Source organism: Sinorhizobium sp., assembly GCF_059070375.1.
This window is the reverse complement of sequence record NZ_JCACWC010000002.1, coordinates 632,509-689,677: the sequence shown is the minus strand read 5'-3', so window position 1 is coordinate 689,677 and position 57,169 is coordinate 632,509. Positions and strand designations below refer to the sequence as shown.

General features: G+C 62.8%; 53 protein-coding genes (2 of these 53 running past the window's edge). 25 read left to right on the top strand and 28 right to left on the bottom strand.

Annotated features, from left to right (window positions below; all coding sequences use genetic code 11):
* Nucleotides 1-455, bottom strand: the 5' portion of a protein-coding gene (locus AC5J09_RS07795; protein ID WP_275599177.1) for a response regulator. 217 nt of this gene lie to the left of the window's left edge; the window shows 455 of its 672 coding nt (coding positions 1-455); it begins with the start codon at nt 453-455; its stop codon lies off the left edge, out of view.
* Between the two features lie 242 nt (nt 456-697).
* Here AC5J09_RS07795 and AC5J09_RS07790 point away from each other — a divergent pair, with 242 nt between their 5' ends.
* The 3 genes from AC5J09_RS07790 (at nt 698) to AC5J09_RS07780 (ending at nt 3,907) form a co-directional block, all read left to right on the top strand.
* Entirely contained in the window at nt 698-2,428 is a 1,731-nt protein-coding gene (locus tag AC5J09_RS07790; protein WP_494297327.1) for a phosphoethanolamine transferase, read from the top strand.
* A gap of 111 nt (nt 2,429-2,539) precedes the next feature.
* Nucleotides 2,540-2,920, top strand: a complete 381-nt coding sequence (locus AC5J09_RS07785; protein ID WP_338281304.1) for a hypothetical protein — start codon at nt 2,540-2,542, stop codon at nt 2,918-2,920.
* Between the two features lie 327 nt (nt 2,921-3,247).
* Nucleotides 3,248-3,907, top strand: coding sequence for a metallophosphoesterase family protein (locus AC5J09_RS07780; protein ID WP_494297326.1), 660 nt, complete (start codon nt 3,248-3,250; stop codon nt 3,905-3,907).
* 204 nt (nt 3,908-4,111) lie between these two features.
* On the opposite strand, the gene AC5J09_RS07775 is transcribed toward AC5J09_RS07780, so the two are convergent.
* Nucleotides 4,112-4,414: a type II toxin-antitoxin system RelE/ParE family toxin gene (locus AC5J09_RS07775; RefSeq protein ID WP_018098867.1), complete on the bottom strand. Its 303-nt coding sequence runs from the start codon at nt 4,412-4,414 to the stop codon at nt 4,112-4,114.
* Nucleotides 4,415-4,693 (bottom strand): ribbon-helix-helix domain-containing protein, encoded by a 279-nt coding sequence (locus tag AC5J09_RS07770; RefSeq protein ID WP_018098866.1) that lies wholly within the window; start codon nt 4,691-4,693, stop codon nt 4,415-4,417.
* A gap of 200 nt (nt 4,694-4,893) precedes the next feature.
* Between AC5J09_RS07770 and AC5J09_RS07765 the strand changes: the two genes are divergently transcribed.
* Nucleotides 4,894-5,568, top strand: a complete 675-nt coding sequence (locus AC5J09_RS07765; RefSeq protein WP_018098865.1) for an HAD family hydrolase — start codon at nt 4,894-4,896, stop codon at nt 5,566-5,568.
* Between the two features lie 119 nt (nt 5,569-5,687).
* Here the strand turns inward: AC5J09_RS07765 and AC5J09_RS07760 are convergent, their stop codons facing one another.
* The 11 genes from AC5J09_RS07760 to AC5J09_RS07710 form a co-directional block, all read right to left on the bottom strand.
* Nucleotides 5,688-7,277, bottom strand: coding sequence for an ABC transporter substrate-binding protein (locus AC5J09_RS07760; RefSeq protein ID WP_494297325.1), 1,590 nt, complete (start codon nt 7,275-7,277; stop codon nt 5,688-5,690).
* Between the two features lie 129 nt (nt 7,278-7,406).
* Entirely contained in the window at nt 7,407-8,393 is a 987-nt protein-coding gene (locus tag AC5J09_RS07755) for a hypothetical protein (RefSeq protein ID WP_494297324.1), read from the bottom strand.
* A 44-nt stretch (nt 8,394-8,437) separates the two neighbouring features.
* Nucleotides 8,438-9,760, bottom strand: a complete 1,323-nt coding sequence (locus AC5J09_RS07750; protein ID WP_494297323.1) for a glycosyltransferase family 4 protein — start codon at nt 9,758-9,760, stop codon at nt 8,438-8,440.
* Nucleotides 9,757-11,973: a hypothetical protein gene (locus AC5J09_RS07745; protein WP_494297322.1), complete on the bottom strand. Its 2,217-nt coding sequence runs from the start codon at nt 11,971-11,973 to the stop codon at nt 9,757-9,759. The genes AC5J09_RS07750 and AC5J09_RS07745 overlap by 4 nt, the downstream gene beginning before the upstream one ends.
* 8 nt (nt 11,974-11,981) lie before the next feature.
* Nucleotides 11,982-12,689 (bottom strand): hypothetical protein, encoded by a 708-nt coding sequence (locus AC5J09_RS07740; RefSeq protein WP_494297321.1) that lies wholly within the window; start codon nt 12,687-12,689, stop codon nt 11,982-11,984.
* 11 nt (nt 12,690-12,700) lie between these two features.
* A complete protein-coding gene (locus AC5J09_RS07735) occupies nt 12,701-13,963 on the bottom strand; it encodes a glycosyltransferase family 4 protein (protein WP_494297320.1) in 1,263 nt (420 codons plus the stop codon).
* Nucleotides 13,960-14,805, bottom strand: coding sequence for a class I SAM-dependent methyltransferase (locus AC5J09_RS07730; RefSeq protein WP_494297319.1), 846 nt, complete (start codon nt 14,803-14,805; stop codon nt 13,960-13,962). Before AC5J09_RS07730 ends, AC5J09_RS07735 begins: the two co-directional genes overlap by 4 nt.
* The gene (locus AC5J09_RS07725; RefSeq protein WP_494297318.1) at nt 14,802-17,051 is read right to left on the bottom strand and encodes a glycosyltransferase family 2 protein; all 2,250 of its coding nucleotides are present in this window, start codon (nt 17,049-17,051) and stop codon (nt 14,802-14,804) included. Before AC5J09_RS07725 ends, AC5J09_RS07730 begins: the two co-directional genes overlap by 4 nt.
* A gap of 130 nt (nt 17,052-17,181) precedes the next feature.
* Nucleotides 17,182-17,841, bottom strand: a complete 660-nt coding sequence (locus AC5J09_RS07720; protein WP_018098856.1) for a calcium-binding protein — start codon at nt 17,839-17,841, stop codon at nt 17,182-17,184.
* A 274-nt stretch (nt 17,842-18,115) separates the two neighbouring features.
* Complete coding sequence (locus tag AC5J09_RS07715; protein WP_324763661.1) at nt 18,116-19,537, bottom strand: HlyD family type I secretion periplasmic adaptor subunit; 1,422 nt, start codon at nt 19,535-19,537, stop codon at nt 18,116-18,118.
* Nucleotides 19,534-21,303 carry a type I secretion system permease/ATPase gene (locus tag AC5J09_RS07710; RefSeq protein WP_100670222.1) on the bottom strand — a complete coding sequence of 590 codons (1,770 nt, stop codon included), beginning with the start codon at nt 21,301-21,303 and terminating at the stop codon, nt 19,534-19,536. Before AC5J09_RS07710 ends, AC5J09_RS07715 begins: the two co-directional genes overlap by 4 nt.
* 208 nt (nt 21,304-21,511) lie before the next feature.
* Here AC5J09_RS07710 and AC5J09_RS07705 point away from each other — a divergent pair, with 208 nt between their 5' ends.
* The 11 genes from AC5J09_RS07705 to rfbD all read left to right on the top strand — a co-directional run bounded on the left by AC5J09_RS07705 (nt 21,512) and on the right by rfbD (nt 34,826).
* Entirely contained in the window at nt 21,512-22,084 is a 573-nt protein-coding gene (locus AC5J09_RS07705; protein ID WP_018098853.1) for a MarR family transcriptional regulator, read from the top strand.
* A gap of 138 nt (nt 22,085-22,222) precedes the next feature.
* On the top strand, nt 22,223-23,476 hold the full coding sequence (locus AC5J09_RS07700) for a glycosyltransferase family 4 protein (RefSeq protein WP_494297317.1): 1,254 nt from the start codon (nt 22,223-22,225) through the stop codon (nt 23,474-23,476).
* Nucleotides 23,477-23,657: 181 nt separating this feature from the next.
* The gene (locus AC5J09_RS07695; RefSeq protein WP_100670224.1) at nt 23,658-25,130 is read left to right on the top strand and encodes a DUF6212 domain-containing protein; all 1,473 of its coding nucleotides are present in this window, start codon (nt 23,658-23,660) and stop codon (nt 25,128-25,130) included.
* Nucleotides 25,117-27,798 carry a glycosyltransferase gene (locus AC5J09_RS07690; RefSeq protein WP_338281274.1) on the top strand — a complete coding sequence of 894 codons (2,682 nt, stop codon included), beginning with the start codon at nt 25,117-25,119 and terminating at the stop codon, nt 27,796-27,798. Before AC5J09_RS07695 ends, AC5J09_RS07690 begins: the two co-directional genes overlap by 14 nt.
* 34 nt (nt 27,799-27,832) lie before the next feature.
* Nucleotides 27,833-29,011, top strand: coding sequence for a polysaccharide pyruvyl transferase family protein (locus tag AC5J09_RS07685; RefSeq protein ID WP_003529003.1), 1,179 nt, complete (start codon nt 27,833-27,835; stop codon nt 29,009-29,011).
* A gap of 42 nt (nt 29,012-29,053) precedes the next feature.
* Complete coding sequence (locus tag AC5J09_RS07680; RefSeq protein WP_018098849.1) at nt 29,054-30,226, top strand: polysaccharide pyruvyl transferase family protein; 1,173 nt, start codon at nt 29,054-29,056, stop codon at nt 30,224-30,226.
* Between the two features lie 67 nt (nt 30,227-30,293).
* Complete coding sequence (locus AC5J09_RS07675) at nt 30,294-31,385, top strand: glycoside hydrolase (protein ID WP_324763666.1); 1,092 nt, start codon at nt 30,294-30,296, stop codon at nt 31,383-31,385.
* Nucleotides 31,386-31,407: 22 nt separating this feature from the next.
* Entirely contained in the window at nt 31,408-32,289 is an 882-nt protein-coding gene (rfbA, locus tag AC5J09_RS07670; protein ID WP_324763667.1) for a glucose-1-phosphate thymidylyltransferase RfbA, read from the top strand.
* A complete protein-coding gene (gene rfbC / locus AC5J09_RS07665; RefSeq protein ID WP_494297316.1) occupies nt 32,282-32,845 on the top strand; it encodes a dTDP-4-dehydrorhamnose 3,5-epimerase in 564 nt (187 codons plus the stop codon). The genes rfbA and rfbC overlap by 8 nt, the downstream gene beginning before the upstream one ends.
* A gap of 11 nt (nt 32,846-32,856) precedes the next feature.
* A complete protein-coding gene (rfbB, locus tag AC5J09_RS07660) occupies nt 32,857-33,927 on the top strand; it encodes a dTDP-glucose 4,6-dehydratase (protein ID WP_494297315.1) in 1,071 nt (356 codons plus the stop codon).
* Nucleotides 33,924-34,826, top strand: coding sequence for a dTDP-4-dehydrorhamnose reductase (gene rfbD / locus AC5J09_RS07655; RefSeq protein WP_494297314.1), 903 nt, complete (start codon nt 33,924-33,926; stop codon nt 34,824-34,826). The genes rfbB and rfbD overlap by 4 nt, the downstream gene beginning before the upstream one ends.
* Before the next feature lie 47 nt (nt 34,827-34,873).
* Here rfbD and AC5J09_RS07650 read toward each other — a convergent pair whose 3' ends face one another.
* Entirely contained in the window at nt 34,874-35,017 is a 144-nt protein-coding gene (locus AC5J09_RS07650) for a hypothetical protein (RefSeq protein ID WP_198516656.1), read from the bottom strand.
* Between the two features lie 241 nt (nt 35,018-35,258).
* On the opposite strand from AC5J09_RS07650, the gene AC5J09_RS07645 reads away from it, so the two are divergent.
* The 5 genes from AC5J09_RS07645 (at nt 35,259) to AC5J09_RS07625 (ending at nt 38,103) form a co-directional block, all read left to right on the top strand.
* Complete coding sequence (locus AC5J09_RS07645; RefSeq protein ID WP_003528984.1) at nt 35,259-35,468, top strand: CsbD family protein; 210 nt, start codon at nt 35,259-35,261, stop codon at nt 35,466-35,468.
* A 204-nt stretch (nt 35,469-35,672) separates the two neighbouring features.
* Nucleotides 35,673-35,960: a DUF2934 domain-containing protein gene (locus AC5J09_RS07640; protein ID WP_494297313.1), complete on the top strand. Its 288-nt coding sequence runs from the start codon at nt 35,673-35,675 to the stop codon at nt 35,958-35,960.
* A 314-nt stretch (nt 35,961-36,274) separates the two neighbouring features.
* Nucleotides 36,275-36,772, top strand: coding sequence for a BON domain-containing protein (locus AC5J09_RS07635; RefSeq protein WP_494297312.1), 498 nt, complete (start codon nt 36,275-36,277; stop codon nt 36,770-36,772).
* Nucleotides 36,773-36,826: 54 nt separating this feature from the next.
* Nucleotides 36,827-37,186: a hypothetical protein gene (locus AC5J09_RS07630; protein WP_494297311.1), complete on the top strand. Its 360-nt coding sequence runs from the start codon at nt 36,827-36,829 to the stop codon at nt 37,184-37,186.
* A gap of 155 nt (nt 37,187-37,341) precedes the next feature.
* The gene (locus tag AC5J09_RS07625) at nt 37,342-38,103 is read left to right on the top strand and encodes a DUF1236 domain-containing protein (RefSeq protein ID WP_494297310.1); all 762 of its coding nucleotides are present in this window, start codon (nt 37,342-37,344) and stop codon (nt 38,101-38,103) included.
* A gap of 96 nt (nt 38,104-38,199) precedes the next feature.
* Here AC5J09_RS07625 and AC5J09_RS07620 read toward each other — a convergent pair whose 3' ends face one another.
* Nucleotides 38,200-39,279, bottom strand: coding sequence for an AI-2E family transporter (locus AC5J09_RS07620; protein WP_100670234.1), 1,080 nt, complete (start codon nt 39,277-39,279; stop codon nt 38,200-38,202).
* Nucleotides 39,280-39,589: 310 nt separating this feature from the next.
* Between AC5J09_RS07620 and AC5J09_RS07615 the strand changes: the two genes are divergently transcribed.
* From AC5J09_RS07615 to AC5J09_RS07600, 4 genes are all read left to right on the top strand, one after another.
* Complete coding sequence (locus tag AC5J09_RS07615; RefSeq protein WP_494297309.1) at nt 39,590-40,474, top strand: helix-turn-helix domain-containing protein; 885 nt, start codon at nt 39,590-39,592, stop codon at nt 40,472-40,474.
* 126 nt (nt 40,475-40,600) lie between these two features.
* The gene (locus AC5J09_RS07610) at nt 40,601-41,260 is read left to right on the top strand and encodes a 2Fe-2S iron-sulfur cluster-binding protein (RefSeq protein ID WP_494297308.1); all 660 of its coding nucleotides are present in this window, start codon (nt 40,601-40,603) and stop codon (nt 41,258-41,260) included.
* A gap of 3 nt (nt 41,261-41,263) precedes the next feature.
* The gene (locus tag AC5J09_RS07605; RefSeq protein WP_494297307.1) at nt 41,264-42,250 is read left to right on the top strand and encodes an FAD binding domain-containing protein; all 987 of its coding nucleotides are present in this window, start codon (nt 41,264-41,266) and stop codon (nt 42,248-42,250) included.
* Nucleotides 42,251-42,272: 22 nt separating this feature from the next.
* Complete coding sequence (locus AC5J09_RS07600) at nt 42,273-44,558, top strand: xanthine dehydrogenase family protein molybdopterin-binding subunit (RefSeq protein ID WP_494297306.1); 2,286 nt, start codon at nt 42,273-42,275, stop codon at nt 44,556-44,558.
* 28 nt (nt 44,559-44,586) lie between these two features.
* On the opposite strand, the gene AC5J09_RS07595 is transcribed toward AC5J09_RS07600, so the two are convergent.
* The 5 genes from AC5J09_RS07595 to AC5J09_RS07575 all read right to left on the bottom strand — a co-directional run bounded on the left by AC5J09_RS07595 (nt 44,587) and on the right by AC5J09_RS07575 (nt 50,073).
* The gene (locus AC5J09_RS07595) at nt 44,587-45,435 is read right to left on the bottom strand and encodes a phytanoyl-CoA dioxygenase family protein (protein ID WP_494297305.1); all 849 of its coding nucleotides are present in this window, start codon (nt 45,433-45,435) and stop codon (nt 44,587-44,589) included.
* 49 nt (nt 45,436-45,484) lie between these two features.
* Nucleotides 45,485-46,477 carry an ABC transporter permease gene (locus tag AC5J09_RS07590; RefSeq protein ID WP_018098831.1) on the bottom strand — a complete coding sequence of 331 codons (993 nt, stop codon included), beginning with the start codon at nt 46,475-46,477 and terminating at the stop codon, nt 45,485-45,487.
* 12 nt (nt 46,478-46,489) lie between these two features.
* Nucleotides 46,490-47,494: an ABC transporter permease gene (locus AC5J09_RS07585; RefSeq protein ID WP_324763678.1), complete on the bottom strand. Its 1,005-nt coding sequence runs from the start codon at nt 47,492-47,494 to the stop codon at nt 46,490-46,492.
* A gap of 1 nt (nt 47,495) precedes the next feature.
* Entirely contained in the window at nt 47,496-48,989 is a 1,494-nt protein-coding gene (locus AC5J09_RS07580; protein ID WP_494297304.1) for a sugar ABC transporter ATP-binding protein, read from the bottom strand.
* 100 nt (nt 48,990-49,089) lie between these two features.
* Nucleotides 49,090-50,073 carry an ABC transporter substrate-binding protein gene (locus tag AC5J09_RS07575; protein WP_100670243.1) on the bottom strand — a complete coding sequence of 328 codons (984 nt, stop codon included), beginning with the start codon at nt 50,071-50,073 and terminating at the stop codon, nt 49,090-49,092.
* A gap of 163 nt (nt 50,074-50,236) precedes the next feature.
* On the opposite strand from AC5J09_RS07575, the gene AC5J09_RS07570 reads away from it, so the two are divergent.
* Nucleotides 50,237-51,349 carry a LacI family DNA-binding transcriptional regulator gene (locus AC5J09_RS07570; RefSeq protein WP_275599146.1) on the top strand — a complete coding sequence of 371 codons (1,113 nt, stop codon included), beginning with the start codon at nt 50,237-50,239 and terminating at the stop codon, nt 51,347-51,349.
* 98 nt (nt 51,350-51,447) lie between these two features.
* On the opposite strand, the gene AC5J09_RS07565 is transcribed toward AC5J09_RS07570, so the two are convergent.
* The 7 genes from AC5J09_RS07565 to AC5J09_RS07535 all read right to left on the bottom strand — a co-directional run.
* Entirely contained in the window at nt 51,448-51,783 is a 336-nt protein-coding gene (locus AC5J09_RS07565) for a cupin domain-containing protein (RefSeq protein ID WP_100670244.1), read from the bottom strand.
* A 9-nt stretch (nt 51,784-51,792) separates the two neighbouring features.
* Nucleotides 51,793-52,557, bottom strand: a complete 765-nt coding sequence (gene kduD, locus AC5J09_RS07560; RefSeq protein ID WP_494297302.1) for a 2-dehydro-3-deoxy-D-gluconate 5-dehydrogenase KduD — start codon at nt 52,555-52,557, stop codon at nt 51,793-51,795.
* Nucleotides 52,554-53,402, bottom strand: a complete 849-nt coding sequence (gene kduI, locus AC5J09_RS07555) for a 5-dehydro-4-deoxy-D-glucuronate isomerase (RefSeq protein WP_275599144.1) — start codon at nt 53,400-53,402, stop codon at nt 52,554-52,556. Before kduI ends, kduD begins: the two co-directional genes overlap by 4 nt.
* A 133-nt stretch (nt 53,403-53,535) precedes the next feature.
* Nucleotides 53,536-54,285, bottom strand: a complete 750-nt coding sequence (locus AC5J09_RS07550) for a FadR/GntR family transcriptional regulator (protein ID WP_018098823.1) — start codon at nt 54,283-54,285, stop codon at nt 53,536-53,538.
* 8 nt (nt 54,286-54,293) lie between these two features.
* On the bottom strand, nt 54,294-55,577 hold the full coding sequence (locus tag AC5J09_RS07545; RefSeq protein WP_100670247.1) for a TRAP transporter large permease: 1,284 nt from the start codon (nt 55,575-55,577) through the stop codon (nt 54,294-54,296).
* A 4-nt stretch (nt 55,578-55,581) separates the two neighbouring features.
* Entirely contained in the window at nt 55,582-56,142 is a 561-nt protein-coding gene (locus AC5J09_RS07540; protein ID WP_100670248.1) for a TRAP transporter small permease, read from the bottom strand.
* A 204-nt stretch (nt 56,143-56,346) separates the two neighbouring features.
* A protein-coding gene (locus AC5J09_RS07535) for a TRAP transporter substrate-binding protein (RefSeq protein ID WP_100670249.1) crosses the window boundary here: on the bottom strand, nt 56,347-57,169 show its 3' portion. 155 nt of this gene lie beyond the right edge of the window; only the last 823 of its 978 coding nucleotides appear in the window; its start codon lies beyond the right edge, outside the window — the gene reads right to left on this strand; it ends in the stop codon at nt 56,347-56,349.

Below are 57,169 nucleotides of genomic sequence, written 5' to 3'. Positions count from 1 at the left end.
GGAGGAAGCGGCAGAACGGCGCCCTCGCAGGTAAGCTCCGCCGTTGCAGGATCATAGCGCAGGGCACCGGCCTCGAGGACCGGCTGTATCGCATTGGGATTTCGCCTGAGCATCGCCCTGCAGCGGGACAGAAGTTCGCGATGGTGAAACGGCTTGACGAGATAATCGTCGGCGCCGGCGTCGAGCCCGGCGATACGCTCGTCGACCGATCCGCGTGCGGTGATGATCAGCACCGGCAGGCCGACATGCTCCCGCCGGATCCATTGCAGGAGCTGCAGGCCGTCGCCGTCGGGAAGGCCGAGATCGAGGAGAACCAAATCGTGCTCGCGCGCGGCAATGGCGGCCTCGGCATCGCGCAATGTCGAAACGCCGTCGAGCCGCCAACCCGCGTCATGCATGGTCTCGTTGATGAGTTCGGTAAGGCGAGGACTGTCCTCGACGAGGAGTAAACGCATGCAGATCGCAGCCTGAGTCTTCTGGCGCCGGTGACGAGGGACCATAGGACGTTTTTTCCGGGGTGCCAACTTGCGAAATCCCCGTTGGACGCGGGGACGCCGCTTGTACCGGCGATGCCGACAGCTTTCCGACAGCTCGTCCGGGCTACTGGGCATGCTCCCCTGGATCGCAAACGGTGCAGGGAACATGAAGGTCACGCCGCACCAAGCCTGCAAGGGGCGCGGCTTTGGAGGTGAGCAGCTTGAAGATCCCGCGGATTCCCCGGCCCGAGATTGGCAGTATAAGCCTGAGCGCGATCGTCGCTCTCTATCTGCTGGTGGCGACCAACAACTCGTTCTGGGCTCATGCCAACGTCTATTTCGATCACGCCTGGATGAGCCTGCTTGCCTTCGCAGCGGCACTCTACCTCGTCCTCTTCGCGATCTTGACGCCTCTCTCGGTCAAGTACCTGATGAAGCCGGCGCTGGTTATTCTCATCCTGGTGTCGGCGACGGCCTCGTATTTTGCCGACACCTTCGGAATCGTCATAGACCGGGACATGATCGGCAATGCCGCCGTTACGACACAGGCCGAAGCCAGCCACCTGCTGACATTCAGCCTTGCGCGGCATCTCCTCGTCTACGCCGTCCTCCCTTCGATCCTGATCGCCTGGGTCAGGGTACGCCACCGCCGGTTCCTGCGGAAGGCCGCGGTCAATTTCGCCTTCGTCTCCGTATCGCTCCTCGTCGGCGCAGGCCTCGTCTATTCCAACTTCGCGACGGTGGCCTACGCGCTGCGCGAACATACGGACCTCATGAAAAGGTTCAATCCGTCCGGACCGCTGATTGCCACCGTGCGCTACGGCCTTTCGACCTATCGGGAGCGCAATCTGGTCGTACACCCTCTTGGAACCGACGCGCATCAGGGCGCGCGCGTTGCCGCCGCGGGGAAACCGGTCGTCGTCGTTGTCGTTGCGGGCGAGACGGCGCGTGCCATGAACTTTTCGCTCAACGGCTACGAACGCGAGACGAATCCGGAATTGCAGGCACTCGGGGTCGTCAACTACCGCAACACGACGAGTTGCGGCACGGCGACCGCCGTCTCGCTTCCCTGCATGTTTTCGGTCTATCCGCGCAGCCAGTACAGCGACTGGAAAGCGCGCTCGACCGAAAATCTCGTCAATGTGCTGACGCATGCCGGTGTCTCGGTGAGTTGGTGGGACAACAATACCGGCAGCAAGGGGATTGCCGATCTCATCAGCTTCGCAAGCCAGACCGGCCGCAAGAACAGCCCGCTTTGCACCAACGGCGAATGCCTGGACGAGATCCTCCTCGGCGATCTCGACCGGAAACTCGGGGCGGCGACGTCGAACAGCGTCATCGTGCTGCATCAGCTCGGCAGCCACGGCCCCTCATACTACCTTCGCTATCCCGAGGCGTTCCGCCGCTTCACGCCCGACTGCCGAACGCCGGAACTCATGCGTTGCTCGACCGCGGAACTGGTCAATGCCTACGACAATACGATCCTCTACACCGACCACATCCTCGCCAGCGTCGCGCGGCTCCTCGAAAAGCATCAGGACCGCATTGCCGGCGCGATGATCTATATGTCGGATCACGGCGAGTCGCTTGGGGAGAACGGCCTCTACCTCCACGGCGCGCCTTATGTGATCGCCCCGAAGGAACAGACCCAGGTGCCGTTCATCGCCTGGTTTTCGAAGCCGTACCAGGCTGCGATGGGCGTCGACGCCGGCTGTCTTGCCAAGGACGCCGACCAGCCCAAATCGCACGACAACCTGTTTCACACGGTGCTCGGCATGATGGACGTCGAGACGAGAATCTATGACCGCGATCTCGACGCTTTTGCCGCCTGCACGCGGCCCGCAGGCAAAGAGGAGCAGCCGGTGCCGGGATATCACGCGGCCCAGAATGGCGAACCCGCATCAAGCTCTGACGGGTCGCAGGAAGCGAGGTGGGTGCCCGGCCTTCTGTGATTTTCCGATAAGCCTCTCCCACCGGCAAGCTGTCGACCTTCGCCAAATCTGGTAGACTGCAGGCCGGTCTCGCATCCGCAGCCGGCGGGGCGGCCATCAGAGGAGAATCAGATGCAGATCGCCGGAATTCAGGTCTATCCCGAGCGCGGCGGCAAGGCGGGTTTCACCGTCGAGTTCGTCGGCACCAACGGGGAGGTCGTCTCCGTCTCCTGCCCGCAGAACGCCGACGGTAGCCTCAACAGGCTGAATGCCGTTTCCCAGGCAAAGGAGATACTCGCCGCGGCCATCGCGGCGGATGAAACGCTTCTTGCCATTACCGGCACGAAACGGTCTCCTTCGGTCCCCAAGGGAGCGCTTGCGAATGCCCGGCAGGCGCATGACCGGGACGCCATGGAAGAGCAGTTGGAAGAGGGTCTCGAAGATACGTTTCCCGCAAGCGACCCCGTCTCGATCACCAGTTCGGCGATTCCGAAGGGATCGTCTCACCGGTAGTCTTTGCGCGGATCTCCCCGTGACCCTCGTTCCTGTGCCCGTCACAGGAATCAGTCAGGCCAAGTCCTTGGGCTGAAACGATTCTTTCGCGCCGCAGACGCGGCGCTGCCGAATCCCTCTGAAAAGCACCGGGGCCAGGTGAACAAAGCCGTCTTGTGCCTGTCCGCGCTCTCTGTTCCTGCTACGCATCGGGCTTTCCGAATATCGGTTCCGATTGTCCGGCCGATGCGCTAAAGCTCTCGGACACCCTGGGCGGCCTCAGATGGCCGATTCATATCAGCGACGAAAGGAGCGCGCCGTCTTGGACGAGCAAAGGAGAAGCGATTCATGAATAGCCGGCGTTTCACCTTCGCCGTCGGTGACATTCACGGTTGCCTCGCACAACTCGAAACCTTGCTTGCCAGTATCGAATCCGTCGTCGCCGGCGGCAGGGTGGTCTTCCTCGGCGACCTCGTCGATCGCGGTCCGGACAGCCGCGGCGTCGTGGAGCGGATCATGGCCGGGCCGCGCAGGCCGGGCTGGGAATGGATCACGCTCAAGGGCAATCACGAGGCCATGCTGCTGGCGGCACGCAAGGGCCAGGCCGAGATGTCCCTATGGCTGACGAACGGGGGGGAGGAGACGATGGCTTCCTATAGCGGCGCCATTCCGTTGAGCCATCTGGTCTGGATGGCGGAACTGCCGTCGCTCGTCGTCGATCGGCACCGCATTTTCGTCCATGCCGGTGTCGACGAGAAGATTCCGCTCGAAGAACAGGGCGACGACATCCTCCTCTGGATCCGCACCGATCCGAACTACTCCGGCACCTATTGGGGCAAGCATGTCTGCCACGGGCACACGCCGAGCCGAAGCAATCCGCGCACCCTCGGGAACAGGACCAATGTCGATTCCGGCGCCGTCTTCGGCGGCATGCTCTCCTGCGCCGTCTTCGATGACGACAGGGCGGGAGGCCCGATCGATTTTCTGGTCACGGATGGATACAGCTAAGGGCCTGTTGAGATTGGGGCCACCCGCCGCGAATTGTTTGATTTCCTCATTCCTGTGCTCGTCAAAGGAATCCAGCCAGCCCAAGTCCTTGGGCTGAAAGAAAGCTTCCCGCGCCGCAGACGCGGCGCTGCTGGATCGCTGTGACGAGCACAACCTCAACAGGCCTTAGACCGCTTCACGACGACATACCCGCGTGTGAGTGCGTTAATCATTCACCCTGAACTCACGGCCCCCCGCTAGAACACGTAGAATGACCACATCGGCATCCTCAACGACGAATGCCACACTCGTGCTCCCCTCGAACCCAATAATACGCAGCCCTGGGCGCATTTCATCGCGGATGGTTCCGCGTTCCGGAAATACATCGAAGGACGAGAGGAACCCGCTGATGCGCTCAATGTATCGGTCTGCCGTATCGGTTGAGCCAGACCGTTCGACGACATACCCATATATGTGCACCAGATCGGTCTGCGCTTCAGGTGACAGGCGAACGGTATAATGCCTCATTCAAGCCCGACTCTTGCCCTTGGCGACGCGCGATCGGACCTGTGCCATACCGTCCTCAAGAGGGACAGCGCGTGTCGGGTCGGCTTTATGGGCGTCGTAGGCGGCAGCGACTTCCTCGCGCAGCCAGCGTTCCACCGCAGCGTCCCGCGCAGCCAGTGTACGCAAACCGTCGCGGATCACTTCGCTTTCAGTGGCATACTCACCCGATGTCACCTTCGCTTTGACCATTTCGGCCATTTCGATCGGCAGGGTAATGCTGAGGGATTGGGTTGTACGCATATCGGCCGCTCTCGTTTCGAGCCTGTATAACACGCAACACGATTTAATCCTACTCCCCTTCGGTAGGTCACAGGTTCCTGCAACCGGGGCAGTGCGATAAGCGTGCGGAAAGCAATTGCTTTAGCATTGTGCAACGCCGCGTCAGGCTATAGTTGTGCCGACCTGCAAGGCATGTGAACTCGAAATCCAAGGGACACGGTTTGGACACGTCCTCTTCCGCAATCTTCACGAAGAATTTCGCCGCCCTCCTATTCGACATGGACGGCACGCTGCTCAACTCGATGGCAGTCGTTGAAAGGGTCTGGGGATCCTGGGCACTCCGCAACGGAATAGACCCCGTGGCGCTCATGAAGGTCGTCCACGGCGTGCGAGCCGTCGATACGATCCGCGCGCTGGGCCTGCCGGTCGATCCGGAACAGGAGGCGCGCATTCTTGCCGAGGCGGAGATTGCCGATGTCGAGGGGATTGTCGAAATTCCGGGCGCCGTCACCTTCCTGAAGACACTCCCGCCGGAAAGGTGGGCGATCGTTACGTCGGCGCCGCTCGAACTCGCCGCGCGCCGGCTCGAGGCGGCCGGTATTCCGGTGCCGCGCCACATGGTGACCGGTGAGGATGTCTCGGTCGGGAAGCCCGACCCGCAGGGCTATCTGCTCGCGGCAGAGAGACTTGGGGTGCGTGCCGAAGATTGCCTCGTTTTCGAGGACGCGCCTGCGGGTGTTCTCGCCGGCAAATCCGCGGGCGCCGAGGTTGCCGTCATCACCGGGGCGCATGCCGCTGCGGCCGAGATGCCGCATATCATGCTGTCGCATTACACCGACGTCGAGGCTCGCCTCGTCGAGGACGGATGGCTTTCGCTGCATCGCCGCCGCGGCTAGAGCACTTCCAGGAAAACTGTCTGACGGTTTCCGTCCGCAAGTGCGCAGTTTCAAAGGTTTAGAGCCGGCGCGATGCGAGGCCGACGGCCATCGGCCGCCGGCTGCTTCAAGGATCATGTTCAGGCGGCGAGCCAGCACTTGGTCAGCGCATGTCCGCCCATGAGTTCGCCGTTCGGATCGTCGACCCAGCCGCCGACCTTGTCGCTGGTGGCGTCGATATAGTTGTTGAACATCGGCGCGATCACACCACCCTCATCGCGCAGGATCATTGCCGCCTCGCGATAGAGAACCTTGCGCTTCGTCTCGTCCAGTTCGCCGCGCGCCGCAAAGATCAGCTTGTCGAAATCCTCGCGGAAGAAGCGGGTGTCGTTCCATTCCGCCTTTGAAAGATAGGCGATGGAATAGACCTGGTCCTGCGTCGGCCGGCCGGTCCAGTAGGACATGCTGAAGGGCTGCTTGTTCCAGACGTCGGACCAGTAGCCGTCTCCGGGCTCGCGCTTCAGCTCGACATCGATGCCGCACTTCGCGGCGCTTGCCTGGAAGAGCTGCGCGGCGTCGACTGCCCCGGGGAAGGCGACGTCGGAGGTACGCAGCAGGATCGAACCGTCATGGCCCGACTTCTTGAAGTGGAACTTCGCCTTGTCCGGATCGAAGACGCGCTGCTCGATATCGTCGTCGAACAGCGGGTAGCCCTTGATCATCGGCGTATCGTTGCCGACCGTGCCGTAGCCGGCGAGTATCTTTGCCACCATTTCCTCGCGGTCCACCGCGTATTTCAGCGCAAGCCGCAGGTCGTTGTTGTCGAAGGGCGCCGTGTTGCAATGGGCGATCAGGACATAGTGGCCCTTGCCGGGGACGTTGCGGATCGTGATCCCTGGAATGCGTTTGACGAGCGCGACGATCTTCGGTTCGATGCGATTGATGATGTGCACGCCGCCCGACTGGAGCGAGGCGGTGCGCGCCGTTGCGTCGTTGATGACGGTGATTTCGATCTGGTCGGCATGACCGCGCTCGGCCGCTCCCCAGTAACCGTCCTGCAGCTCGCCGACATGCTTTACGCCCGGTTCGTTGACGACGACTTTGTAGGGCCCGGTACCGATGCCGGCAGTCGGGTCGTCCTTGCCGCCGTTCGGTTGGATCATCAGATGATAATCGCTGACGATGAACGGCATATCGGCGTTCGGCTGGCGCAGCGTAATGACGACCTTGTCGCCATCTGCCTTGATGGTCTCGAATTCCTGGACGAAGGGCAGGGCAGCCGATTTCGAGTTCTTGTCGGCATGACGCTCGAACGTGGCGACGACATCGGCAGGCGTCAGTTCCTTGCCGTTATGGAAGGTCACGCCCTTGCGGATCGTGAACGCCCAGGTCTTCGCGTCCTTCGACGCTTCGTAGGCTTCAGCCAGCCGATACTCAATCTCGCCTGCCGGCGAAACTTCGAGCAACTGCTCTCCCCAGCAGCGGCCGAATGTGTAGGGCACCTGGCTCGCCCAGGTCGCCGGATCGAGGCTGTTCGTGGATTCGCCGCCGACGAGTCCGGCCCGCAATATGCCGCCCTTAGCCGGGCCGCTCGCCCGCGCGGCATTGCCGAGCAGCACCTGGGCCGAGGCGAGCGTTACGCCGAGCGCTGCCGCGCGCCCGAGAAAATCGCGCCTCGACAGGCGGCCCGAAACGACCTCCCGGCTCATGAATTCCAGTTCTCCCGCCATCGATTTCCTCTCCTCCATTGAAACGTGCGTACCGGTTAACCGGCATCACGCTCAGGTTGCAATGGATCCATATGGCGAAGGCTGTCTGTTGGCGGCGAAGAATGTCGCAACGAGGCGAGACAAGCCCAGCTATGTCACGGCGCGGGAGACGGGAGGTGCTGAGGTTTCCTCATCCCGTGTCGAGGCGCGCGTGCGGGCGATGCGGCCTTCGAGTTCCTCGAGGCGGCGGGCAAAGCCGAGATTGCCTGACTGGAGCGCCACGGCCTCGGCGAGCATGTCGCGAGCGATCTCGAGTGCGCCGTCGCGGATGTGGCGGTTGGCCCGATGGTAAAGAAAGTTTACCCGCTCCACAGGTGAAAAGCCTTCTCCGAAGCGTCGAAGACACCGGTCGGCCCAGGCAGGATGGCGAGCAATCGCCGCGATGGCGATCTGATAGGGGCGCATCGGGGCGCCGATCCGCGCCGAGCGGGCGAGTGCGCGCAAACCGGCGCGGTCGTCCGCGCGGCAAGCCTCGATGAGCGAAAGCGCGCGCGCCGTCCCGGTGAAGGCCCGAACGGTGCCGTGACCGGTCATATGCACGGGGATGAGATGCGTCTGGCTCTGTATCGCCGCGATCCGCTCCGCGTGCCGGCGATCGACGGCATGAAAGGGGTCGTAGAACAGATAGGCGCGCCCGGCCGCCTGATCGGGGGCGATTGCCATGTTCGTGTGGAGTCCCGGAGCGAAGTGGCGGACGAAGCGGTTGTCGAATGGTACTGTCTTCGGATCGATCGAGATCTGCGGGCAAAAAGCAACGGCGACGCTTGCGCCAAAACGCCGGCGATAGCGCAGCGCCGCATAGCCGCCTTGCGAATGGCCGTAGAGGATCCGTTCCGGCGCTTCGGCAAGGATCGGCGCCGCGGCATCGACCGCCGCGACCACGCTTGCCGCCGGAAACCAGTTCGGCCGCCGGCTGATGAAGCCGAGTGCGGCGATGCCGGCTTTCTCGCAGAACCGCTGTCCCCAGAAGCGTCTGCCGTTCGCCTGCATCTCCATCTCGTTGAAGGTGACGAGAAGATAGGGCGACGATCCTCGCAGATGGATCACTTCCAGGTTTTCGTCGGCGTAAACGAGCATGGGAATTCCCGAGCAGCTGTCAATGCGAGTGGAGCCGCAAGCGGCTAGACCAAGGCCTGTGCCGCCGCTTCATATTGCCCGGCACCAAGAGAGCTCCGCCTGTCCTCCAGCAGCCGACGATAGAGATCGGCATGCGCGCGGGCCGATTCCACGTGGCCGGTCGGACGCCGCAGCGTTGCGTGCAGCCGGTCCCATGCCTCGGGGTTGCCCAGCACTTCCGACAGCCGGTCGGCGAGATCCTGGGCGCTGCCGGTACGGAAGTGGAGCCCGTCCCTTCCGTCCTGCACTTTCTCGGCCATGCCGCCGATGTCGGAACAGATGATGGGCCTGCGGTGGTGCAGGGCCTCCTGGATGACGACGGGCGAGTTTTCCCACCAGATCGAAGGCAGCACGACCCAGTCGACCGAGCGCATCAGCCTCGGCATATCGGCATTCTGATAGGCGCCATAAAAACGCACCCGGCGCCCGGCGTCGTCGATGAGCTTCTTCAGGCGCTCCTGGAACTCGGTCGGCTGGCGCTCGAGATTACCGCCGAAGATCATCAGGCAGGAGTCCTCGCCCCAGATTTCTTCCGGCACGCGCGAGACCGCGTCGACCAGCACGTCGATGCCCTTGAAGGGTGTCATCTGCCCGAAATAGGCGAAACGGTTCCGTCGGGCGGACGGGACCGGCAGATCACGTACCGGTGCGGCCTCGCCCATGACGATGCCGTTGTCGATCACGGAGAGCTTTTCCGCGTCGATGCCCCATTCGACATAGCGGTTTGCGAGGAACATGCTCGGGGAGATGAAGGCATCGGCAAGGCCGAGCATGCCGCGCAGAAACTCCTCGCGCCTCAGGAAACGGGAAACCGGGATGTCGGGAAAGCAGCCATGGCAACTGATCGGCGACGAGCTGTTGCAGAGCTGGGCGGATGGGCGCTTCACCATTTGTCCGTGATTGTGGCAGAGCGACAGATACTCATGGAAGGTGACGATGATTACCGCCTCCGGCAGCGCTTCCCGGAGAGCGTAAAGCGCCTCCATTCCGAGGCCGATCAGGTGATGAAAGTGAACGACATGAGGCGACAGATCGCCGACGAAACGCAGGAGGTCGCGGCGGATCGCCTCCGTATCCCCGTTGGACAGGAAGAAGTGATCGTAATCATCCGCATGGAAGAGCACTTCGTCCACTGCAAGACGCAAACTCATCAGTGCTGAGGCGCCGTGGCGAGGGACCGGATGGCCGACGCGGGCGAGATAGATCGACTCGACGCCCGGCAGCGTGTTCAGGCCCTTGTGCAGGCTGTGGGACGCTATCTCCGCCCCGCCCAGCGACATCGCCGGATGTCCATGCGAAACGACGAGAACACGGAGCCGCTCGCTCATGCGGAAGCCTCCTTGATGCGATTGCCTTCGCCCTGCGGCTGCGGAGCCCATCGGGCCGAAAACAGTCTCTCGTCGATCCGCTCGACGAGAGGAGCCGCGGAGGCGCTGCCGGTGGAGAACGGCTCGTCCGAGCCCAGCATCTGCACCGAGGGAAGCCACCAGGATTCGATCCCCGAGCGGCTGAGCCTCAAGCCGAGATCCTGCCCCTTTTGCCGGGATCCGAGATAGCTGCCGGCAAAGCCTCCGGCGACGAGGAAAGCCTCGCGCGGCATGATGCAGCATTCGAAAGAGGCCGCCGCGATCCGGGTGAGCTTGAGACCCGTCACCGCGCTCAACGGATAACCGGCATAACGGCCCGAAAGCGAATTTTCGGACTGCGCGTCGGCCCAGGAGCCAGCCCATCGAACGGAATGGTCCTCATAGGCGAGCGTGGGCGAAATGATCCCGCCACTTTCCTCGTAGGCGGAAACCAGCCTGCCGTACCAGCCGCTCCTGCGGGGCAGTAGCGAGCCGGCGAGCAGAACGACCGTCTCGCTCGAAAGCGCGCGAATGCCGGCTTCCAGGAGATCGTAGACATCGTCCATTTCCGCCGACATCAGCCTGAGCGGAAGCCGATAGAACTGCGCGAGCTGCCTGATGCGGCCGGCCTGACGGCGAAAGCATTCGGAGTGCAGCACGAGCGCGATCGGCGCATGCCGCGTTTCGGGATCGAGCGCCAGAAGGCCGAGAAAAGGGGCAAGCTCCTTTTCTTCTGCTTGGCCGGCAGCGACGATGATCGGCGGCCCCGGAGCCTCGTTGAACGCACCGGCATCGAGGATAGCCTTGATGCCGGGCGAGGGGCTCTCCGACGCGCACAGGAAGGGCACGATCTGTCGATCGACGATTTCCGTCAGGCCCCAGTTTTCGGGATCGATGGACTTGATCTGGCGGAGCGCCGCCTGACGCGGCGGAAGCCGCGCGGGTGTCAGCGGCAGAAAAGCCCGGCGGGAATCCTTGAGCGTCAACTCCAGATGTAGCGGGGCCACACCATCTGCCCCAAGTCCGCCGGCAAACACGATGAAACCATGCGGGTGGGTTTGTTGGTCGAGCATGCTTTTGAACAACGGCTCTTCGGTAAAGGCATCCGTCACATCCGAGCGCTCGAGCCGCGTCCAGCGATCGTCGAGCCGCATCTCGCTTTGTCCACGGCGCAACCGGACGCTCTGGACATGCTCATCAGGGTCGAGGAGCCAGCCGGAGATCAGAAAGGCGCCACTGTTCGCCTGAAAAATATTGTCCACTCCCAGACGCACGGGAACGGGAAGAGTGGAGATCGTCTCGCGTCCCTCGAAGCTGTTGGCGGCCGAACGCAGCCGGAGCAGAACGGCAGGGGTGCTGTGCGTCTGAAGCAGCACGGAGCGGATATGCCCGGGCGTCTCCGTGGGACCGCCGATCAGCCGGTGCTCGTGAACCGAAGCATAGCGCCAGCCCCCGCGCCCGCGATAGGCGAGCCCCTCGACGTCTCGTGCGCGAAGCGGTTCGCTTGCCGCCAGCAGACCGATGAAGCCTGCGCCGCCTTGCGGAATGTCCTGCCGGGAGAAGGTCGCGATGCCACAGTCGGCAACGACCGGATTTTCGCCGCACACGATCACGCGAGCGTTGCCGGGATCGGCGGCGCGGGCCCAGCCTCTGAGGAAGATCGCTCCCTCGTGGGTCTCGCCGACGAATTCGAGGAAGCCGTCGCTACCCTTTCGGGCCTGTATCAGGGCAACTATTGCCGCAAGCCTACGCCGACCGGTGGACATCTGCATCATCGCATCCACGAGCGGGTCCAGCACCTCTGCCAGTTGGGCGCCGGCAAGCTCCGCGAGGACCATCACGCTTTCGCGAACAGCAAGCGTGCGGGGGCCGAAGATATAGCGCCTGGGGCTGCCCTCCTGACCCAGGCGGAGCGTGGTAAGCGGACGGCCGGCCTCATTGATGGGCAGCAGCGCCGCGAACCCGTGCGTGGCGGTTGGCGACTGCGAAGCCAGGCGCCAACCGATGATGGAGGCACTCGTCGCGGTGGCGGGGTCGTCGTTGATCTGCGCCGGCACCTGGCCGGCGACGGGCGCGCCCGCGCCTATGACGAGCAGCAGCGTATCGTCGATCGGGCAGGCGACAACCCTCCCACCGCGCATGATCCTCGCGGCTGTTTGAGACGTTTGAGGAAGCGCCTGTTCTGCTCCGGCCATGGTACTCCTCATGCCCCGGCGAAAACCGAGAGGGCAGCGCCGGCGGCAAAGCCCGCGAGAACGAACAGCAGGAGCAGCAGCGGTTTCAACTCTCCATTCGACCGCTTCTGCAAGGCTCCGAGGTTCTTCTCCATCGCTGCAACCACGCCATCGAGCCGCATCAAATGAACATCGAGATCGTTCAAGCGCTGCCCGATCTCGGCGGCGGCGGCAGGGCCCAAGGCCCCGCCTTCGCCGCCCTCGTCATTATGCGTGCGCTGGAGAGATCGCTGCGAGACCTGCAATTGCCGCTGAGCCGCCATGAGGACGTCGAGCTTGTCGAGAACCTTGGCGAGCGGCGCGGCGATGAGGGCTTCGGCCGCCTGTTCGTCGGGCCGCGGAACGCGCAGCTGCTGTTCGGTGCCGCGTGCGTCCAGGGCCGTCACCTTGAGATCGGCGGTGCGCGAGGCTGCCGCCTCGGGAAGCGCGATTTCGAAGGCATAGCCGCCGTCGCCGATGCCGTTGCGCTTGAGATCGGGGCGATTGCGGTCGGCGACCGCCTGGGCGATGACGCTGCCGTCGAGATAGACGCGAATGGTGAGGCGCTTGTCGGGTGCTGCCGGATCGAACGCCCAGCCGAAGATGCGCCCCTGGTCGATCGCGTCGACCCGGCCGGTCATCGGCTTCGTATTGTCCTGATCCGGTGCGGCATTTGATTTCTCGGCAACAGCAGCCATCGATTTCCCCTTTATGCCGCTTCGATATGTGACGGTTCGATCGCTTCGATCAATTCGAGATAGCGTCGTGCGGTGGTGTCGATGTTCTCCGGTTCCCGCGCATGCGCGGAAAGCCGGCGCGCCAAGGCGCCGTCTTGCGCGAGGCGGCGCATGGCAGAGGCGAGCGCCCGGGGATCGTTGGGCGCAACGGTGAGGCCGTTTGCCCCGTCCTCGATCATCTCGGCCATGCCGCCGATATTGCCGGCTATGACCGGCCGTCCGAGGGCCTGCGCCTCCTGGATGACCAGCGGCGCATTTTCCCACCAGATCGAGGGTACGATCGTGCAATCCACCGCTGCGACGAGGTCGGCGACGTCCTCACGCCGGTAGGGCCCGCGCTGCTGCACGGTCGGTGCCGTTTCCTGGAACAGGCGCGTGATCTCGTCGACGAAACTCTCGCTCTGGAAGGGTGCGCCGCCGTGAACGCGCAACTCGAACTCCAGCCCCTCGGAAATGAGCTGCCGTGCCGCCTGGAGCAGTACCGCCACGCCTTTCCAGGGGTTGAGATTGCCGAAATAGCCGAAGACCGGACGATCCGAACCGATCCGGCGGGCCGCTGCCGGCGCGCCGCGAGCCGGCAGCCCGTTGGGAATGACGCTGATCCTGTCCTCCGCAAGCCCCCAATCGACGAAGCGCTGCTTGAGGAACCGGCTGGGCGATACGAACCGGTCCACGTCGCTCAAGAGGGCCTTCAGATGGCGTTCGCGCAAGGTGAAACGGTCGAGCGCGATGTCCTTGAAGCAGGCATGACATCCGTCGGGGCTCGCCCCATGGCAAAGTTCCTTGCCGCTCGTTTTCACCATCAGCCCGTCATGGTGACAGATGGGATAATAGTCGTGCAGCGTCATGACGATCCGGCACTGCGGCAGCGTTCGACGAACGATATGCGGAAACTCCGCGCCGAGCAGGAGCAGATGGTGGATATGGACGACGTCCGGCCTGAAGTCGCGCAGCAGCTCCGCAATATCCGGAACGACGCCGTAGAGGTCGATCTGACTCATGAAGAAGCGATCGAAATGTCCGGACCACAACAGCAACTCGTCCCCTGCAGGCCCGATGCCTTGAAAGCTCGTGCCTGGCCGCGCCTGGCGGTGGATCTGGTTCGTGGCTCCGAGAAAGAGCGCTTCGCAGCCTGCGCGCTTGTAGGCGCCGAACAGGTCGTGTGCGAAAATCTCCGTGCCTCCCGGGTGGAGGGCCGGATGGTTGTGAGCCGCGACGAGCACGCGCATGCTCACGCGCCGCCTCCTCGGCGTTCGGCGACGAAGATGTCCTGGTAGTGCTCCGCCTCCTTACCGCGCCATGCGCCGAGCGCCTTCAGGGTGATTGCGAGACTGGCCCGGTCAAGGGCGCCGTCAAGAAAGCCGTCGTCGAAACCCACGGCGGCAAGGCGTGGCATGTCGGGGACGTACCAGCATGGACCGTCGCCGTCGCGGGCGAAGGAAAGCCGCGCGTCGCGCCGGCCGTTTTCGTTGGCCGCTGCGACGTGATCGACCACGAATGCGGTCACGAAGAGGCGTCCGCCGGGTTTCAGAAGCCTTCCGACCTCTCGCAGATAGACGAGGACTTCGTCCGGCGGCAGATGCGTCACGATCGACGTCATGATCACAAAATCGAAGTGACCGTCGGCATAAGGCAGTTTCAGCGCATTGCCACTGATTTTTCCGCTCGGATTATAAAGCTCATGGGCAATATCGACACGCTGGAAGGCGAAATTCGGATAGACCGAGGTGATAAAGCGGCGGCACCAGCCGATGCCGCCCTCGACCGGATCTATCCCGCTGTAGCGCCCCTTCTCGAAATCCAGATACTGGGTGAGCGGGACAGCCATGCGGCCGATGCCGCAGCCGATATCGAGAACGCGGCTTTCCGGACGCAGTCCCCCCAGCCGGATGAAGTGGCCGAGGAATTCGACGCCCACCGCCCTGAAGGAACCGTCGCCGACGAAGACACTGTCGGGATCAGGTTCGGGAAGGAAGCGGTTTCGAAGAATGCTCCCGAGCAGGGCCTCCACGCGCTCGTCGCGGGCGGGCAGTTCCGTGGCAGCTGTGTTTTCCTGGCGCAGCGCAGTCTCGCTCATGCGGCGGTCCTCGTTGCAGCGCCGATCCCGAAGAGAGCCGGCATCTGGTCGCGGCCGCCGAGATCGGTTTTCATCAATTCGGTGATGTCGTCGTTCCAGCGTTCGGTGTGCAGCCAGGAATTGTACTGGCTGGCGACCCCGCGCATATAGTCTTCGCTGCGGCGGATCGAGCGGCGCTCGAAATGGTAGAGACACGCCGACGGCTCGTAGGCGATGTCATAGCCGCACCGGCGGATTTTCAGGCACAAATCGCTGTCCTCATAATCGCCGATCACATAATCCTCCGTGTATCCATCCACGAGCTCGTAGATCTCCCGGCGCGTCACCAGGCACGCACCGGTGATGCCGGGCACGCTGCGGGCAAGTTGAGCCGCCCCGTAGTCGCCGGGCATGCCCTTGTGGAAATGATGGTTGAGCCATATGCCGCGCTGGTCGCGAGCGAAGTAGAGGCCCGCGTGCTGGAGCGATCCGTCCTCGAAGATCAGCTTCGGGCCGATCGCGCCGAGGCTCCTCTGTTCCATGAGCGGCCGGATGAGCTTCTGCAGCCAGCCGGGTGCAGACGGAACGACGTCCGAGTTCAGCATGACGACGACCGAGCCGCGGGCAAAGCGCGCGCCGGCATTGCACGCCCGCGCGTAGCCGCTGTTGCGGTTCATCACAACAAGCTTCATCGGCAAGCCGTGGAGGAGATGCAGTCCGCCAAGCAGATGCTCCGTCTCGTCCTGAATCTCCGGAGAATCCAGAACGTAGATGATCTCCGCATTGCTTGCGAGCCAGCGATCGGTCGCCATGCCGGAGAGCTGGAACCGCAGGAAGTCGAGAACACGGTAAAGCGGCACGACGATCGAGACCAACGGCGCCTTTTCGGGCAGGTCGTAATCCTTGGTGTAGTCGACCTTGGAAGCTCTTCCCAACCTCTGTTCCACATCCTGCAGGGCGGGGGCAAGGATCGTCCGGAAAGCCTGGTCGATCGCGTGCTGCGGCGGGACGGCGCGCAGGATGCGGTTGCGCTGTGCCGAGGCGTCGAAGGGTTGCGGCTTCGGCACGAGCGGTTTCACAGCACCGGATGCCAGCCGCATCTGGAACCGCGGCTGGAGCAGGGCGCTCGGCGGATCGTTCGACGGCAGCCAGGCGACAAAGCCGGTCACGTCGGCTCGCGATTTTTCGTCCGCTCCGCGTGCCCAGGCGGCAAACTCGTACCAGTTGCCGTCGAGCGGTATCGCCGTGCCGTCCTCCTTAAGGTAGTCGATGCCGGCAAGAGTGGCTGTCGGATCATGGGTCCACCCCCCGGCAAGCAGACCGCCGGAAAGCGTCAATGCGAGGTCCACCTCCGCTGAAGGATGCATTGCAGACCTGCCGATCCGCCTTTCAGGGAGCGGCGACCGCAGCTGGAGGTCGACGGCTGTGGCAAGTCCACCCTCGGGTGTCGTCGAGAGCCAGCGGACGACGTATTCGCGCAGCTCCGGCGTATCGCCTCGTTCTGCCCACCAGGCCTGTAGGTTGGCACAATGGGGGTTGCCGGAGGAGAGCTCGCGCACGGCAACGCCCCTTTTGCCGACAAGCACGAAAGACTGGGGGTATCGGGGAGACTCGACGATGAAATGGCAAGGACGAAGATTATGCTCGCGTTGGGCGCCGATCAGCGCCGGCGACGCCAGTGGCAGGATGGCGTTGGCCCCAAGGGCATAGATTGCGCTGATCTCGCCGAAGTCGGGGCTTATCGCTGTTTCGATCAGGTATCGCCCCTGGTTGATCGGGCATGCAATCTTGGCGGGCGCCGGCCGCGATGTCAGCGCCTGAAGCGCATCCTCGATGAGGCCGATGAAGAACGGGTCCCGGGACAGACGGAACGCGCTTCGCCAAACGGTGAGCAGATTGTTCAGGAACTTGACGCAGCCCTCCGGCGTGAGTGCGGAAAACAGGTCCTCCACGTCGAGGGGCGGAAGTTCACCGACGGGCCGGAGCACGATCGTCTGCACGAAGTCGCTTTCGATGTAAATCTGTCCGCGGCGCGCTTCGTCACCCGGGCGCATGGCCCAAAGCACGCGCTGTCCACCCTCCGCAAGAGGAAGCATCGTGCTGACGAGCGGGACGGGTTGCTCCGGCATGACCAGCGTGTGTTTGGCTGCGGCCGGCAACCTGGCGCGAACGTCGGAGATCAATACAGCCACGTCGGAACCGAGCCGAAAGGCCTTCGCGTCCTCGAAAATGCCGCTGGCGCTCCGCGTACGGTCGTCAAACGTCACACGCCACTCCTCTGACTAATTCTTGGATGGTGCGCCCCACGGGAGGAGGGCAGGGCGCACCGTTCGAAGCCAATGCGGGATGATGAAAAGCCGCCTGCGGTTTTCCACCCGTGTCCCGCGTCTCAAACTATCAGTGGACAGTGAAATAGTTTTCGGGGTGGGCCTGAATGTCTTCGGCGTCGGCATTGACCAGGGTCAGCGTGTCGCCATGGCCGAGGTCGATGACGACATTGCCGCCGACCTGAGTGATACGCGAAGCGAGATCCTCGGGCGCGGTGACGTCCAGGCCGTTGATACCCTTGGATATCTGCAGGACGTCTTCGCCGGGGGTAAAGTCGAGGATGACGTCGTTGCCGCCGCCGCCGTCGAAAACGAAGATATCGCTGCCCTGACCGCCGGCAAGAAGGTCGGACCCTGCACCGCCGTCGATGACGTCGTTGCCGGCGCCGCCGAGCAGCACGTCGTCGCCTCTGCCTCCGAGGAGGAAGTCGCTGCCGGCGCCCCCAAGGAGAATGTCGTTGCCGTTATCGCCGTAGATCAGGTCGTCACCCGATCCGCCGACCAGGATGTCATTGCCATTTTCGCCATAGAGAACGTCGGTGCCTTCGCCGCCGAACACGGTGTCGTTTCCGTTGCCGCCGAACAGCAAGTCGTCACCGTCGTCGCCGAAGATGATGTCGTCCCCATTGCCTCCGTTGACGAAATCATCACCGCCATGGGCGCGAATGAAATCGTCAAAGCGGGAGCCAAAAAGGGCGTCGTCGTATGCGCCGCCTTCCAAAGTGGCCATCTGCTTCTCCTCTTCGTGGTTTGATGCATGCGTCATCGGCACGGAGCCGAGGATTGCGTGCCGGAGTGTGCACTGCAATAATTACGAACACAACACAGATGTGTAAAATAAAACGACGATATTTTGGAAGAAAGAAAGCGTTCTAAACATATATCGGCCATGTGCCAATATTGGCACAATATAATTTTAGGAGTAATTCTGACGAGAATGCAGACAAAGCACTTCAAAATTTAAAGTAATTTACGACGGCTGGAGATATCAAGAATTAGATAGGTCAGTCCTCCCGAAACGCCCGGTTGAAACTGTCGGAGACCGGGGCGACGAGGTAGTCGATTGCCGAACGCGATTTGTGCACGATCAGCACTTCCGCGGGCATGCCGGGATAGAGGCGGATGTCCGGGTTGGCGGCGAGCGATTCAGGCGCCACCTCTGCCCGTGCGACGAAATAGGCGACGTTGGACTTCTCATCCACCGATTGGTCCGCCGCGATATAGGTTACCTTGCCTTCCAGAGGCAGGTGCGAGCGCTGGTTATAGGCCGTCAGGCGGATTTGCGTACTGGAGCCGATCGTTATGCTGTCGATGTCACGTGTGCTGACATGCATCTCGACAAGCAGCGGTTCGTCCTCGGGAACGATGTCGAGAAGCGGCTGACCGGGGGTGACGGCACTGCCCGGCGTTCGCAGCTGAATGTTGGCGACGATACCGGCCTGGGGGGCGCGGATTTCCAGGCGGCGAAGCACGTCCTCGGCGGCGGTGATGCGCTGCTCGACTTCCGCAAGTTCGAGGCGCGCCGTGGTGATCTCTCCGGCGATCTCCGATTGGAAATCGGATTCGATCCCGATGAGCGCAAGCTCGGCCCCCGCCATCGCCTTTTCCGCCTGGGCCTTGTCGCCAGCGATTTCGCCGCGGGTCGCGGCGAGCTCGCTGAGCCGTGCGTCGATTTCGATGAGTTTCGAGCGCTGGGCGAATGCTTTTTCGACAAGGGTCGCGATAGCGGTCCGCTGCTCGTTCATCAGCTCGATCTGCCTGTCGGTCGCCTGAAGCTGGGCTGCGAGAGACTTCGCCTTCTCCGAATATTCCTCGATCGTCTTTCGCTGGATTGCCAGACGGCCCTCCTTGGCCTCGCTCCGCTTCTCGAAAAACGCGTTTTCCGCCGTTACCGCATCCGCGGCAGCCTCGCCCTTGGAGACAAGATCGGCCGGGAAGCTCACCGCCTGCAGTCCCGCCCGCTCGGCCCGCAGCCGCGCCAGTTTTGCGATCAGGCCGACACGGCGGCTTTGCAGCGCCTCCAGGTCGGAGCGGGCGCGCGTATCCTCGAGCTTCATCAGTGGCTGGCCGGGCGCCACATGATCTCCCTCCTGAACCAGGATCCGGCCGAGCACGCCGCCCTCAAAATGACTGACGGTCTTGCGCTTCGAATCGACGACGATCGTTCCGCTGGTGACCGAAGCACTGCTGAGTTCCGTCGAGAACGCCCAGCCGAAGAAACCGCCGAAAGCAACGAGGATCGTCGTCAACCCGGCGATGACGAGGCGTCGGATCGGCGAATGCGTGTTGTCTTCGGAGAGGTCCGGCGCCGGCATTGGCGCGGAGAGACGAGCCGGCGCGGCCATCGGCAGGCGGCGTTCCGGGCTCTCAGCCTTCACGGGCGGCTGCAGGTCCAGGCGAACCGGCAGGATCTTTTCCTTGTTCATGAAGCGGTACCTTCGCGTCTTGTTTCGCCGGGCATCATGGTCGCCACCACATCCGTTCGCGGGCCGAACTGGCTGATGCGGCCGCCTTCCAGCACGAGCAGCTTATCGGCCACCTGCATGATGGCCGGCCGGTGGGCAATCAGGATGACGATGGCGCCGTCGCTGCGCGCCTCGTCGATCGCGCGGATGAGGGCGCGCTCGCCGAGGGCATCGAGATTGGCGTTGGGCTCGTCGAGGACCAGCAGGCGTGGCCGGCCGTAAAGGCAGCGCGCCAGCGCGATGCGCTGCCTTTGCCCGCCGGAAAGCGTCAGATGACCATCGCCCACCGGCGTATCATAGCCGAGCGGCAGTCGTCCTATCATGTCGTGGACGTCGGCGAGCCGCGCCGCCTCGAGCACCTTGTAGGGATCGCTCTCCGCCATCCGGGCGATATTTTCACGGATGGTTCCTTCGAGAAGGGAAACCGATTGCGGCAGATAACCCGCGATCTGTCCGAAAGAGCTCCGTTCCCAGAGGTAGACGTTGTTGCCGTCGAGGAAGACGCCGCCGGCAGTGGGCTTCAGAATGCCGACCAGAAGCCGCGCCAGCGTGGACTTGCCCGCCGCGGAAGGGCCGACGATTCCAAGCACCTCGCCGGGTGAGAGCGAGAAGTTGATGCCCTTGATGATCGGCACGTCGATGCCCGGTACCGCGTAGACCAGCTTGTCGACGACGAGGTCGCCTTCGGAGCGCGGCGTCGGCATGGTCTGGCGAACGGCCAGGTCTTCCTTCAGTGCCGTTTCGACGCGACGCCAGCTTGCGATCGCCAACACCCATTGGCGCCAGTTCTCGATGACGGAATCGAACGGCAGCAGAAGGCGGCCCACGAGAATGGTGGTCGCCATCATTGCGCCCGGCGAGATCTCCTGCCTCATCACCAGCAGGGCACCCGTGCCCAGCGACGCCACCTGGATGGCGAAGCGCAGCGAGCGGGTGATCGAGGCCATCGCCCTGCTTCTGATCCCACTGGCCTCCAGCACGCTGAGCGCGTGCAGTTGCGCGGCGCGCCATTTGTGGGCGAGCGCCGGCAGCATTCCCATGGCTTCGATGGCCTCGGCGTGACGTAATGTCGCACCGATTTTCGACACTGCCTCAATATTAGCCTGGCTTGCCTCTTTCATGAGCTGGCGCGTCAGAAGGTCGTTGAGAAGGCCGCAACAGACGAGTACGACGACGGAGATCGCACCGATCAGCCCGAAGAGGGGGTGCAGCAGGAATAGAACGCCCAGAAAGATGGGCGACCAGGCGGCGTCGAGGGGGGCGCTCACCGCCGAAGAGGTGAGGAAGCCGCGCAGCTCGGTAAGGTCGCGCAGGGACTGCGTCGCGCGCGCAAGTCCCTGATCGGCCGAGGCTTGGACGGCGGCGGTCAGGACCGGCAGGTTCAGCCAGCGGACCACGGCGCTGCCCATGGCCTGAAAGGTGAGGGCGCGAATGTAGTCGAGCACGCCCAGAACGATCAGCGCACCCAGGGCGAGAATCGTCAGCATGACGAGCGTATCCATGCTCTGGCTGTTCAACACCCTGTCATGCACCTGCATCATATAGAGGGGCATTGTGAGCTGGAGGAGGTTGATGCAGGCGCTAAGCAGGGCTGCATAAAGAAGCGTCACCACGAACACGCGCCGGGCCCGCAGAACCAGGAGCTTCGGCGCGATTGTTCCGTTTTGCGCCGGTGTTGGCCGATTGGGGCCCTTGCTAATCAAACGATTTCGAACAGTATCACGCATGTGGCGATCTTCTAATTAGCGCATTCGCGGGTTTCATGGGGCGATCTGGTCCAGATTCACTCAAATCACAGTATTGTTGCGATAAGTGTGACACAATAAACATCGCCAGCTCAAGAGCACGCAATTTCGGGGCAGGGGTGCTGTGAAATTTACTTCAAGTTTTGAAGTAAATTCCGGAATTGGAAGTACGTTCCCAATGGAGAGAGGGATGAACCACAGGATACTCTATCCGTTCGCAGACTTTGGAGACACTGTTGCAATCCTTCCCGCGAATGAAACGCAGCGGAAAGGCCTCGATACCTCTGTAGACGATCGTGACGGAGATGATTCGCTCGTCACCTATTTCGAGCTGGCTCGGGTGATGGAGCGCGCAAGCCGCCGGTTTTCCGGCCTGTTGCGTGCGGAACTGACGAAACTCGGGGTCGAGGATATCGGTCCCGCGCAGGCGATGGTTCTTCTGGCCATAGGCGAGGCGGAGCTCTCGGTGGGAGAGCTTCTGGACCGGGGCCACTATGTGGGTTCGAACATTTCCTATTATCTGAAGCAGCTTGCCGACGGCGACTACATCGACCGGATCGCATCGCAGCGTGACAAGCGTTCGGCCCGCATCCGGCTTTCAGAGAAAGGCAGGCAGCTTTGCACCGGCCTGCGACAGGCCGCCAAGGGCTACGAACGCGCCCTCAGCCATGGCGATCAGGACCGGCGGAATCTGGAGACCGCTTTCCAGACACTGCACCGCCTCGAACTCGTCTGGGGGAATGCCGCACGCTACGGCATCTGACGCTCCATCACTGCATGTTCCTCAAAGCGCAACCGAGCAAGGGCGATAACATGCAGGAAACCCAAGTGTTGCAACGAGCTTTGCGCGTCCGTCGGACGCGCGGCGCTGCAGGTGTGATCGATCACTGACAAGTGGCTTATGAAGATGCATGTAGCATTCGTACACCGCCGTGGGTTCGGCCAGTTCGCCGCCCTGGCAAGACATCTGGCTGAAGCGGGGAACGAGGTGACGCTCGTGACGGAGACCGTGGACCAGCGGATACCTTCCGTCCGGGTCGTACGGCATCGGGCGGAACCCGGTCCGCAACCGAATCCCCAGATAGCGCGCCATCTTGCCGTTCCCGACCATCATGTGCGGATCGGGCACAGGGTAGCGGAAACCTTCGAGGCGATGGACCGCCTTGGACAGACCCCCGACATCGTTCTCGGCCATATAGGCTGGGGCAGCATGATGTTCGTGAAGGATGTCCTGCCGCGCGTGCCGGCACTCGGCTATTGCGAGTTTTTCTATCGGTCGGATGGGGCGGATGTCGGCTTCGCGCCGGACGACCGCCCCGACCCGGAGACGCGCAAACGCTTGCGCCTCCGCAACATCGCGCAGCTGCTGTCGCTGGAGGCGATGGATGGCGGTATCAGCCCGACCAATTGGCAGAAGAGCCTCTATCCAGCCGATGCGCGGCAACGAATCGCCGTTTGCCATGAGGGAGTGGACACGCGCCGTTTCCGCCCCGACCCGGCGGCTTCGCTGAAGCTGCCGGACGGGCGCGTCCTCAAGGCCGGCGATCCCGTCGTCACTTTCGTGGCACGGGACCTCGAGCCCTACCGGGGCTTTCCCCAGGCGCTGGAGGCGGCGGCGAAGGTCGTCCGGCGGCATCCGGACGCGCTGTTCGTCTTCGTCGGCGGCGATGGGGTGAGTTACGGCGCGCCGCCCCCTGGCGGGGGATCGTGGAAGGATCATCTGCTTGCGTCTCTGGATGTCCCGCGCGAAAGGCTCATCTTCCCCGGCGTCGTGCCGCATTCCGTGCTGCGTCAGCTCTTTCAGATATCGGCGGCGCATCTCTACCTCACCTATCCATTCGTGCTTTCCTGGTCGGTGCTGGAGGCAATGGCCTGCGGCGCTCTTGTTATCGGTTCCGATACCGCGCCGGTTCAGGAAGTCATCCGCTCCGGCCGCAACGGTCTTCTCGTTCCGTTCTTCGATACGGATGCGCTCGCCGAGATGATCGTCGGGGCATTGAACCGCCCAGACAACTTTCGCGAACTGCGCGGCGCCGCGCGCAGAACGGTCGAGCAGAGGTTCCGGTTGGACGACTGCCTCGCACGTCAGTTGACGCTGATCGGCAACCTCACCGGTCGAAATGCTGCGCAAGCGAAAGAAACGCAGTTTGTCTGAATATTGCTTCAATTTTTGAAGTATAAATACCGGGTAAAACCCCAGGAATCTATTGTTGTGCACTGCGGAATCCACGGATATGGTTTTCTCCGTGAGGTTCTGGGGCAAGAATATTTCCAGGCCATCAATTTCATCTTCTGGATAAATCGATTTATTCTGGGGTCGCTGCGTGCAAGAGTTGATGTCTTCTAACGTGAGGCAGTCGCCGGCGAAGCGAAGGCTCGTTGTGGCGTCCGGTCTGGACCGGGAAAATTTCGAAGGGAGCGACATCGAGCATCTGGTGCATTTTCTCGATCCGGATGCAGCTTCGCGATCCCCCCTGCAGAACGCCTTTCCTCTGATCGCGCTTGCCTTCTCGGATGAGGGTGAGGCCGATCTGCGGGAGGCGCTTGCGTCGATCAATGCTCTTGGCACCATTCCCGAAATACCGCTCCAGCGGATCGACGTGGGCGGTAAGGCGGAGAGCCTTGCGCTCGTGCAGTCGCTGGTGGAGGGTGGAGTGGGCCGGCTCTCCCGCTTCACGTCGTCGGTAACCGCCGAGCTCGCCATTCTCCGGCGTGAGCGGGAAACGCTGCTCGAAAATTACCGCGCGCTGGAGGATGCCTTTCAGGCCCGCAACTGGGAGCCGGTCGCGGAGATATTTGCCCATGACCCTTATGCCGACCCGAAGGACGAGGGCATCGGGCAGCTCCTTGCGACCGGATGTGTCGAGCAGCTTCTTCCGGTCTCCAGTCTTGGCGTGGCCGGGATCGCGCTGCACCTTCATTCCGTGCCCAGGGACGGCGGCGAGCTGATCGTCATGCTGGGCTATGTCGAGAACGGCGAGGGCGTGGCCGAATGGACCGTCCCCTATGCACAGCTCGCGGCAAACTGGAATTTCCTCGCCCTGCCACGCGCTTGCGGCGGCGCGGCGAGAACGCTGCGGCTCAGAATCTCCACGACCGGCACGGAGACTGTAGGGCTTTCACTCGGCTATCCAATCGCGAGCGAGCGGTACACAGCCAGATCGGAAACCCCGCATCCTGATCTCGATCTCCGGCCCCTGGCGTTCCGCGTCTTTACGGGACTGCCCGGCGTCAAACCGACGCGCATGCCGAACATGATTGCTCCCACCGCCTTGCTCGAGGGCCATTTCATCGAGGACTATCGTCTGGCGGTCGAATTGCTGAGCCAGATCGTCGACGTATCGGTCACGCCGGTCGTTCCCGAGTTCCAGACCGTCCGCTTCCTCGAACACGAGAATGCGGTCGTTTGCCACCCGCTGCCGAGCGGAATCTCCGCCGGCACGATCGGCCGCGCCGTGGAACCCGGCACCATCTCCTTCTCCGCAAGCGCGATCATCGATCACCCGAAGGGCGCACCCGCGGCCGTGAGCTTCCTGCTCGCTCCGGCGAACTCCAATGCGCGCTCGGAAGTGGCGGAGCTCGCACGAAAGGGGGCTGCCAAGCCCTCGGCCTTCTTCAGCGGCTGGCGCGAGGTCACCGCCGAGCAGGCGGTCAACGTGAACTTTCAATTGGATAAACCCGTGCGTGAGCCGATGGACCTCATGATCCTCAGCCGTGCGGTGACGGATACGGTGGATTTCTCCTGGCTCAAGGTCTCCGGCTTCCGATTGGTAAAGCAGTCCGCAGGGGCGTCCAATGTCCGGAAATAGGGAAAACTCGGACCTGATCGTGGTGGCAATGCCGCTTTATGGCCATGCGGCCCTCGTCCTGGAGGCGATCGAGTCCGTGCTTGCTTCGAAGCTTGCCGGGTGCAGGGTGGCAGTCGTGGTGTCCGTCGATGGTGATCCGCGGCAGGAGACATTCGATCAATTGCTGCTCTATGCGGCGGCCCATCCTGCGGTTCATGTGCTTTTTGGGGCCAATGCCGGGCCGGGCGGGGCGCGCAATCGCGCGATCGACTACGTGCTCGCGAATCTGCCGGAAGCCGAGGCGGTCTATTTTCTCGACGCCGACAATCGCGTCTTGCCCGGGACCATCGAGACTCTCTACCGGCAACTGCGCGCCAGCGGTTGCGGCTGGATCTATACCAATATCGACACGTTCTCGGTGAGCTGGCGCGCTCACTACGGCAATCGCTACTCGCGGCTCCTGCACTGCGTCACGGACAATATTTGCGACACCGGCTCGATGATCTCGATCGACGTGTTCCGGGCGGGGGTCCGCTTCGACGACGACAGGCAAAACGGTTTCGAGGATTGGGAATTCTGGCTGTCCTGCATCGAGCAGGGCTTCGTGGGGGCGCCGTGCCACGACACGACCTTCGAATACCGGCTGAGGGCGGAAAGCCGCTTCAAGGAGGCGAATCGCGATCGCGCCGCCTCGGTGAGCTTCCTCAGAAAGCGTCACCGTGCGCTGTTCCAGCGGCCAATGCTGGTCGATTTCGAGCACGAGGAATGCCCGCGCTATCTTTTCGCACGGACGGAAGATGCCGCCATTTCGTTCTTCACGGATCCGACCAAAACGGCCAAGCGGCTTCGTCTTGACGATATCATTCCAGCCTTCTGGGCGAGCATCGGCGAGCCGGACAACGTTCACTTCCCGCCCTTCCTGATCGCCGGAAGCGGCGCCACCCTCGACCTGCTGCTGCGCTCACGGATGCTGCCGAACGTGCTCTCGCACCTGGAGCGCCTGAGCGAGAAGGCGAACGTGGTCTTCGTCCAGCTTGGCAACGATGCGGCGCAGCGCAAGATCGAGCCGGTATTCCTGGAGGCGGGCGCCCAGCACAACGCGCCGGCCGACCTCATCTTCCTGTCCACTTCGCTCGTGCGCGACGTCATTCACAACAAGGCGCTGGACTGGTTTGCCTCCATCGGCAACCAGCAGGTATGGCCGACATCGGCAATTCTGAAAGTCCGCTTCCCTTTCCCGAGAAGCCTGCCCCGACGCTCGCTCATCACGCCCCAGCAGGTGATGATCAACTGCGTCAACGCCATCGCGACCAGTCCGCTGCGGCGGACCGCCGGCAAACGCTGGACCTGGCGTCCGGCACGGCTCGTTCCCTATTCCGACCTCCACAAGGCGCTTCGCCATGAGATCGGTGGCTCGCCGGTGTTGCCGCTCGGTCATAGCGAGGGGGGCAGGAAGACCGCAGCCCTGCTTGTTCCGAATGCATCCTTCGGCGGCGCCGAGAAGGTCGTATATGCGGCCTCGCGCGAGCTGAAGGCCGCCGGCTACGAGACCCATCTCTTCGTGCTCGGCACATCCAGGATGGATGTGATCGACGAGTTCGATCAGAGCTTCGACTATATTCACTTCTGGGACCAGGGCATTCCCGCCTGGGGCGGCTCCGGCTCTTTCCTGGGGCAGGACTTCATCGCCGAGGGCCACGACGTCGATTGGGCCGCGCTCAAGGGTCAGCTTTCCGGCTTCGACCTCGTGATCAACAATCACGTCATGGCAGTGCATCCGCTTATCGCACGGTTGCGCTCGGAGGGGACGCGCACGGCCTGCTACCTTCACGTGGTCGACAATACCGGCTTCAAAAGGCCTGCCGGCCAGCCCTTCGCGGCGATAGCCCACGAGCATTGCTACGATGCCTTCCTGACCTGCTCCGAGCAACTCAAGATCTATCTGCACAGCTTCGGCGTTCCCTATGAAAAGATCTTCGCCGTCCCCAACGGCGCGAGCTTCTCCGTGCCGCCCAAGGTGCTCGCGGAGGTGCTGTCGGTCAGGCGCATCGAACGCAAGGACGATCGGCTTCGGGTCCTCTATATGGGCCGGCTCGATCAGCAGAAGGGGATCGACCGTCTCGCTGCGGCGTTCGCCGAATTGCGGGCTTCGCGCGTGCCCTTCGATGCCCGGGCGATCGGCGGGGAAATCCTCGCGGATGCCACCTTGTCGTGGACGGATCGCCTGAAGGACCTCGGCGTCGAGGTGCGCCCGCCGGTCTTCGCAAGCAAGGATCTGATCAAGGCACTCGGTTGGGCGGATGTCCTTCTGATGCCGTCGCGCTGGGAGGGCGCTCCCTTGATGATCGCCGAGGCGCAGCAGCTCGGCTGCGTGCCGATCGCGACGTCGGTCGGTGCCGTCGACGAACTCATAACCGACGGCGAGGACGGCATCCTCATCGAGGCCGCCGCCGATCCGCAGGTGGTCCGGGACATGGCAAAGGCCATCGAGGAGGTGGCCCACAACCGTCAGATGCTCGCGCCCCTCATGGAGGGGTGCCTGAGAACGGCGGCTCGGCGCTCATGGACGTCCTCCTTCTCCGAGTTCCTCGGCTGGTGCGACCGTTCCGTGAACAATTCGTCGCTTTCGCGCGCAACGGTTATCCGTGGGCGCGAAGCATCCAATCCCGGAGTTGCGGCCGTGGGCTGAGGCCCCGCCGGTTTCAAGAAGAAGGGTCGATTGCATGCGTCCACGGATCCTCGTGACGGGAATTCCTGGTCATTACACGCGCCTCGCCAACGGCGCCCAGGGATTGTCCGTCTCCTATTCGGAGCGACAGAAACAGCCCGAGACGAAGGAGGAGTTTCTCCAGGAGCTTCGCAATATCAGCAATACGGGAAATTACCTGATCGGCGAGGGGGCGCTGCGCGCGATTGCCCCGCATGCGAAGCAGGTCCCGTTCTGGCACCTTTATAATTGCAGCCAGAACGGCGTCGGACTCGACGAGTTCAACGCCAATTTCGACATCTGCGTCTTCACCTGCGCGAACCTTCTGCGCAAGGGCCTGTCTGCGGATGCCGAAGCGGAAGTGCTTGGCAAGCTCAAGATGCCGATCGTCATGCTCGGTATCGGCCTGCAGAACCGCCGAGACCTTGAAAACAGCCTGCCTGAAGGTACGAAGCGGCTTCTGGACGTTCTCAAGGAGCGTGAGCACTATTTCCTGACGCGCGGGTTCGAAACCGCCGGTTTCCTGAAGGACCAGGGCTTCTCCTATGTGCAGCCGACGGGCTGCCCTTCCATCTATCTGATGCCGCACAATATGCGCGCCTCGCTGAAGAAGCTGCCCAATGTACCGGTCGGCAAGGCGCGGACCATCTTCTCCGGCTATCTGGGTGCCAACCACGATTGCATCGTCGACGCCGCGGCGCTGGCGCCCGAGGGTTCGCGGCCCCAATACGTCATCCAGGACGAGTTCCTCCATTTCGACATGAACGTCGAAGCGAACGGCGACGGCCGGGTCTACGACTCCGCCTCCGGCACGATGCTCGGGGAACTGAGCTATCCGGGCACTGAAAGACTGAAAACGCCCTTCGACGTGCGGACCTTCTTCGATACGAACCAGTGGCGTGCCTGGGCGTCTTCCATGGATTTCAATTTCGGCCGGCGTTTTCACGGCTCGATCATCGCGATGCAGGCGGCCGTGCCGAGCCTGATGGTGGCGGTGGACGACCGGATGCGCGAAATGCTCGGCTACACGGGCCTGCCGGCGATCGACGCAGTCGAGGTCGACAAGGCGGAAAACCGGGCCGAATTCGTCGCCGACCACCTGGCCGGGCTCAATGCTTCCGAACTGGTCGACAGATATTCCGATCGCGAGCGCACGTTCCGCTCGGCTCTCCGGGAGATCGGGATCGGGCAATAAATCTACGCGAGCGTTTGCAGGCTCTAATCTCAGGTGTAATCGATGCGTATCTTGCTTACGGGAATCCCGTCCTATCTGCAGCGAACCGTCTCGGGCGTGTCCGGCGCGGAGGTTCGGCACAGGCCCTATTTCGACGAGGTCAGAACCAAGAAGGAACTGATCGATCAGGTCAAGAAGATCGCCAATACCGGCAACTATCTGATCGGCGAGGGCGCGGCCCATGCCCTGCGCGGGCATGACGTCACCTATTTGCCCTTCTGGCATCTCGTCAACAACAGGAATTCCGACGAGGCTTATGAAAGCCTCAACGAGGAATTCGACATCTGCGTCTTCGCTTCGGCCAACCTCCTGCGCCCGGGCTACTCGGCGGATCTCGAAGCGGAAGTGTTCGAGAAACTGAAGATGCCGGTGGTGATCATGGGGATTGGTATCCAGCGGCGGGAAGGGCTCAAGGAAAACCTGCCTGCCGGCACGCTCAAGTTCCTGGAAGTGCTGAGGAACAAAGAGAGCTTCTTCCTCACGCGCGGTTATTTCACGGCCGAGTTCCTGAGAGAGCAGGGGATGAAGTTCGTCAAGCCGACGGGTTGCCCCTCGCTCTTCTTCGCGCCGGCCGAGATGAAGCGTTCGCTCGCCGCGCTCGCCAATCCGGATCTCGCTTCCTCCCAGAAGATCGCCTTCGGAGGCTATCTCGGAAGCGTGGCCGATACGATCGTCGATGCCCACGCGCTGCTGAAACCGGAGAGCGTCGCGAGCTACGTCGTCCAGGACGAGGTGGTCGCCTACAATCTCTCCCTTCCCGTGGACGACGACTTGCCCGTTTACGACCGAGCAAGCGGGCGCATCACCGGCCAGACCGCCTACAAGCATTCGGAGAAATGGCAGCGCAAACACGAGCTTCTGGTGTTCTTCGACACCAATCAATGGCGAAGCTGGGTCTCCGCGCGCGATCTCTGCTTCGGGCGCCGTTTTCACGGCTGCATCATCGGCATGCAGGCGGGCGTACCGTCGCTCATGATCGCGGTCGACGATCGCATGCGGGAAATGCTGGAATTCATCGGCTTCCCCTACATGGAGGCGGCAGTCTGGAACCGGGAGCCGGACAGGAAGGCCTATCTTGCCAGCTTCCTTTCCAAGATCGATTCGCAGGCTGTCATCGACCGGTACTCGGCCTGTGAGACCAACTTCCGCAATGCTCTGGCGCATGTCGGGCTCTAGAGCAATTCCGGGGAAAGTGCGCAGCGGTTTGCGGCCCGGGACTTCAGCGAACCGAGGAGCAGCAGCATTGTTCCTCGGCGCCTTGCTGACGCTTTCCGCACCCGCGCATGCCGATGAAGCTTCGGCTGCTCGCATTGGCGTCAATCGGATGAATCTTGCCTGGCTGCCCCGGGGCGACCAGGAGAGAATACTGACCGACATCGCTGCCAGCGGCGCGACGGATGTCCGTCTTTCGCTTTCGCGTCCGGTGGACAAGAGCATAGAGGCGCTGGCAATCGCCCACCGCCTGGGTCTGCGCATCCTTCTCGAGATTCAGCTGGGAAACAAAAGCTACTATCCCCAGAGCCTCAGACCGAGAACGGGCCATGGCCGTATCTGGGACGTCTATCGACTGTCGGATTTGGATCTTGTTCGGTATCGCAGGGAATTGCGGCAAGCGCTTCAACGCATCGATGCCCTCGGCGTTCGTCTTGTAGCGATCGAGCCGGGAAATGAGATCAACTATGCCGGCTACAACGGCGATCTTGCCGTCTATCGAGAACCGGGCGCCCGATCGCCGCGCAGCATCGCCGAGCTACGGGAGCGGACAAGGTTTGAACGCGGCCTCGACAACTACGTCAAGGCGCTGGAGATCAGCCGATCGGAGCTGCGCAAAACCGTACACAGCCGCGACGCAGCCGTCATTTCCGCCGGTCTCTCGGATATGAGCGCCGCAGAAGCCGACAGGCGCGGAATGGAAAGGCTCGATCCCGGCGAATTCGTCGCGCTCCTTCGTCAACGCGGCATCGACAGTCTGGTCGATGCCTATGGCATCCACATCTACCCCGGAAGGAAAGCCGCGCCAGCTATTGCAGCGCGGGTCAGAAGCATTCTCGATTTCTGCCGGACCGCGGGAACCGGCAAGTCCTGCTGGGTCACGGAGTGGGGGATCGCAAACAAGGCGCGCTCCTGCCCGGTGGACGATCGATCGCGAGGGGAGGCGATCCATGTCATGCGCGCGACCTTCGGCGAACTGATCGAGGCAGGCCGGCTGACGGCTGCCTATTACTACGACTGGGACACCGAGCCTTCCTATAGCCTCTGGCGCTGCGGCAGGCTCAGTCCCGTCGGCGCCGCGGCGATCGGACCGGGCGACGGCGCAGGAGCGCAAGCAAGATGATGGCCTCGACCGGAGTGGGCGCATGAAGGGCATCATCCTTGCGGGCGGCCGGGGAACCAGGCTGTACCCGGTGACGATCTCGGTTTCGAAGCAACTGCTCCCTGTCCATGACAAGCCGATGATCTATTACCCGCTCGGCATGCTGATGCTGGCCGGTATTCGCGAGATACTGGTGATCACCATGCCCAGGGACCGGCCGCTGTTCGAGGAACTGCTGGGGGACGGCAGCCAGTTCGGCCTCGCGATCTCCTATGCCGAGCAGCCGGAGCCGAACGGACTCGCCGAAGCCTTCGTCATCGGCCGGGATTTCATCGGCAACAGCTCGGTGGCGCTTATCCTCGGAGACAATATTTTCTACGGCGCCGGCCTGCCCGAGCTTTGCGGCGATGCCGCGGCCCGGTCGAGCGGTGCCACGATCTTCGCCTATCGTGTGGATGATCCCGAGCGCTACGGCGTCGTCAGTTTCGATGGAGAGACCGGACGGGCCGTGACGATCGAGGAGAAACCGGAGCGGGCGAAATCCAGCTGGGCGGTGACCGGCCTTTATTTCTATGAAAACAGCGTACTTGACATCGCTTCTTCAATCAAACCTTCAGCACGGGGCGAACTGGAAATCACCGATGTGAACCGGGCCTATCTGGAGCGCGGCGACCTTCACGTCTGCCGCCTCGGGCGGGGCTATGCCTGGCTCGATACGGGCACGCACGACAGCCTGCACAATGCCGCTTCCTTCGTACGCACGATCGAGCACCGGCAGGGCGTCAAGATCATGTGCCCGGAAGAAATCGCCTTCGAGCTCGGCTACGTTTCGGCGGATCAGGTGCTCGAGCGTGCCGCCCTGCTCGGCAAAAACGACTATGCGATCTATCTCCGGCGACGGGTCAGGGAGCTCTCTGATGCTTGATGTAAGGCCCCTTGGCCTCGACGGGGTTCTGGAGATCGTCCCGCACAGGCTCGGCGACGAGCGGGGCTTCTTTTCGGAGACCTACAATGCGGAGACCCTCGCCGCCAACGGCGTCGCGGAGACCTTCGTACAGGACAACCATTCCTATTCCGCAGCTGCGGGCACGCTGCGCGGCCTGCACTATCAGCTCTCGCCCAAGGCGCAGGCAAAGCTCGTTCGCGTTGTTCGAGGCAGGGTGTTCGATGTCGTGGTCGACATTCGCAAAGGTTCGCCGACCTTCGCGAAATGGGTCGGTCTCGAACTCTCGGCCGAAAAATGGAACCAGATTCTGGTGCCTGTCGGCTTCGCCCACGGCCTCGTCACGCTCGAGCCGGAAACGGAAGTCCTCTACAAGGTGAGCGAGCATTACAGCGCCGAGCATGAGCGGTCGATCCGATACGACGATCCCGAGATCGGCATAGGCTGGCCTGCCGCTACCGACCATCTGCAACTGTCCGCGAAGGACAGGAACGCACCATTGCTCCACGAATCCATTGTTTTCGAGTTCACCGCATGAGGGGAGAAACCATGCGAGTTTTGGTAACGGGTGGCGCGGGTTTCATTGGATCGGCGGTTTGCCGGCATCTGATCCGAAGCGGGGCCGAGCGCGTCGTCAATGTCGATAAGCTGACCTATGCCGGCAGCCTTGCGTCGCTACGGGCGGTGGAAAGCGATCCGCACTATGCCTTCTACCGGGCCGATATCCGCGACGAACAGGTTCTGCTGCAGATCATGCGCCGGGAGCGGATCGATGCGATCATGCATCTTGCTGCCGAGAGCCATGTCGACCGTTCGATCGAGAGCCCCGACCCGTTTATGGAGACGAATGTCCTCGGCACGGTGCGATTGCTCAACGCCGCACTGGCCTACTGGTCGGGGCTCGGCACCGAGGAGCAAGAGCGCTTCCGGTTTCACCATGTCTCGACCGACGAAGTCTTCGGCGACCTTCCGTTCAACCGCGGGATTTTTTCCGAGGAGACGCGCTACGCACCTTCGTCCCCCTACGCGGCCTCGAAAGCGGCAGCTGATCATTTCGCACGTGCGTGGCACCACACCTACGGCCTTCCGGTGGTCGTTTCGAACTGCTCCAACAATTACGGCCCGTTCCATTTTCCCGAGAAGCTGATCCCCCTGACGATCATCAACGCCATCGAGGAGAAGCCGTTGCCGCTCTACGGCTCGGGAGCGAATGTGCGCGACTGGCTCCATGTCGACGATCATGCGACTGCGCTGGAACTGGTCGTCAGCCGGGGCAGGCCGGGGGAGAGCTACAATATCGGCGCCCGTGCCGAGCGCAACAATCTGTCGGTCATGGAATGCATCTGCGATCTGCTCGACGCCCGGTCGCCGCGAAAGGGCGGTAATAGCTATCGGGACCTCATCACCCTTGTTCCGGACCGGCCCGGTCACGACCGGCGCTATGCGATCGATCCCTCGAAGGCCGAGCGTGAGCTTGGCTGGAGGCCGAAGCGGAGCTTCGAGGGCGGACTGAGCGAGACTGTCGACTGGTTCCTCGCAAACAGGTGGTGGTGGGAGCCGATCCGGCGCGAGCGCTATTCCGGCGCCCGCATCGGCGAGCAGCATCGGAGCGTTGCGTGAGAATTGCCGTGACCGGCTGCGAGGGGCAGTTGGCCCTCAGCCTGGTGGAACGGTCTGGTCGTTGGCCGGGCGCGGAAGTCGTTACAATCGGGCGGCCGCATCTCGATCTCAAGGAGCCGGCAACGATCCTGCCGGCGATCGAGCGGTGCCGGCCGGACCTCGTCGTCTCCGCAGCAGCCTATACGGCCGTCGACCAGGCCGAAAGCGAACCGGAGGCGGCGTTCGCGACCAACGCGTTCGGGGCCGGCGCGGTCGCTGAGGCGGCCGCATGCCTCGAAGTGCCGATCATCCATATCTCGACGGACTATGTCTTCGACGGGAGCAAACAGGGGAGCTATGTGGAGGGCGACACACCGGCTCCGCTCAGCGTCTACGGCGCATCCAAGCTTGCCGGAGAAACCGCAGTTGCCGAGGCAACGCCCCGCCATCTCATCCTTCGCACGGGCTGGGTCTACAGCTCCTTCGGGAAGAACTTCGTCAAGACCATCCTGCGGCTCGCAGAGGAGCGCGAGGATATCGCGGTCGTTGCGGACCAACAGGGAAATCCGTCATCGGCGATCGACCTTGCGGATGCCATCCTCGATATTTCGGCGCGCCTGACGAAATCCGATCAGGACGCCGCCTTCGGCCTCTACCACCTCGCTGGCACGGGCGTCGTAAGCCGGGCCGATTTCGCGCGGCATGCTCTTTCGGCGAGCCGTGCCGAAGGCGGTCCCTGGGCGCATGTTCGGGACATCGCGACGGGGGCGTTTCCGACACCTGCAAGCCGCCCTCCCAACTCCTCGCTGTCAAGCGCCAAATTCACCGCGGCCTTCGGCCGGGCCATGCCTGCCTGGCAGGATTCCGTGGAGCGAACCGTAAGGCGGCTTGTCGGGAGCATTTCGAGTGAAACCCGTTAGGGCGGAGCGCGGACGGAAAGCCGCACGCACTTTCAGGCCGAAACGATTTACTGCCGGGCTGCCGCCTGTTGGGCGTCGGCACGCGCGGGCGGATCGGGCGCGGCCCATTCCGCTGCCGCGATGGCGGAGCCGAGCAGGAGGGCGGGCAGAGCGAGCGCCGCGAAAAACCGCAGCACGTGACGGCGACGCATGCGCTTCTTATCCCGATCGTAAACCATCGTCCGCCCCGCTTTGGATAGATTGGAAACAGTGCTCGCATGATAGAAGCAGAGAAGCCCCGCAAGGTCGAGTTCCCTGGGTAACACAACTTTGTGTCTGTAGCGTCACGTCCGACGGCCGGTCTCCCGGAAAGCACGATCGCGGCCGGCTCGATGAACCAAATGCGTTCTCATGAGTTCAATCTTCGATGCAATTGAACCAGGAGGACTACTCATGGACTGGAATCGTGTGGAAGGTAACTGGAAGCAGGTCAAAGGCAAGGTCAAGGAGCAGTGGGGCAAGCTCACCGACGACGATCTGGACCAGATCTCCGGCAGCCGCGAGCAGCTCGAAGGAAAGATCCAGGAGCGTTACGGAATCGAGAAGGACCGCGTAAGGCGCGACATAGACGATTGGTACGGCCGCCAGACGTGGAATTGGTGATCAGCAAACGCCGGTCGAGACCCGCCTTGACGGGTCTCGATCCGTGCCTAACGATTGTTCCCCTTGATGAAGGCGAAGATATTTGCCCGACATACGGATAGTCGATCTTGGCTTCCGCCGCCGGAGGTACGCGCCTATGCTCGCGATGGGAGTCCGAAGCCGGCAGATCGGCACTAACCTGCGTTTCGCCCAGGAGGCTCAGCCATGACCACCGACAATGAACGGGACAAGCGCATCCGCGCACGCGCCTATGAGCTGTGGGAAAATGACGGAAGACGTCACGGAGACCATGAGCGGTACTGGCACGAAGCCGCTCGGGAGATCGATGCGGAGGCTCAGTCGGATCCTGCCTCGGACCTGCAGCCCGGTGGAATGCAGCCCGACCGCGGACCGGCCGGGGGCGTCGGGAGCATCGGAAATGAAGGCCCCGATAAGGCCAAGGCTCCGCCCCGCGGCGCCGGCCCGCGGCGGGGCACGGCGAAGAAACTATAAAGAAGGCTTCGGTGCAGCTGGGGAAGGCCACGGGCCCCTGAGGCTGTCTGTCCCCGACGGCCCTGCAACGGCGGCGCCTGCGGCATAGCCAATCAGATCGAGTTCAGCTCTCCTTCGTAATTATTGTCCAGGCCTCGGCTCGTCGACCGTGCCATCACGGTCGATCTGCCGTGGCGTCTGACCCGGAGCGGAACAACGAGAACCGGGGTTGGTTACCAGTGATCGCACCCGCCAATGGGTCATGTCACCGCAAGCCGGATTGAACAAAAGCCTGCCGGTTTTGTTTGACCTTTGCAAAATGAAAGGAGATCGCAATGAAAGTGCCCCGTAAGGATAAGGCGCTCTCGCGCGACGAGGACTATCGCGACTATGAGGAGCGCGATCTTCGCGAAGGATGGCCCTACGCGGATGGTAGCGGCAGTACATCGAGCAGCCCCGAAAACAGAAGCTATGGCGCTACCGGCGCGAATTTCGATGAGGACCGCGGAAAGGGCTTCATCGTAGATGAGGCCGGCGCAGACGGTCTTGAGGAAAATTCCGCGGACAATGGTCGTCCTCTGCCGCCTGACCGCATCGACAGCGACGAACTGGAAGCGGTGATCACGGATTTGCTTAGCCAAATCGGTGAAGCCGAGCCCAACAGCATCGACGTGCGCGCCGACAAGGGCATCGTAACCCTGGAGGGTGCTGTCGAAACCTTGGCGATGGCGCGCCGGCTCGTGGCAGCGGTGGAGGCCGTGCCCGGGGTGCTGGAGGTTCGCAACAATCTTCAAACCCTTGGCGTCGATTCCCACATGCCTGACGGCGGCTAGCGACGACGCCTTTGCGGTAGCGGCGCCGCCGCCGGGACATCGATGGAGGGTCCAATGTCAGTGTTCGAGGTATTGGCCGAGCAGGAAGTGGCCGAAGAGCTCGGCGTCGCCGTGGTCATGTTGACCCGCAAGGATGGCCGTGGTCTCCCTCGCAAAGGGATAATGCTCACGCACGAACTCGTCGACGACGCGTTCGAAGGTGACCGTGAACGGGCGGTTGAAGCAGCAAGATCCGGCGTGATCGACCATGAGGCGATGCGCCGGATCGACAGTCCGGACAGGCTGGTTTATCACCCGCGAGACGCAGCCGATCCTGTGGAATGGACGCTTGCCGCGTTCAGCCGCGACGATTTGGGACTGTTCGAAGGACCGGTCCGTTCCGGTGGGGCCGGGGCGGGCGGCATCCAGGCTTAGAGTGCTTCAAGGCAAGTGTGTAGCGTCTTCCCGTCCGGAAGTGCGCACACACTTTCCTCATCCCGCTCCTACTCTGCACAGGCGGGGTTGCCAGGGAACAATCCTGTCAATCCGCAGTTGGCTACTCGAAGGGACGTTCGAATGGAGAACATCCGATGAAGGGTATCCTTATCAAGAGTGCGCTCGCTTTGAGCCTCGGGGTTGCGTCCACCCAGGTCTTTGCACAGACGGAACAGCCGGCACAGGGGCAATCCACCGATTGCCCGGCCGGGACGGAATGTCCGCAGGGCGGCGCGCAACAGGATCAGCAGCCTGACGCTCAAGGGGGTGCGACACAGCAGGACGGGCAGACGGGCCAGGACCAGCAACAGCCGGCAGATCAGAAACAGCCCGCCGATCAGCAGCAACCGGCCGACCAGGGCCAGCAGCAGGATCAGCAAGATCAACAGAAGCAGCCTGACCAGCAGCAGCAGGACCAGCAGGGGGAAACAGGCACGCAGCAGGATCAAGGCGGCTCGCAAAGCGGGGAGACGGGGACCGACACGCAGACCGAGCAGCAGGACTCCGAGCAGCAGCCCGCGCAGGGCGAAACCAAGGAACCCGCTCAAGGCCAGTCCCAGTCGACCGAGCAGGGTGAGTCCTCCGGCTCTTCCGGAGATGTCGACGTGACGGTAGAGCAGAAAACCGAAATCACGCAGATCATCAAGGAAGAGAACGTCGAGCCGATCGACGTCGACTTCGACGTATCCGTCGGAGTGGCAGTACCGGAAACCGTCAAGGTCAGGCTGAAGCCGCTTCCGACCCGCATCGTGAAGATCGTGCCGAGATATGAAGGTTACCTGTTCTTCATCCTCGCCGACGGTCGGATCGTCATCGTCGAACCCTCGTCGCTGGAGATCGTGGTGATCCTCGCCTGACGGCTTGCCTGATGAAGCTGCCCGTCTGATTTTCAGGCGGGCCATTCTCCTCGACCCACGGTCGTGCGCCGTGGGGTTTCGATCCTTTCCGGCGCCTCAAACCTCGGGGTTCGAATTGTGCCGGCGCCAGATATCCAGGAGCAGCAGCGTCACCGTGAAGGCTACCGGGCCGATCACCAGCCCAGCCGACCCGAATACGATTATGCCTCCGATCATGCTCATGAAGGCCGTCAGCGTGTGGAGCTTCAGGCGATCTCCCACGAAGATGGGGTAGAGAAGATTGTCGATGGTCGCGACCACTCCGGCGCCCCAGGCGACGAGTATAAGCGCCTTTCCCCACTCGCCGCCCAAGGCCAGCGACAGCGCGGCCGGAAGCCAGACGATGAAGGCGCCGAGCACCGGCACGACGGCGAGCAAACCCATGGCGAGGCCCCAGACTACGGGCGCCGGCAGACCGAGCAACCAGAACATCAGGCCGCCCATCGCGCCCTGTACGGCAGCAACGGCCACCGTGCCGAAGACGACGGCCTGCACCGTTTCGTTTACCCGCGTGAACAGCCGGTTCATCTCCTGCGAGCTGAGAGGGGAATATTCCTTCAGCGCGCCCAGCGCCTGCTGGCCGTCACGCAGGAAATAGAACAGAAAATAGAATGTCAGGATGGCGTCGACGATCTGGGCAACGGACCCACGCACGAATGAGGCGCTGAAGTTGGTAAGCCAACTGGTCGCGCTGCCTGCGATCCCGGCCAGATCGAGCTGCGTTTCGACCCAGACGACGACCGGTGCAAGGCGTGGATGGTTGGCGAGCGCATCGCTCCATTTACCCGACCTCACCGCTTCCTCGACGATCTGTGCCCCCTTGGCAGCCTCGTTTACCAACCGTTCCGCCATGAAGGTGAGCGGAACAGCCACGACGAAGACGGCGATCGCCACGGTCGCCCCGGCGGCGGCTTCCGGGTAGCGGAAGCGTTTTTCGATCCGACGATGCAGCGGCCGGAACATCACGGTGAGCACGAGCGCCCATGTGAGTGCGGGCAGGAAGGGGACGGCTAGGAAGTAGCAGACGACCAATCCCACGGCGAGCGCGACAAGGATTGCCAATGTCCGCGACCGCCGCGGCGTCAGTAGGCGTTCTGGAGCATCCTTTTCCTCAGCTACGGAAACACTCTTCGCCATCGCGTTTTCTTCGCTCGTTTGCGGGCAGTTCGGGTCCAGTCGGACAGACTTGTCAAAAGATAACGCATCTCACCGAAAGACGTTGCGACAGCCAGATGCAAACGGGCGCACCATGCGAGGAATTGTCCCGATCGTTCCCGTTGGTCCTGGCTGGTGGGAGCCACTACACGACACTTTGAACATGGTTTGGTGGCGCAACCGGCTTGGATGCTGGAGAGTTCGTGCGGGCGAGAAGGTGAGGACCCTGGGGCATGGCGGTGGCGCATGGGCGCCGGCGCGGTTTGGTTCGGTAGAACACAGGACGATAGATATGTCTTTCAGGCCGCTTTTCGGTAGTGGGCGAATTCGGACTGCCGGAGAGCAGCCGGCGCAGCCCACGACAGCTTGCTGGGCCGGTTCCTCGGTCGTTTTCGATCGTCGGCGGTGGGCGTGTCAGGAAGCCGAACTTCGCTGGACGGCGCCGCATCACGTACTCGTCCTGACGGAGGAAGGCGCCACATCGCAGACCTCCATCCGATCCGATGGAAAGATGGTTTATGAGGGGCGGGACCGATCTGGTGCGATAACGTTCGTGCCCGCGGGGGTGGAACGCCTCGGTGCCTATCGGGACGTCGACCTTACCTATTCCGCCCTGTGGATCAAACCCCGGTCTATCTCTCCCGCCAGTGATCACCTGCAGGATTTGCCGGTCCTGATAAACAAGAGCGACAATGTGATCAGCGCGCTGTTGCAATCGTTGAGCAGCGAGATATCCAGCGGCCATATCCCCGACTCGGCCTATATGGAACATCTGATTGCGCTCGTCACTTTGCGGATACGTGGCTTCGATGACGAGCCCGTACCGGTTCCCCGCCATGGCTCCCTCGGCAGCCGCGTCGTCAAACGGGTCCGTGACTATATAGACGCACACTTGGACGGCGACATTTCCCTCGGCGATTTGGCCGATGTCGCCGGTGTTGCCCCGGATTCTTTTGCGCGTCGCTTCAAAGTCACGACCGGCTTCGCGCCTTACGCCTATGTGCTCGAGGAACGCATCCGGCGCTCGGAAGTGCTCCTGTGCGAGACCGACACGACGCTGAGCGCGATCGCTTTGAGCTGCGGTTTCTCGAGCCAGAGCCACTTCACCACGACATTCAAGCGCCTGCGAGGTGTCACCCCTCACGCCTATCGGTCGAAAGTTGTTCCGGAATCCTGATAACCCCGCCGATTTCCTGAAAGAAATGGCAGGCGCGGGAGGCCATGTTGTCTCCTGTCGATGCGCGCCGCTCGGCGCGTTCCAGGCGGCGGGAATCCACCTCGCAGTCGAATCCGGAGATGACTCATGGACGAAACGCAAAAGGACAATGGACCGACGCGAAGGGCGGTGCTCGAGGGCGGTGCAGCCACGACCCTGCTCCTCATCGCCGGCCTGCCCGTCGGGCGCGCCGCTGCAACCGGTGCTGCTGGCGCACCGTCAGCAGGCCCGGCGTCCACGCTGCCGGTGCTGCTCAACATCAATTCCAATGACGTCGCGGTGGAAGTGGATCCGCGGACCACGCTGCTCGACACCCTGCGCAACCATCTCGGTCTCACCGGTTCGAAAAAGGGTTGCGACCATGGTCAATGCGGAGCCTGCACCGTTCTTGTGAACGGACGCCGGATCAATGCCTGTCTGACGCTCGCCGCGATGCATGAGGGCGATGAGATCACCACGATCGAGGGGCTTGCAGGTGAGGACGAACTTCACCCGATGCAAGCGGCATTCATCGAACACGATGGTTTTCAGTGCGGCTATTGCACACCCGGACAGATATGCTCCGCAGTCGGAATGCTGCGGGAGGTCGGCGAAGGTTGGCCGAGCCACGCAACCGCCGATGTTGCGGCCGCCTCCCACAATCTCACCGATGCCGAAATCCGCGAGCGCATGAGCGGCAATCTCTGCCGTTGCGCCGCTTACCCCAACATCGTAGCCGCCATTCGCGATGCGGCAGGGAGGTCATGAAGCATGCAGCCCTTCTCCTATCAGCGGGCCGACACAGTGGAGACGGCCGTTGCGGCTGTGGCGCGTCGGCCGGCGGCACGTTTCATCGCCGGCGGCACCAATCTCCTGGATCTGATGAAACTGGGTATCGAGCGCCCGGATCATCTCGTCGACATCGGCCGTTTGGGACTCGACCGTATCGAGCCGACCGAGGAGGGCGGATTGCATATCGGCGCTCAGGTCCGCAACAGCGATCTCGCCGCCGATCCGATCGTCAGGTCACGCTACTCGGTTCTGTCTCAGGCGCTGCTGGCGGGCGCCTCCGGCCAGATACGAAACAAGGCTTCGACAGCCGGCAACCTTCTCCAGCGTACTAGATGCCCCTATTTTTACGACCGCAACATGCCTTGCAACAAACGAGAACCGGGCGCCGGTTGCGCCGCACTGAAGGGCTTCAACCGGATGCATGCGGTCATCGGAACGAGCCAGGCGTGCATTGCCGTGCATCCCTCAGACATGGCGGTCGCCATGGCGGTGCTCGACGCTGCAGTCGAAACCGTCTCACCGGGAGGTGAAACGCGTTCGATCCCGATCGGAGATCTCTACCGGCTGCCTGGCACGACGCCGCACCAGGAGACCGTGCTTGCCCACGGCGAAATGATCACCGGCGTCACACTGCCGCCACCACCGGCGGGCCGGCAGGCGTATCGCAAGGTGCGCGACCGCGCCTCCTACGCGTTCGCCCTCGTTTCCGTTGCAGCGATCATCGAGGTTTCCGGCAATCGGGTGCGAACCGCTCGTGTCGCCTTGGGCGGCGTTGCGCCGAAACCCTGGCGGGCCCTGGAAACCGAGAGCAGGCTCGCGGATGCGGCACTATCGGACCATGTGCTGACGGACGCCGCGGAGGCCGCCCTGGCGGGAGCCGCCGGATATGGCGGCAACGACTTCAAGATTCCCTTGGGCAAGCGGACGGTGCGTTACACGCTCGCTTCCCTGGCCGAACAAGCATGATCCGAGCAAACTGGTGGACACTATGACGGATAAGGCGCAGCGAAATACCACAAGCGGTGGCGGCAGCCTCATAGGCAAACCCATCGACCGCGTCGATGGACCGGTCAAGGTTACCGGCACCGCCACCTATGCCTACGAAGTTGCGGAGGGCCCGCTTCCGGCTTTCGGTTTTGTGCTGGGTGCGGGCATCGCCAAAGGCCGCATTCTGGAAATCGAAACCGGCCAGGCCGAACGAACGCCGGGCGTCCTTCACGTGATGACGCATCTGAATGCACCGCCGCAACCGCAATTTGGTCCAGCCGTCACGCCGGCCGTGCGCGATGTTTTCACCCGTGCGCGACCCGTGCTCCGCGACGACCGCATTCGCCACTATGACGAGCCCATCGCTCTTGTGGTCGGCGAGACCTTCGAGGCGGCACGCGCCGCTGCGGCCCTCATCAAGGTGCGCTACGACGAAGCAGCCGGCGACTTCGGCCTCGAAGAGCGCCGCGGAGCGGCCTACGCACCGCAGCGGACCAATGCAGGCTTTGATACGGATAGTGCAGTGGGCGATTTCGATGCGGCCTTTGCCGAGGCGGCGGTGCGGATCGACATGACCTACCGTACGCCCTATCAGCACCACAATCCGATGGAGCCCCATGCGACGTTGGCGATCTGGCAGGGCGACGACGTGACGATCCATACCTCGGCCCAGACCCTCTCGAACTTTCGTGCCGGTCTCGCCGCGACCCTCGGCATTCCTCTCGAGCGCGTGCGCGTGATCAGCCGTTACATCGGTGGTGGTTTCGGCTCCAAACTCATCGTCCACGCCGATTTGGTGCTCGCGGCTCTGGCCGCGCGCACTCTCGGAAGACCCGTCAAGGTCGCCCTGACGCGCCAGCAGATGTTCGCCAATGCCGGGCACCGTGCGGAAATGCTTCAGACCGTTCGATTGGGCGCGAGCTCCGACGGAAAACTGCTTGCTCTCGGACACGATGTCTGGTCGGCAACCTCTCGCGTCGAAGAATTCTGCGAGCAGACGGCGGTCTTCGCCCGTTCGCTCTATGCCGCGCCCAGTCGCCTGACCCGGCACCGGCTCGTTCCAGTCGACCTCAACAGAGGCGAGTGGATGCGATCTCCCGGCGAGGCGCCAGGCATGCTCGCGCTGGAATGCGCCATGGACGAGTTGGCCGAGCGGCTGGGTCTTGACCCGATCGAGCTCAGGATCCGCAACGAGCCCGATCTCGATCCCGAGCGCGGGGTGCCGTTTTCCACGCGTAACCTCGTGGCATGCATGCAGGAGGGCGCGCGGCGCTTCAGTTGGGAGCGGCGCAGGTCGGAACCGGGCAGCCTGCGCGAAGGCCGGAAGTTGGTTGGCCTCGGCATGGCGGCTGCGATCCGGCCGAACTACATCGGAGCGGCGGCGGCTTCGGTTCGGATCGATGCGGAGGGACGAGTGACCGCTCGCCTCGACATGACCGATATCGGTACGGGGACCTACACCATCCTGACGCAGATAGCCGTCGATACCCTCGGCGTTCCGATTGCGGCAGTCACGATCGAGCTTGGAGATAGCCGCTTTCCCTTGACCGCAGGCTCCGGCGGTTCCTGGGGAGCGGCAAGTGCCGGGACGGCCCTCTTGCGTGCGTGCGAGGCGCTGAAACGCAAGATCGTGGCCGCGCTGCGCGCGCAAAATGGTGCACCCGACCAGAATTCCGGGACTGACGACGTCTCGATGGTCGCAGGAACGGTCCGCTTCGGCGAACGGACGGAAGCATTGCCGGAATTTATGCGGCGCGTCGCACCCGAAGGGCTCGACGCCACGGGCTCGGTCGAGGCCGGTGCGAGCACCGAGAGCTACCGCGCATTCTCGCAGCATTCGTATGGCGCGCATTTCGCCGAGGTGAGCGTCGATTGCGACACGGGAGAGGTTCGTGCGAGGCGCTTGCTCGCCGTGATCGGCGCAGGCCGTATTCTCAATGCCAAGACGGCGCGTTCACAGATACTCGGAGGTATGATCTGGGGTCTCGGCGCAGCCTTGATGGAGGAATCCGTCCTTGACCGCCGCTACGGATGTTTCGTCAATCATGACCTTGCCGAGTACCACGTTCCGGTCAACAGCGACGTTCCCGACCTCGATGTCGTGTTCATGGAGGAGAGCGATGACAAGGCCAACCCTTTCGGCGCAAAGGGCCTCGGAGAGCTCGGCGTTTGCGGTGCCGGCGCGGCGATCGCCAATGCGGTCTATAACGCCACCGGAGTAAGGGTTCGCGAGTTCCCGCTGACCCTGGACAAGGTCCTGCCGGGCCTGGCGACGGTTGCGCTTTGAATTCCGGCGAAAGCGAGCTGTGGGACCCTCAGGTCGGTGTCGAGCCCATCACCAGACCTTCGATGTCGTGCTTCTGCGTGACGGGGATCAGTTCCTCGACGACACTGCAGACGAGGTGCTGCTTCACCAGAACGGGCAGGGCATCAAAGTAATCCTGCGTCACCATCATGTCGTGCAGTTCGGCGTGGCCGGCGCCGGGCGCGTCGACGCCGAGGACCATGACCGGACGGGCGATCGGCGAAGCATGTTCCGTACCCCGATGGATGGTGAGCGCGGAGCGGCACGAAACGTCTCCCAGCTTCGGATATTTGCGCGTCGCGAGCTCCTGAAACTCAGGCCACCTCTCCTTGGGCGGGAACATTTCATGCTTCCACTCCCTGCCGTCGAGCCACTGGGTGCCGGGCGCGATCTCGAACGGACCCATGTCCTCCGTCACGTCCACGCCGGTGAGATTGAAGGCAAGCGAGGTGATGCGGCGCTCGACATAGGTTTCGGGCGGCGAGGGGAAGTCGCGGTGCCAGGGCTGGTACTTCGCCCCCTGGAACGGCACGTCGAAACCGATCTCGACGATCTGATAGTCGGGACCGAGCACCGCCTCGCACATGCCGGCCACCCACGGATGGGTGACGAGGTCGACGAAGCCAGAAAAATCCTGCGGATGGATCTCGACGTACCAGCGGCGCGGGCCACGGCCGACGGCGCCACCCGGCCGCTGAATGGCCGACCAGAAGGCCGTCATCATGTCCTCACGCATCGTTTCGGCCCATTCGCGTGAGAAGGCACTCTTCAGTCCGGTAATGCCCTCCCGTTGCAAGGCTTCGACGGACGCGCTGAAATCGTAGCCCGACCGGTTTTCATGTGTTGCTGTCGTAGTCATCACATCTCCTCTTGCTTCGCATTGTCGCGGGCTTCACCATGGCCGCATCTCAGATGCGTTCCTCGCCTGTTCGGCGTGACATCAATCGCGCCTGAAGAACGACGACGATCAGCAGGAAGCCGCCGCGGATGACGGATTGCCAATAGGCCGAAAGGGAAATCCACCCGAGACCGTTCTCGAAATTCAGGATATTGAACACCATTGCGAGCAGAAGGGCGCCCGCAAGCGTCGCCCCGACAGAGCCCGAACCGCCTGTCAGAAGCGTACCTCCGACGACTACGGAGGCGATCGCGAAGAGTTCCCAGCCGACTCCCTCGGTCGGTTGGCCGGCACCGAACTGCGAGGCGAGGATGACGCCTGCGAGCCCCGCCAGCGCGCCGGAGCCGACATAGACGGCGGCGAGCGTCCGCCTCACCTTCAGGCCCATCAATGCGGCCGTCGCTTCGCCGTCGCCGATCGCCAGCACATGGCGGCCGACGGGCAGGCGTTCGAGCACCAGCCAGCCAGCAACATAGACGAGAAGGGCGATCCAGGCGGGAATCGGAAAGCCAAGGAAGTCGTCCTGACCTATCGCCGTGAAGCCGCTGTCGTAGGAAACGGAGACGGACTGGTTTCCCGCAAGCAGCAAGCCGGTGCCGTAGGCCGCCAGCATTGTCGCGAGCGTCGCGATAAAAGGCTGGATGCGCATGACGGTCACGGTGAAACCGTTCAATGCTCCGACGGCAAGACCCGCCGCGATGCCGCCGAAGAGACCTGCGGCCCAATGATAGGGCGACAGAAGCGCGGCGACGACGCTCGCCATGGCTGCGGTACCGCCGACGGAGAGATCGATGCCCCCCGTCATGATGACGAAGGCCATGCCCAGCGCGATCAGCGCGAACATGGAGTTGTAACGCAGGAAGCTCAGGATGTTGTATTGCGACAGGAAGTTTTCGTAGCGCAGCGCTCCGAACAGGATGAGGCCGAACAGCGCCAGGATGACGCCTAGGCGGGCCATATCGCCGGGGGACTTGAGGGCAAGAGCCTTGAGGAGTGAGTTCATCGGCATTCTCCCTCACGACTTTCCGGCGCGCTGCTGGATGAACACCGCAAGTAAGATCAGTGCAGCCTTGACGATCAAGGCGGCCGCGTCCGGCACGCCATTGGCCAGCAGGGTGTAGCGCACCAGCTGGATGACCAGTGCGCCGATCACGGTGCCCACGATGTTTGCCCGCCCGCCGGTCAGAAGCGTGCCGCCGACGGCGACTGCGGCGATCGCGTCGAGCTCCATGCCGAGGCCGACGAGGTTCGCGTCGCTTGCGGAATTGCGCGCGACGACGATGAGGCCCGCCACCCCGGCAAGCGCGCCGCTGATCGTGTAGACAAGCAGTTTGACGCGGTGGACGGGTATGCCGGTGAGGCGTGCGGCCTTCTCGTTGCCTCCGACCGCGATGACCTGCCGCCCGAACACCGTGTAGCGGATTGCCGCCCAGGCGATCGCCGCGATCGCAATCATCAGGATCACCTGGGCGGGAATGCCGGCGATACGCCCCAGGGCGATGAATTGGAAACCTTCGTTCCGGAAGACCTGCAGGTTGCCGTTGGTCATTACCTGGGCGATGCCGCGGCCTGCGATGAACAGCACGAGGGTCGCGATGATCGGCTGGATGGCGAAACGGGTCACGAGGAGGCCGTTGAAAAGACCGAGCAGCCCCGTCGCGACGACCGGCAGAACGAAGGCCAGCGCCACGGCCACGGGCATGGAGGAAATCGGAAACAGCGTCCCCATGAAGATCATCGGCGCAAGCGCACCGCCGATCGCCATCAGGGAGCCAACCGAAAGATCGATGCCGCCGGTGGCTATCACGAGCGTCATTCCGATGGCGACGATCACGATCGTGGCGACCTGGGTGAGATTGACGTTGAGCGTCTGCAGCGACAGGAAGTTCGGAGTGAAAACGACGTTGAACAGGATCAGGGCCAGGAAGGCGGCGACGGTGCCGTAACGCCCGGCGAGCCTAAAGAAACGTTTGCCGGAGGGGACGGTGCCTGCGGTCGCCTGTGTCTCGATCGTCGTCATGCTACTCCACCTGATGTGCCATGGCGGCAAAGAGCGCAGCCTCGCTCAATTCCTTGCGCCGCAGCACGGCGACCGAGGTTCCGTCGCTAAGCACGGTTACCCGGTCGGCCGCCGCGAGCAATTCCTCGAGTTCGGACGAAATCATCAGCACGCCGAGGCCCTCGTCGGCGAGCCGGCGCAGGAGGCGGAGGATTTCCGATTTGGCGCCGATATCGATGCCGCGGGTCGGCTCGTCGACGATCAGGAGCTTGGGATCGGTACAGAGCCACCGGCCGAGCAGGACTTTCTGCTGATTGCCGCCGGAAAGTTCCTTGATAGGTTGGTCCGGCGAGGTGCATTTGATGCCCAGCGCCGCGATGTAGCGAACGACGATTTCATCCTGGCGCGTGCGATCGACGATACCGGCGCGGGCGAGCTTCGGCAGAAGCGCGAGCGTCATGTTTTCGCGAATACTCATATCGGGAATGATGCCGTCGACCTTCCGGTCCTCGGCGACGAGCCCGATGCCGTCGGCAATTGCGTCCGCGGGCTGGCGATAGGAGCGGGCTTCGCCATCGTAGCGAATTTCGCCGCGCTGCAGCCGCTCGGCGCCGAAAATCAGGTTGGCCGTTTCGGTTCGGCCGGAGCCGAGCAAGCCGGCAAGCCCGGAGATCTCGCCTTCGCGCACCGTGAGGCTCACATCCCGCACGCGGACGCCGGCGCCCGCATTCCGGACCGATAGCCGCACCGGTCGCTGTGCGCCCTCGTCGGCGTCCTTGGCGATCGCTTCGAAGGCCGCGAGTTCTTTGCCCAGCATATGGCGCACCAGTGCGAGCTTCGGCATGTCCGCCATTGCGGCCGTCGCCACGGTCTTGCCGTCACGCATGATGGTGACCCTGTCGCAGATCCGGTAGAGCTCGTCGAGACGATGGCCGATGAAGACGACCGAGACGCCGCCGCGTTTGAGCGTCCTTATGGTGTCGAAAAGGATGCCGACTTCCCGCTCGTCGAGGGAAGAGGTCGGTTCGTCCATGATGACGAGCCGTGCCTTCTGTGTCACGGCGCGCGCGATGGCAACCATCTGCCGGGTAGCGGCGCTGAAGCCGGCGACAGGTTGATCGACGTCGATCTCCAGATTGAAGGTCCGCAGCACGTCGGCGGCGCCTTGTCGCATCGCGGCCCGGTCGATCATGCCGAAGCGGCGGGGTTCGCGCGACAGATAGATGTTTTCGGCGACGGAGCGCTGCGGGGCGAGGTTGATCTCCTGGTAGATCGTCGCAATGCCTCGGGCCTGGCTCTCCGCCGGCATGCTGAAGGATACGTCCTCTCCCGCAAAGACGACCGCACCCTCGTCGCGGCGGTACGCGCCGGTCAATATCTTGATGAGCGTCGACTTGCCCGCGCCGTTCTGCCCGACGAGTGCCATGACCTCGGCTTCGCCGACTTCGAGAGAAGCCGCACGAAGCGCCGGAATGCCGTTGAACGACTTGCAGATGCCCTGCATGGACAGAAGCATAAGTCCTCCCGATGCCGATCTGTCTATATCGCGGCCGATTTCGCAGCGATTGCGGACTTCGCCAGCCGGCCGGAGCGATCCGGCCGGCCGGCGAAGGATGTCAGTAGGCGTTGGCGAGTTCGGCAGCCGCGTTTGACGCGTCGTAGAACTTGTCCTCGTTTATGACCGTGGGGTCGATCTTCTCGCCCTTGGCATAGCGCAGCATCGTCTCGAAGGCCTTGGGCCCGAAGCGCGGATTGCACTCGACCACCGCGGCGATCTTTCCATCGATGACCGCCTGCACCGCTTCCTTGCCGCCGTCGATCGACAAGACCAGCACGTCCTTGCCCGGGACCTTGCCCGCCGCCTCTATTGCGGCAATGGCACCGATCGCCATCTCGTCGTTATGGGCATAGACGATGTCGGCATCCGGATGCGCCTGCAACAGGGCTTCGGCGACCTGCCGGCCCTTGTCGCGTGCGAAATCGCCCGACTGCGATGCGACGATCTCGAAGCCGCCTGCCGCCTTGATCGTCTCGTCGAAACCTTTCTTCCGGTCGTTGGCCGGCGACGAGCCGGTCGTACCCTCGAGCTCGATGATCTTCGATTTGCCGTTGGCATTCTTGACGAGCCACTCGGCGATGCGCCTGCCCTCTTCGATGAAATCCGAGCCGATGAAGGTCACGTAGTCCTCGCCGGCCTTGGCAAGCGACGGATCGACGCTGCGGTCGAGCAGGATGACGGGAATGCCGGCCTTCTTGGCGGCCATGACGGCGGGGATCAACGGCTTCTCTTCGCGCGGCGCCAGGAAGATCAGGTCCACGCCTTGGGCGATCATCGAGTTGACGTCGGCCACCTGCTTGGCCGCGGACCCGGCGGCGTCCGTGTAGACGAGCTGATGGCCGAGCTTCTCGGCCTCGGCTTTCATGCTGTTTGTCTGGGCAATACGCCAGGGATTGTTGGATTCCGTTTGCGCGAAACCGACCTTATAGGTCTCCTTCTGCGCCAGTTTGGGCAGTTCCGCGAAAGCGACGGTGCCGGCGACGGCGATTGCGCCGGCCGCCGTGGCCGCAAGCATGAACGCGCGACGTGAAATCCTGTTCATCGTGTTCTCTCCTCCCGGTTTGCCGGTACTCCTCTACCGGCTGCGAGCAACTTTATGCTTCACACGGGAAAACCTTGCGCTAATATTATTAGCAGTCAAGGCTAAAGTTATTAGCACGTGCACAAATTGAATGCGGCGTTGCAGCGCCGGACTGGGGAACGAAATGGCAAAGGGCAATGGGGGCGGTGCGTCGACTAAGGAAGCGGGCGGCGGCCGGCCGACCATGACCGACGTGGCGCGTATCGCCGGCGTCTCGCAATCGAGCGTTTCCCTCGTTCTGAATGAAATGTCCGGAGCCCGCATCTCGGCCGAAACAAGGGCGCGCGTGCGGGAAGCGGCGCGAAAGATCGGGTACAGGCTGCCGAATACCCGGCAGGATCTCGCCCGCGCTCCCGCGATCGAAAAGGATACGATAGCCTTCATAGTAGACGAGATATCGACCAGTCCGCACCCGGTGGTCAGCCTCGACGGAATTCGCGACTACGCCTTCGAACAGGGCCTGCTCGTTTCCGCGCACGCGACCCGTTCCAACCCCGACCTTGAGAGCGCCGTGCTGCGCGCTGTATTGCGCGATCCGGCAATCGCTGGAGTGATTTATGCGACGATCTTCACACGAAAGGTGAGCGTTCCGCGCGAACTGGCGAACATTCCGACCATTCTGCTGAACTGCTATGCCGAGCCGCGCCAGCACCTGGCGATCGTACCCGGAGAGGTCGCCGGAGGCTTCGCGGCGACGGCGCATCTGACTTCTCTCGGACACCAGCGTATCGGCTTCATCAACGGCGAACCGTGGATGGATGCCGCAATCGATCGGCTCAAAGGCTACAAGCAGGCGCTGGCCACCGCCGATATCGCCTATGACGAATCCCTGGTGCGCAATGGCGACTGGCTGCCCTTGCGCGGCTACGAGGCTGCACTCGAGCTGCTTGCCATCGACAATCCGCCGACCGCGATCTTCTGCGGCAACGACCTGATGGCGATCGGGGCGCTCGAAGCAGCTTCGGAGCGCGGGCTTCGCGTGCCGCAGGACCTGTCGGTAATGGGTTACGACGACCAGGAACTCGCCCGCTACACGCATCCGCCGCTTTCGACGCTGGTGCTGCCGAACTATGAAATGGGTCAGAAGGCGGCGGAAATGCTGATCGACATGGCGATACACGGAAAGAACCCGCGCCCGATGACGATCAAGGTGGATGGCCCTCTGGTAGAACGGGGAACGACGGCAGCCATCCCCGAGAGGATGACTGGACGTGCTCTTGCCTTGCGCGAGGGGTGAGCGGCGTCGGACCGGAATGCCCGACGCAGGTGGGACGCGACGGCTTCAAGTCTTGCGGCTGCGCGGTTGCAGACGGAAAACCGCTTCCTTGAACTGCTCTATTTCAGGAAATCGGCGCGGTGCGGCGTGAAGCTGTCGATCAGCCGGCCGGCCTCCAGCGCCTTTACGCCATGGACCACGCCCGACGGAGCAATGAAACTGTCGCCGGTCGAAAGAACCTGCGTGTGCTCGCCGACGGTGACTTCGAACCTGCCCTCTGCGATATAGCTTCCCTGCACATGAGGGTGCGAGTGGAGTGCGCCGATTCCGCCTTTCTCGAAGGCGAATTCGACCAGCATCAGCTCGTCGGTATGCAGGATCACCCGGCGCCGATTGCCCTGTCCGAGCTCTGTCCATTCGCCGTCGTCGCCACGGGCAAAAAGTTTCGTGTCCATCGTTCTCTCCTATCTGGCGAGCCAGCCGCCGTCGACCGGAACGACGGCGCCATGCATGTAGTCGGAGGCCGGTGCAAGCAGGAAGACCGCCGCATCGCCTATATCGTCCGGCGTGCCCCAACGCCCGGCAGGGATACGTTCCAGAATGGAGGCGCTGCGCTTTTCGTCGGCGCGCAGAGCTTCCGTGTTGTTGGTGACGACGTAGCCGGGGGCCACGGCATTCACATTGATGCCCTTGGCAGCCCATTCGCATGCCAGCAATCGGGTGATGCCGAGGGCTCCGTGTTTGGACGCGGTATAGGAAGCGACGCGGATGCCGCCCTGAAATGACAGCAGCGAAGCGATGTTGACGATCTTGCCGCGGCTTTCCTCGGCAATGACCCGGCGGCCGAAGGCCTGACTGAGGAAGAACAGCGAACGCAGATTGACGTCGATGACATCATCCCAGTCGGCCTCGGTGAAATCCACCGCGTCGGCGCGACGGATTATCCCCGCATTGTTGACCAGGCCCTGCAGAGCGCCATGCTCGTTCCACAACCCGTCGATGAGGGAGCGGGTGGCTTCGCGATCGCCAAGATCGGCATGGGCTGCAATGAAAGTTCCGCCGGCGTCGGTGACCTTCTTTTCGGTCTCGTCCATAGCGGAGCGGCCCACGCCGATAACCGTGCCGCCCGCCCTCGCTATCGACACCGCGATACCCTGTCCGATCCCGGTATTGGCACCGGTGACGACGACACGGCGGCCGGCCAGGCTGAAGCGCGACGGTACGCTCATCGCAGCGTCTCCATCGCCACCATCTCCACATCGGTATAGTCGACATTGTCGCCGGCCATGGCCCAGATGAAGGCGTAGTTTGCGGTTCCGCAGCCCGAATGGATCGACCAGGGCGGAGAAAGCACGGCCTCCTCCCTGGCCATCACAATGTGCCGGGTTTCGCTAGGCTCGCCCATGAGGTGCAGGACGCGGGCGCTGTCATCGAGGTCGAAATAGAGATACGCCTCCATTCGCCGGTCGTGCACGTGACACGGCATGGTGTTCCAGACCGACCCCGGGGCAAGCTGCGTCATGCCGACGACCAACTGGCAGGTCTTGACGCCTTCGGGGTGGATGAACTGGAAGATCGAACGCTCGTTCGAGGTGGCCGCACTGCCGAGGTCGAGCCGTTTGGCATCGCCGATGCGGATATGGCGCCTTGGCAGCGCCTGGTGAGCGGGCGCACTGAGCAGGTAGAATTTGGCGGGCGCGGCCGGGTCCTCGGACGAGAAGGTGACCTCCTCTCCCATGCCGGCATAGGCCATGTCGCGCGGCTCGAGACGGAAGCTTTCGCCATTCATCTCGATACGGCCGGGGCCGCCGATATTGACGGCGATGAGCTCGCGCCGCTCGAGAAAGCGCGCCGTACCCGTCGGACGGATGGTTTCGAGAGCCAAGGGCTTGTCGACCGGCACGGCACCGCCCACGATCATCCGGTCGTAATGGCTATAGGTGAGCGAGATCCGCCCCTGCCGAAACAGATCGCCAATGTGAAAATTCGCGCGCAAGGCATCGGTGTCCATGCGGGCTGCTGTTGCCGGGTCGACGGCGAAACGAATGGTGTAGTCGATATGGCTTGCGGTCATCGGCTCACGGTCCTCGGATTGGGGCACTTCCAGGAAAAACGTGTAACGGTTTGCGTCCAGGAGTGCGTCGTTTCAAAGTGTTGAAGCGTTCCGCTGCTTCGATAGGCAGCGAAAACGCTCTTGAGATGGGCAATCAGACGCCGCGCTTGGCGGCGCCCCAGGCGGCCTGCTGTCCGCTCAACCGGACACGGTAGCGTTCCTGGCTCGCGGTCAGATGGGCGCGCATGGCGGCACGGGCAGCTTCCGGATCGCTTTCGGAAATCGCCTTCAGGATCGCCAGATGCTCGCGCTGGAGGCTTTCCTGATATGCACGAGACAGCACGCTTTCCGTCCCCCAGGGGGAGGCGACGTCGCAAGGGATGGCCCGCAGACCCAACGCATCGAGAACCTCCACGTAATAGGGATTGTTGGTCGCGGCCGCGATCGCCCGGTGGAAGGCAAAGTCGCTCTTTCCGGTTGCCTCGCCGCGCTCGAGCAGGCGATCGAATTCGAAGAAGGCCTCCTGGATCTGGGCCTCCTGGGCGCCATTGCGCCGAAGCGCTGCCAGACCCGCGCTCTCGATCTCGAGCCCCATCCGCACCTCGATGACGTTGAGCGCATGGGAGATCTTGTTGCCGACGTCGAGGCTGATCGAGCCGAAGGCAAGCGTCGGGTGGTCCATGACGAAAACCCCGGCACCCTGCCGCGGCTCCACGAGGCCGTCCGCGGCAAGGGTTGCGATCGCTTCGCGCACCACCGTGCGGCTGACGCCGAAGAACTCGCTCATCCGGCTCTCCGTCGGCAGCTTCTGCCCGGGCTGTATTTCGCCCTTCAGAACCTGCTCCCTTATTGCGTTCGCGACGCGTTCGGAAAGCTTCGGTTTGCGTTCGGTCAGAAGGTCCATGCGGTTTGTCACCCTTTGAAGACGGCCGGCAGCCATAGCGAAAGGGCCGGAACATAGGTGACGAGCCCGAGCACGATCAACCCCGCCAGGTAGAACGGCCATATGCTGCGCATCGCCTGCCAGACGGAAATTTTCCCGACTGCACAGGCGACGAACTGCACGGCGCCCACCGGCGGCGTATTGAGGCCGATGCCGAAGTTCAGGATCATGATGACGCCGAAATGAACCGGGTCGACGCCGTAGGCCATGGCGACGGGCAGGAAGATCGGGGTGCAGATGATGATGGTCGGGCCCATGTCCATGAAGGTCCCGAGGAACAGCATCAGGACGTTGAGCAACAGGAGTATGATGATCGGATTTTCCGAAATCGTGTTCATCCAGTCGATCAGCGCTGCGGGCACTCTGAGGAAGGCCATCAGCCAGGAGAAGGCGGCCGCCATGCCGATGATGAGCAGGACCATGGCCGTCGTGCGCACGGCCGCGAAGGTTGCCTGGACGAAATCCTGCCAGGTCATCTGCCGGTAGACGAAGACGGTCACCGCGAGTGCATAGAGGACGGCGATGCAGGAACTCTCGGTCGCGGTGAACACGCCCGAACGTACGCCCCCGAAGATGATGCCGATGAGCAGGAGGCCGGGCGTCGAAACCAGCAGATAGCGCCCGACCCGGGCGAACCCGGGAAAGACCTCCGTCGGATAGCCGCGCCGGCGTGCAACGAAATAGGCGGTAGTCATCAGTGCGGCAGCGTAAAGGAGGCCGGGAAGGATGCCGGCGGTGAAGAGATCGGCGATCGAGATCTTTCCGCCTGCCGAGATCGAGTAGATGATCATGTTGTGCGAAGGCGGCAGCATCAGCGCGATCAGGGCCGCCATGGAGGTGACATTGACGGCGTAGTCCGCGCCGTAACCGCGCTGCTTCATCTGCGGGATCATCAGCCCGCCCACAGCTGCGGCTTCCGCCACGGCCGATCCTGAAATGCCGCCGAACAGCGTTGCGGTGACGATGTTGACCTGACCGAGCCCGCCCCGGATGTGCCCGACCAGCGAGGCCGCGAAGGCGACGATCTTCTGGGCGATTCCGCCACGCACCATCAGATCGCCGGCATAGATGAAGAATGGAATGGCAAGCAGCGAAAACACGCTCATGCCGGAATTGAGCCGCTGAAAGATCACCAGCGGCGGCAGCCCCAGATAGAGAACCGTCGCGAAGGACGCGACGCCGAGGCAGAAGGCGATCGGCGTGCCGATCAGCATCAGCAGCGTGAACACGCCGAAGAGGATCATCATGTCCATCGGGTCAGGCCTTTATTTCAGCAGGGTCGAGTTCGGCGGCAACCTCCGCCGGCGGCATTTCGTCGAGAAGATCGTCGATCGGCTCCCCGGCAAGGCGCAGGACGATGCGCTCCAGCGCGAACAGGCAAATGAGGACGCCGCCCGCGACGAGGGGCACATAGCTCCAGCCGCCGGAAATCTGCAGCGACGGCAGGATGGTGTTCCAGGTGAGAGCCACGAGCTGCCCCCCATACCAAATCATGCCGATCCCGAAGGCGAGCGCGACGAGATCGGAGATCATGCGCAGCCAGATCTTGCCGCCTTTCGGCACGAGATAGAGCAGCACGTCGAAGCCGAGATGATAGTTTTCGCGCACCCCGACGGCGGCACCCAAGAAGATGAACCAGCTCATCAGCATGACGGCGCCGGGTTCGGTCCAGCTCGGCGAGTCGTTCAACACGTAGCGGCAGAACACCTGCCAGGCGACGATGAGCGTCATCGCGACGAGGCCCACACCCGCCATCCAAAGCGAGAGGGTGCCCAGCCACGAGAGGCCCCGGCCCAATTTTGCCAATCCGTTGGACAAGGTTTCATTCCTATTGAAAGGGACGGGCAGGCTTCTGCCGCGGCCTTTGCGCTCGATTACGATGATCCTGGGTCGGGTCGAACTAAAATCATGAACGTCATCGATTTCAATTGATTAGAGCGGGATGTGGGCGGAGAACCGCACAGGCTTTTCCTTATCCCGCTCCAACGCGCATGGGCACAGCAGGCCTGCCCGTCCGACTCGTCACTGCACCGCGCGAACGTCCTCGACCATCTTCTTGAGGACCTCATCGGTGACGTGCTTTTCGTAAACCGGCTTCATCGCGTCGATGAACCCCTGCTTGTCGGGTGTGGTGATCTTCGCGCCGGCCGCTTCGACCTTCGCACGCGACTCCTTCACCTTGGCAGCCCAGAGCTCGCGCTGCTTGGCAACGCTATCCTTCGCTGCCTGCTTGAAGATCTCCTGGTCTTCCGGCGTGAGCTTGTCGAAGACCGCCTTGTTCATGACGAATACCTCCGGAAGGATGGTGTGTTCGTCGAGCGAGAAGTTCTTGGCCACTTCGAAATGCTTGGCGGTGTCGTAGCTTGGAAAATTGTTTTCCGCGCCGTCGATGACGCCCGTTTCGATGCCCGAATAGACTTCGCCGTAGGGCATCGGCGTAGCGTTCGCCCCGAGTGCCGCCACCATGTCGACGAAGATGTCCGACTGGATGACGCGGAACTTCAGGCCCTTCATGTCTTCAACCGAATTGATCGGCTTCTGCTTGTTGTAGAAGGAACGCGCGCCGGCGTCATAGAAGGCAAGCACCACCACTCCGGCGCCTTCGAAGGCCTTCTTGATCTGATCGCCGATCGCGCCGTCCATCACCTTGTGCATGTGCTCTTCCGAACGGAAGAGATAGGGCAACGCCGGAACGATCGATTCCTTCACCGTTCCGTTGAAGGGCGCCATCGATACGCGGTTCAGTTCGATGACACCGGAGCGCACCTGCTCGATCGTGTCCTTTTCCTCTCCGAGCTGCGCGGAGTGATAGACCTCGACGGAGTAGCGGCCGGCTGTGCGCTCC

Coding starts and splice junctions, on each gene's coding strand:
- AC5J09_RS07785 (WP_338281304.1), top strand. CDS start 2,540: ATGCAGATCGCCGGAATTCAGGTCTATCCCGAGCGCGGCGGCAAGGCG.
- AC5J09_RS07780 (WP_494297326.1), top strand. CDS start 3,248: ATGAATAGCCGGCGTTTCACCTTCGCCGTCGGTGACATTCACGGTTGC.
- AC5J09_RS07775 (WP_018098867.1), bottom strand. CDS start 4,414: ATGAGGCATTATACCGTTCGCCTGTCACCTGAAGCGCAGACCGATCTG.
- AC5J09_RS07770 (WP_018098866.1), bottom strand. CDS start 4,693: ATGCGTACAACCCAATCCCTCAGCATTACCCTGCCGATCGAAATGGCC.
- AC5J09_RS07760 (WP_494297325.1), bottom strand. CDS start 7,277: ATGGCGGGAGAACTGGAATTCATGAGCCGGGAGGTCGTTTCGGGCCGC.
- AC5J09_RS07755 (WP_494297324.1), bottom strand. CDS start 8,393: ATGCTCGTTTACGCCGACGAAAACCTGGAAGTGATCCATCTGCGAGGA.
- AC5J09_RS07750 (WP_494297323.1), bottom strand. CDS start 9,760: ATGAGCGAGCGGCTCCGTGTTCTCGTCGTTTCGCATGGACATCCGGCG.
- AC5J09_RS07745 (WP_494297322.1), bottom strand. CDS start 11,973: ATGGCCGGAGCAGAACAGGCGCTTCCTCAAACGTCTCAAACAGCCGCG.
- AC5J09_RS07740 (WP_494297321.1), bottom strand. CDS start 12,689: ATGGCTGCTGTTGCCGAGAAATCAAATGCCGCACCGGATCAGGACAAT.
- AC5J09_RS07730 (WP_494297319.1), bottom strand. CDS start 14,805: ATGAGCGAGACTGCGCTGCGCCAGGAAAACACAGCTGCCACGGAACTG.
- AC5J09_RS07720 (WP_018098856.1), bottom strand. CDS start 17,841: ATGGCCACTTTGGAAGGCGGCGCATACGACGACGCCCTTTTTGGCTCC.
- AC5J09_RS07715 (WP_324763661.1), bottom strand. CDS start 19,537: ATGAACAAGGAAAAGATCCTGCCGGTTCGCCTGGACCTGCAGCCGCCC.
- AC5J09_RS07710 (WP_100670222.1), bottom strand. CDS start 21,303: ATGCGTGATACTGTTCGAAATCGTTTGATTAGCAAGGGCCCCAATCGG.
- AC5J09_RS07705 (WP_018098853.1), top strand. CDS start 21,512: ATGAACCACAGGATACTCTATCCGTTCGCAGACTTTGGAGACACTGTT.
- AC5J09_RS07700 (WP_494297317.1), top strand. CDS start 22,223: ATGAAGATGCATGTAGCATTCGTACACCGCCGTGGGTTCGGCCAGTTC.
- AC5J09_RS07695 (WP_100670224.1), top strand. CDS start 23,658: ATGTCTTCTAACGTGAGGCAGTCGCCGGCGAAGCGAAGGCTCGTTGTG.
- AC5J09_RS07690 (WP_338281274.1), top strand. CDS start 25,117: ATGTCCGGAAATAGGGAAAACTCGGACCTGATCGTGGTGGCAATGCCG.
- AC5J09_RS07685 (WP_003529003.1), top strand. CDS start 27,833: ATGCGTCCACGGATCCTCGTGACGGGAATTCCTGGTCATTACACGCGC.
- AC5J09_RS07680 (WP_018098849.1), top strand. CDS start 29,054: ATGCGTATCTTGCTTACGGGAATCCCGTCCTATCTGCAGCGAACCGTC.
- rfbA (WP_324763667.1), top strand. CDS start 31,408: ATGAAGGGCATCATCCTTGCGGGCGGCCGGGGAACCAGGCTGTACCCG.
- rfbC (WP_494297316.1), top strand. CDS start 32,282: ATGCTTGATGTAAGGCCCCTTGGCCTCGACGGGGTTCTGGAGATCGTC.
- rfbB (WP_494297315.1), top strand. CDS start 32,857: ATGCGAGTTTTGGTAACGGGTGGCGCGGGTTTCATTGGATCGGCGGTT.
- AC5J09_RS07650 (WP_198516656.1), bottom strand. CDS start 35,017: ATGCGTCGCCGTCACGTGCTGCGGTTTTTCGCGGCGCTCGCTCTGCCC.
- AC5J09_RS07645 (WP_003528984.1), top strand. CDS start 35,259: ATGGACTGGAATCGTGTGGAAGGTAACTGGAAGCAGGTCAAAGGCAAG.
- AC5J09_RS07640 (WP_494297313.1), top strand. CDS start 35,673: ATGACCACCGACAATGAACGGGACAAGCGCATCCGCGCACGCGCCTAT.
- AC5J09_RS07635 (WP_494297312.1), top strand. CDS start 36,275: ATGAAAGTGCCCCGTAAGGATAAGGCGCTCTCGCGCGACGAGGACTAT.
- AC5J09_RS07630 (WP_494297311.1), top strand. CDS start 36,827: ATGTCAGTGTTCGAGGTATTGGCCGAGCAGGAAGTGGCCGAAGAGCTC.
- AC5J09_RS07625 (WP_494297310.1), top strand. CDS start 37,342: ATGAAGGGTATCCTTATCAAGAGTGCGCTCGCTTTGAGCCTCGGGGTT.
- AC5J09_RS07620 (WP_100670234.1), bottom strand. CDS start 39,279: ATGGCGAAGAGTGTTTCCGTAGCTGAGGAAAAGGATGCTCCAGAACGC.
- AC5J09_RS07615 (WP_494297309.1), top strand. CDS start 39,590: ATGTCTTTCAGGCCGCTTTTCGGTAGTGGGCGAATTCGGACTGCCGGA.
- AC5J09_RS07610 (WP_494297308.1), top strand. CDS start 40,601: ATGGACGAAACGCAAAAGGACAATGGACCGACGCGAAGGGCGGTGCTC.
- AC5J09_RS07605 (WP_494297307.1), top strand. CDS start 41,264: ATGCAGCCCTTCTCCTATCAGCGGGCCGACACAGTGGAGACGGCCGTT.
- AC5J09_RS07600 (WP_494297306.1), top strand. CDS start 42,273: ATGACGGATAAGGCGCAGCGAAATACCACAAGCGGTGGCGGCAGCCTC.
- AC5J09_RS07595 (WP_494297305.1), bottom strand. CDS start 45,435: ATGACTACGACAGCAACACATGAAAACCGGTCGGGCTACGATTTCAGC.
- AC5J09_RS07590 (WP_018098831.1), bottom strand. CDS start 46,477: ATGAACTCACTCCTCAAGGCTCTTGCCCTCAAGTCCCCCGGCGATATG.
- AC5J09_RS07585 (WP_324763678.1), bottom strand. CDS start 47,494: ATGACGACGATCGAGACACAGGCGACCGCAGGCACCGTCCCCTCCGGC.
- AC5J09_RS07580 (WP_494297304.1), bottom strand. CDS start 48,989: ATGCTTCTGTCCATGCAGGGCATCTGCAAGTCGTTCAACGGCATTCCG.
- AC5J09_RS07575 (WP_100670243.1), bottom strand. CDS start 50,073: ATGAACAGGATTTCACGTCGCGCGTTCATGCTTGCGGCCACGGCGGCC.
- AC5J09_RS07570 (WP_275599146.1), top strand. CDS start 50,237: ATGGCAAAGGGCAATGGGGGCGGTGCGTCGACTAAGGAAGCGGGCGGC.
- AC5J09_RS07565 (WP_100670244.1), bottom strand. CDS start 51,783: ATGGACACGAAACTTTTTGCCCGTGGCGACGACGGCGAATGGACAGAG.
- kduD (WP_494297302.1), bottom strand. CDS start 52,557: ATGAGCGTACCGTCGCGCTTCAGCCTGGCCGGCCGCCGTGTCGTCGTC.
- kduI (WP_275599144.1), bottom strand. CDS start 53,402: ATGACCGCAAGCCATATCGACTACACCATTCGTTTCGCCGTCGACCCG.
- AC5J09_RS07550 (WP_018098823.1), bottom strand. CDS start 54,285: ATGGACCTTCTGACCGAACGCAAACCGAAGCTTTCCGAACGCGTCGCG.
- AC5J09_RS07545 (WP_100670247.1), bottom strand. CDS start 55,577: ATGGACATGATGATCCTCTTCGGCGTGTTCACGCTGCTGATGCTGATC.